Annotated in this window: 41 protein-coding genes; 5 read left to right on the top strand and 36 right to left on the bottom strand. The window is 48.8% G+C overall.

Going from position 1 to position 56,252, the window contains the following annotated elements; translation table 11 throughout:
- The 22 genes from ACFPPD_RS26260 to ACFPPD_RS26155 form a co-directional block, all read right to left on the bottom strand.
- The coding region (locus ACFPPD_RS26260; protein ID WP_378083931.1) for a CBM35 domain-containing protein at positions 1–2,702 on the bottom strand (2,702 nt) is incomplete at its 3' end.
- 210 nt (positions 2,703–2,912) lie between these two features.
- Complete coding sequence (locus ACFPPD_RS26255) at positions 2,913–5,576, bottom strand: pectate lyase family protein (RefSeq protein ID WP_209749078.1); 2,664 nt, start codon at positions 5,574–5,576, stop codon at positions 2,913–2,915.
- Positions 5,577–5,832: 256 nt separating this feature from the next.
- Positions 5,833–8,016 carry a right-handed parallel beta-helix repeat-containing protein gene (locus ACFPPD_RS26250; protein ID WP_209749077.1) on the bottom strand — a complete coding sequence of 728 codons (2,184 nt, stop codon included), beginning with the start codon at positions 8,014–8,016 and terminating at the stop codon, positions 5,833–5,835.
- Positions 8,017–8,059: 43 nt separating this feature from the next.
- On the bottom strand, positions 8,060–9,382 hold the full coding sequence (locus tag ACFPPD_RS26245; RefSeq protein ID WP_209749076.1) for a UDP-glucose dehydrogenase family protein: 1,323 nt from the start codon (positions 9,380–9,382) through the stop codon (positions 8,060–8,062).
- A gap of 30 nt (positions 9,383–9,412) precedes the next feature.
- On the bottom strand, positions 9,413–10,438 hold the full coding sequence (locus ACFPPD_RS26240) for an NAD-dependent epimerase/dehydratase family protein (RefSeq protein WP_209749075.1): 1,026 nt from the start codon (positions 10,436–10,438) through the stop codon (positions 9,413–9,415).
- 16 nt (positions 10,439–10,454) lie between these two features.
- Positions 10,455–11,702 carry an L-2-hydroxyglutarate oxidase gene (lhgO, locus tag ACFPPD_RS26235; protein WP_209749074.1) on the bottom strand — a complete coding sequence of 416 codons (1,248 nt, stop codon included), beginning with the start codon at positions 11,700–11,702 and terminating at the stop codon, positions 10,455–10,457.
- Entirely contained in the window at positions 11,702–12,715 is a 1,014-nt protein-coding gene (locus ACFPPD_RS26230; protein WP_209749073.1) for an NAD-dependent epimerase, read from the bottom strand. The genes lhgO and ACFPPD_RS26230 overlap by 1 nt, the downstream gene beginning before the upstream one ends.
- Positions 12,716–12,727: 12 nt before the next feature.
- Positions 12,728–13,618 carry a glucose-1-phosphate thymidylyltransferase RfbA gene (gene rfbA, locus ACFPPD_RS26225; protein WP_209749072.1) on the bottom strand — a complete coding sequence of 297 codons (891 nt, stop codon included), beginning with the start codon at positions 13,616–13,618 and terminating at the stop codon, positions 12,728–12,730.
- The gene (gene rffA, locus ACFPPD_RS26220) at positions 13,615–14,784 is read right to left on the bottom strand and encodes a dTDP-4-amino-4,6-dideoxygalactose transaminase (protein ID WP_209749071.1); all 1,170 of its coding nucleotides are present in this window, start codon (positions 14,782–14,784) and stop codon (positions 13,615–13,617) included. The genes rfbA and rffA overlap by 4 nt, the downstream gene beginning before the upstream one ends.
- Positions 14,785–14,948: 164 nt before the next feature.
- Positions 14,949–15,875, bottom strand: a complete 927-nt coding sequence (locus ACFPPD_RS26215) for a glycosyltransferase family 8 protein (RefSeq protein ID WP_209749070.1) — start codon at positions 15,873–15,875, stop codon at positions 14,949–14,951.
- Positions 15,876–15,892: 17 nt separating this feature from the next.
- Positions 15,893–16,873 (bottom strand): NAD-dependent epimerase/dehydratase family protein, encoded by a 981-nt coding sequence (locus ACFPPD_RS26210; protein WP_209749069.1) that lies wholly within the window; start codon positions 16,871–16,873, stop codon positions 15,893–15,895.
- Between the two features lie 42 nt (positions 16,874–16,915).
- Positions 16,916–17,818, bottom strand: coding sequence for a glycosyltransferase family 8 protein (locus tag ACFPPD_RS26205; RefSeq protein WP_209749068.1), 903 nt, complete (start codon positions 17,816–17,818; stop codon positions 16,916–16,918).
- A gap of 22 nt (positions 17,819–17,840) precedes the next feature.
- Entirely contained in the window at positions 17,841–18,746 is a 906-nt protein-coding gene (locus ACFPPD_RS26200; protein ID WP_209749067.1) for a glycosyltransferase family 8 protein, read from the bottom strand.
- Between the two features lie 17 nt (positions 18,747–18,763).
- A complete protein-coding gene (locus ACFPPD_RS26195) occupies positions 18,764–20,179 on the bottom strand; it encodes an oligosaccharide flippase family protein (RefSeq protein ID WP_209749066.1) in 1,416 nt (471 codons plus the stop codon).
- A 1-nt stretch (position 20,180) separates the two neighbouring features.
- The gene (locus ACFPPD_RS26190; RefSeq protein ID WP_209749065.1) at positions 20,181–21,404 is read right to left on the bottom strand and encodes an O-antigen ligase family protein; all 1,224 of its coding nucleotides are present in this window, start codon (positions 21,402–21,404) and stop codon (positions 20,181–20,183) included.
- Position 21,405: 1 nt separating this feature from the next.
- Positions 21,406–22,761, bottom strand: coding sequence for a sugar phosphate nucleotidyltransferase (locus tag ACFPPD_RS26185; RefSeq protein WP_209749064.1), 1,356 nt, complete (start codon positions 22,759–22,761; stop codon positions 21,406–21,408).
- A 19-nt stretch (positions 22,762–22,780) separates the two neighbouring features.
- Entirely contained in the window at positions 22,781–24,757 is a 1,977-nt protein-coding gene (locus ACFPPD_RS26180) for a WecB/TagA/CpsF family glycosyltransferase (RefSeq protein ID WP_378083921.1), read from the bottom strand.
- 12 nt (positions 24,758–24,769) lie between these two features.
- Entirely contained in the window at positions 24,770–25,894 is a 1,125-nt protein-coding gene (locus tag ACFPPD_RS26175) for a glycosyltransferase family 4 protein (protein WP_209749063.1), read from the bottom strand.
- A 16-nt stretch (positions 25,895–25,910) separates the two neighbouring features.
- Positions 25,911–26,597 (bottom strand): sugar transferase, encoded by a 687-nt coding sequence (locus ACFPPD_RS26170; protein ID WP_209749062.1) that lies wholly within the window; start codon positions 26,595–26,597, stop codon positions 25,911–25,913.
- An 11-nt stretch (positions 26,598–26,608) separates the two neighbouring features.
- Complete coding sequence (galU, locus tag ACFPPD_RS26165; RefSeq protein WP_209749061.1) at positions 26,609–27,496, bottom strand: UTP--glucose-1-phosphate uridylyltransferase GalU; 888 nt, start codon at positions 27,494–27,496, stop codon at positions 26,609–26,611.
- Between the two features lie 231 nt (positions 27,497–27,727).
- Positions 27,728–28,408 (bottom strand): CpsD/CapB family tyrosine-protein kinase, encoded by a 681-nt coding sequence (locus tag ACFPPD_RS26160; RefSeq protein ID WP_209749060.1) that lies wholly within the window; start codon positions 28,406–28,408, stop codon positions 27,728–27,730.
- Positions 28,389–29,144, bottom strand: coding sequence for a YveK family protein (locus tag ACFPPD_RS26155; protein WP_209749059.1), 756 nt, complete (start codon positions 29,142–29,144; stop codon positions 28,389–28,391). The genes ACFPPD_RS26160 and ACFPPD_RS26155 overlap by 20 nt, the downstream gene beginning before the upstream one ends.
- 347 nt (positions 29,145–29,491) lie before the next feature.
- Between ACFPPD_RS26155 and ACFPPD_RS26150 the strand changes: the two genes are divergently transcribed.
- Positions 29,492–29,695 carry a hypothetical protein gene (locus tag ACFPPD_RS26150; protein WP_209749058.1) on the top strand — a complete coding sequence of 68 codons (204 nt, stop codon included), beginning with the start codon at positions 29,492–29,494 and terminating at the stop codon, positions 29,693–29,695.
- Between the two features lie 72 nt (positions 29,696–29,767).
- Positions 29,768–30,043, top strand: a complete 276-nt coding sequence (locus ACFPPD_RS26145; RefSeq protein WP_378083918.1) for an ATP-binding protein — start codon at positions 29,768–29,770, stop codon at positions 30,041–30,043.
- A 402-nt stretch (positions 30,044–30,445) separates the two neighbouring features.
- Here the strand turns inward: ACFPPD_RS26145 and ACFPPD_RS26140 are convergent, their stop codons facing one another.
- From ACFPPD_RS26140 to ACFPPD_RS26110, 7 genes are all read right to left on the bottom strand, one after another.
- Positions 30,446–34,828, bottom strand: a complete 4,383-nt coding sequence (locus tag ACFPPD_RS26140) for a cadherin-like beta sandwich domain-containing protein (protein WP_209749057.1) — start codon at positions 34,826–34,828, stop codon at positions 30,446–30,448.
- 589 nt (positions 34,829–35,417) lie between these two features.
- Entirely contained in the window at positions 35,418–36,194 is a 777-nt protein-coding gene (locus ACFPPD_RS26135) for a tyrosine-protein phosphatase (protein WP_209749056.1), read from the bottom strand.
- Between the two features lie 148 nt (positions 36,195–36,342).
- Positions 36,343–37,122 carry an ABC transporter permease gene (locus tag ACFPPD_RS26130; RefSeq protein WP_209749055.1) on the bottom strand — a complete coding sequence of 260 codons (780 nt, stop codon included), beginning with the start codon at positions 37,120–37,122 and terminating at the stop codon, positions 36,343–36,345.
- Positions 37,115–38,035 carry an ABC transporter ATP-binding protein gene (locus ACFPPD_RS26125; RefSeq protein WP_209749054.1) on the bottom strand — a complete coding sequence of 307 codons (921 nt, stop codon included), beginning with the start codon at positions 38,033–38,035 and terminating at the stop codon, positions 37,115–37,117. The genes ACFPPD_RS26130 and ACFPPD_RS26125 overlap by 8 nt, the downstream gene beginning before the upstream one ends.
- A 79-nt stretch (positions 38,036–38,114) precedes the next feature.
- Entirely contained in the window at positions 38,115–38,258 is a 144-nt protein-coding gene (locus tag ACFPPD_RS26120) for a hypothetical protein (protein WP_209749053.1), read from the bottom strand.
- A gap of 128 nt (positions 38,259–38,386) precedes the next feature.
- Entirely contained in the window at positions 38,387–39,487 is a 1,101-nt protein-coding gene (locus tag ACFPPD_RS26115) for an LCP family glycopolymer transferase (RefSeq protein ID WP_209749052.1), read from the bottom strand.
- 18 nt (positions 39,488–39,505) lie between these two features.
- A complete protein-coding gene (locus ACFPPD_RS26110) occupies positions 39,506–39,970 on the bottom strand; it encodes a PilZ domain-containing protein (protein ID WP_209749051.1) in 465 nt (154 codons plus the stop codon).
- Between the two features lie 238 nt (positions 39,971–40,208).
- Here ACFPPD_RS26110 and ACFPPD_RS26105 point away from each other — a divergent pair, with 238 nt between their 5' ends.
- Positions 40,209–40,580, top strand: a complete 372-nt coding sequence (locus tag ACFPPD_RS26105; protein ID WP_209749050.1) for a helix-turn-helix domain-containing protein — start codon at positions 40,209–40,211, stop codon at positions 40,578–40,580.
- Between the two features lie 112 nt (positions 40,581–40,692).
- On the opposite strand, the gene ACFPPD_RS26100 is transcribed toward ACFPPD_RS26105, so the two are convergent.
- Together ACFPPD_RS26100 and gltB are read right to left on the bottom strand one after the other, a co-directional pair.
- On the bottom strand, positions 40,693–40,824 hold the full coding sequence (locus ACFPPD_RS26100; protein ID WP_378083913.1) for a hypothetical protein: 132 nt from the start codon (positions 40,822–40,824) through the stop codon (positions 40,693–40,695).
- A gap of 218 nt (positions 40,825–41,042) precedes the next feature.
- Positions 41,043–45,647, bottom strand: coding sequence for a glutamate synthase large subunit (gltB, locus tag ACFPPD_RS26095; RefSeq protein WP_209749049.1), 4,605 nt, complete (start codon positions 45,645–45,647; stop codon positions 41,043–41,045).
- A 273-nt stretch (positions 45,648–45,920) separates the two neighbouring features.
- Here gltB and ACFPPD_RS26090 point away from each other — a divergent pair, with 273 nt between their 5' ends.
- Complete coding sequence (locus ACFPPD_RS26090) at positions 45,921–47,195, top strand: stalk domain-containing protein (RefSeq protein ID WP_209749048.1); 1,275 nt, start codon at positions 45,921–45,923, stop codon at positions 47,193–47,195.
- Positions 47,196–47,876: 681 nt separating this feature from the next.
- On the opposite strand, the gene ACFPPD_RS26085 is transcribed toward ACFPPD_RS26090, so the two are convergent.
- A complete protein-coding gene (locus ACFPPD_RS26085) occupies positions 47,877–50,165 on the bottom strand; it encodes an Ig-like domain-containing protein (protein WP_209749047.1) in 2,289 nt (762 codons plus the stop codon).
- Between the two features lie 134 nt (positions 50,166–50,299).
- Positions 50,300–50,680 carry a sporulation phosphorelay system protein KapB gene (gene kapB / locus ACFPPD_RS26080; protein WP_209749046.1) on the bottom strand — a complete coding sequence of 127 codons (381 nt, stop codon included), beginning with the start codon at positions 50,678–50,680 and terminating at the stop codon, positions 50,300–50,302.
- A 103-nt stretch (positions 50,681–50,783) separates the two neighbouring features.
- On the opposite strand from kapB, the gene ACFPPD_RS26075 reads away from it, so the two are divergent.
- The gene (locus ACFPPD_RS26075; protein ID WP_209749045.1) at positions 50,784–51,899 is read left to right on the top strand and encodes an MGDG synthase family glycosyltransferase; all 1,116 of its coding nucleotides are present in this window, start codon (positions 50,784–50,786) and stop codon (positions 51,897–51,899) included.
- 97 nt (positions 51,900–51,996) lie between these two features.
- Here the strand turns inward: ACFPPD_RS26075 and ACFPPD_RS26070 are convergent, their stop codons facing one another.
- The 3 genes from ACFPPD_RS26070 to ACFPPD_RS26060 all read right to left on the bottom strand — a co-directional run.
- The gene (locus ACFPPD_RS26070; RefSeq protein ID WP_209749044.1) at positions 51,997–52,725 is read right to left on the bottom strand and encodes a helix-turn-helix domain-containing protein; all 729 of its coding nucleotides are present in this window, start codon (positions 52,723–52,725) and stop codon (positions 51,997–51,999) included.
- 240 nt (positions 52,726–52,965) lie between these two features.
- Positions 52,966–55,614, bottom strand: coding sequence for a glycoside hydrolase family 6 protein (locus ACFPPD_RS26065; protein ID WP_378083965.1), 2,649 nt, complete (start codon positions 55,612–55,614; stop codon positions 52,966–52,968).
- Positions 55,615–55,689: 75 nt separating this feature from the next.
- Positions 55,690–56,252 (bottom strand): cellulose binding domain-containing protein (locus ACFPPD_RS26060; RefSeq protein ID WP_378083907.1); only part of this gene is annotated, 563 nt, incomplete at its 5' end.

Genomic DNA, 56,252 nt, shown 5'->3' with positions numbered 1-56,252 from the left:
TTGATTTTCGTCCCGTTCACGTAGAGGCTTACCGTCATGGCGCTGCCCATTCCGTTGCCGTACCTGAGCGTCACGTCCGCGGCCCCGGCGCTGGCCATGTTGACCGTAAACGTCGTCGTCGCCCCGACGTTGCCGGTGTTGTAATTGTCGACGAAGCCCGTGCCCGAATAACCCGCGTGGTCCCAATTGACTTTGGCGATCGTCAGCGTCGCGTTTTCCGCTTCCGCTTTCGTCGTCGACGTCGGCGGCGTCACCACTGTCCCTCCTGCATACGAAAGGTAATCCAAATTGACGTTGCCCGTGTCTCCCGAGTCGTACCGGTACGCGATCGTATTGGTCCCGGCAACGAGGTTCAACGTTTCCGTCTTATCGCCCCACGTATCCCAATTCGCGGTCGGAGGCAACGACGTCTGTTTGATTTTCGTCCCGTTCACGTAGAGGCTTACCGTCATGGCGCTGCCCATTCCGTTGCCGTACCTGAGCGTCACGTCCGCGGCCCCGGCGCTGGCGCTGGCCATGTTAACCGTAAACGTCGTCGTCGCCCCGACGTTGCCGGTGTTGTAATTGTCGACGAAGCCCGTGCCCGAATAACCCGTATGGTCCCAATTGACTTTGGCGATCGTCAGCGTCGCGTCTTCCGCTTCCGCTTTCGTCGTCGACGTCGGCGGCGTCACCACTGTCCCTCCCGCAATCGAAAGGTAATCCAAATTGACGTTGCCCGTGTCTCCCGAGTCGTACCGGTACGCGATCGTATTGGTCCCGGCAACGAGGTTCAGCGTTTCCGTCTTATCGCCCCACGTATCCCAATTCGCGGTCGGCGGAAGCGTCGTCTGCTTGATTTTCGTCCCGTTCACGTAGAGGCTTACCGTCATGGCGCTGCCCATCCCGTTGCCGTACCTGAGCGTCACGTCCGCGGCCCCGGCGCTGGCCATGTCGACCGTAAACGTCGTCGTCGCCCCGACGTTGCCGGTGTTGTAATTATCGACGAAGCCCGTGCCCGAATAACCCGCGTGGTCCCAATTGACTTTGGCGATCGTCAGCGTCGCGTTTTCCGCTTCCGCTTTCGTCGTCGACGTCGTTCCTCCCGTCAACCCGTAAACGTCGATCCGGTTCGAAAAAGTCGCCATGTACACTTTCCCATTCGCAATGGTAGGCGGGGCGAATTTCGCGAAATTGTATATATCGCTCGCTCTTCCGCTTTGCTTGCTGTTCCATAATTCGCGGGACAAATCGCTCGCGTCGAAAGCCCTTAACACCCCTTCGACGGTCGCATGATTCGCGTCTTCGCTAACCGGCGAACTCGCCCACACGATTCCCGTGCCCGCCTTATTGCCGTCCGCGGACACGGACAAAAATCCGCCGGGCATCGTATGGTCGGGCAATTTCACGACGCTTTGCGACGCGGGTGCCGGTTGGAGCCGCGTACCATCGAACTTGAACGCCTTTAACGTATCTTCCTCCGCCCACACGTAGATTTGCTTGCCGGCCGGTCCCTCCCAATATACCGGCGCGCCGTGAATATTCCCGGTGGAAATAAAAAAGCTTTGCACGATTTGAGAGTCGCTTCCCGCTTGGAATTTACCAAGGTTGTTCGAATCCAGTAAATACAGTTTTCCTCCCTTGCTGCCGCAGATGAGAAGTCCGGTGCCTGGAATGAGCATTACCCCGCTCGAACCAAGATCAAGATCAACTAAGTCCAACTCTTCGTAATTGAAGGGAATAAACCAATCCAGCAGTTGCGCCGGCGAGCCATTGCTAAGTTTAATGACTGCGTTTCCTTTATTCGCGTCGTCTTCGAGCACGTCGATGGACAGATTGCCGGACAGGAAATAGAGATTGCCAGCCGGATCGACCGTCAGACCTTGGCCCGACATCCATACCCCGCCCCATTCCCCATTTGGCGACGTCGTGTACGCGACTTCTTGGACGAATGTGTTGGCGTTGTAACCGAGCACCCATCCATGGTAATTCCCGTTGTCTCCGATGCTGCCGAAGCCCATTTGCACTCTTCCGTTCGCCAGCGTCAAAGCCGTGCGCTGCAATTGAAACATGCTGTTCAATCGAACGGTTGTGCCTCCGTCCGCGGTGCCTGCCACCGTCGCGGAGATGTCTACGGGACCTTGGCGAATGCTCCCGTTCTTCAAATCGAGAGCGTACAGTCGATGCTTATATTGCGTTTTGGCCGAGTTGACCGTCATCAGCGTCAAATAGATGACGCCGCGATCTCTGGAAATGACGGGCGTGGACAATATGCCGATTTCATTTTTGATATCGGCGTACCCTGCCGGTCCGATGTTGGCGTCGGGCAATTTGACGGACGGGTCGAGCGATTTCGTCCATAAAGGGCCGAGCGATCCGTCGTCCGCGTCGAAGCAATAAAGCGTATTATGCATCGTGGCGACATAGACGACATTGCGCGTTTTGCCGCCGATATCCATCTGGGACAAATACAACGGCTGCGCGTAGATTTGTCCGTCGACTTGCTGGGAGAACAACCTCCCGAAGCTGCTTGCGTTCACGTTGGCAGTCGTCAGAGTCGTTTCATTCAGATTGGCACCCGTCCGTCGGTTGTCGTTATGCTGCGTTGTCACGTCCACGACCGCGGCGAGCGCGTGCGCCTCTCGCGTCGGCGCAATTGGATCGGCGAAGAATGCAAGAGACAAACAAAAGACCGTTGCGACGCGTAAAATTTTTTTGATCATCGGGAACTCTCCTATCAGCAGAGTATCGCGTTCCGTTGTTCAATGAGAATTCGGAAGCAATACATGCTTATGCGGATAGGACACGTTTATGTCGGATGGAATCGGCCGCGTAAGCAATTAGGAGGAGGCGGAAAGTCCTAAGTGGCGGGGATAGCAAAAAGAAGCAGGCGGGGTAAGCTTCGCCTGCTTCCTGTATTTCCGTAAGAAACCTTAAATTACAGACTCTACAACCAAATTGTTCCAACGCGCCGCAACTGATGGAGAGCCGGTTTTTGAAAGTCTCATTCCCACTTGTCCTGCGTTTCCGTATTTCAACTGTTCAGCCTGCGTGAGTACATGAGAGGCTACCCAAACCCCGTTGACCGATAGTTTCACGATGTCGTCTTTACAAATTACTTTGAAATTATACCAAGTGTTATCAACGGTACGGTGCGGGTACGATGCTAAATCGGAAGTTGTTCCTCCATCAGATTTGCCGATGAAAACACGTCCTTCTTCCAAATACGCAAGCATAAAGTTATTTGAATCGACGTACCGGAACACGAGGGCGGGTCTGCGTCTATTTGCGCTACTGTCTATATCGCCTTTCATAGCGCAAGTAACGATATAATTACCAGTTCCGACAGTTGGCAAAACTGCGATATTATTTGTCGCGTCAGATACGGAATAAGCCTCATTACTGCTGATGCCCCAAGTTCCGTTTGCGGCTGTCCACGCCCCCCCTACAACAGCACTGCCTAAAGTGGAGGAACTATCCGCGCGGTTAAAGAGGTCATATGCGAGTCCCGCGAAAGCGTAGGAACTAGCTCCCGCTTCGGTTACGGTTTGGCGCATAGGAACACCATTAGCGGTGTACGAAATCTGTGCAGGTTGCTCAGCCGTGTTGTCCTTAGAACCCGTTGCCGTGTTATCCAGACACAAATTGTTATCATATTGGTATTCGTAAATAACATGCCCGTTGATTACGGTATTGTCTTGGAATTTGTTTCCTACGGCCAATGTAGTAATCGGAGTGCTGCCCCAGTAGTTAATATCAGCGGCAATCTCGCAATTCCAAACAACATTCCCCTGCACCAAACTGTTGTGAACGATATCCAGATCGCCGCCCGATGTGCCATACAAGGAGCGTATAAGGATTCCCATTTCTCCAAAGCAATCTTCGACGTGATTACCCTCAATTATCGTTCCGACTCCACATCCATAAGCGGTTATCCCGGTCTGTGCTACTTTTACAATGTTGTTTGAAATGATGTTACCTACACATCCGATAACCACGGTAATCTTATCGCCAACAGAGATGAAATTCTTATCGGCTGTCGGTATTTCCAAGTAACTCGTTCCACCCGCGCCCATTGTTGTTATACGGTGAGACTGTCCACGGGATTTACCCGTATGGAATGTGACATAGAACTCCGTATATACATTTGCCGTACTCATTGAGAAGCTAGGAATAATTCTTGCAGTTGTTGAAGAATCGAGACTAGCAACCGTACCTGTTACACGGCTTGCGTTTTCGCCTGCTGTATCCGCATTGCCATCCAAGGAAATGGCTTCTTCGGAAACATTGAATACGTGATTGCAGTGTATGATGTTGCGATTAACAGGTTTTCTTTGGTTGAGTGTACAGTCAATGAGGAAGATAATGCCCGTTACTCCACCGTAAATCCGGTTGTCGTAAATTAAGTTATCTGAACCTGCATTGAGTTCGATATTTCGACTTGCTGTATTTTTAAATAGGTTGTGCGCAAAGTAACTGCTAGAAGCGGCACCGTAAATCCCATAGCTGTGACCGTCAAATACGCAATTGGTTACTTGAACGTTCTCCGGCATCGCCCCTTGGAAACCTGTTCCAGTCCAACTTACCTCCATACGGACACCGTAAAACGCCTTAAAGGTACAACGATCAATGAGAAACTTTCCGGGGTTCGTGTGATTCCATCTAAGATAAAGATAGACATTTTCAAAAGTGATTCCCGAAATTCCTGTGCCTGCCGTTATATTTATAGTTCGTAGTGACGTACTTTTGAACTTTGCATTAACCCCTTCAAGAATACTCGTAATGACATTCATACTGAGGTCGGCTGTGATCAGATATACACCGGGCGGTACAATAATCTTCGCTCCGCTGTTCAAAGCCGCTTGAATCTTGGATGTGTCATCGGCAACACCGTTACCAACTGCGCCAAAATTTGCCTTTAAGTCCAAAGCGCCAGCAGTGCCGCCGCCGCTGCCACCGCTTCCAGTCGTAACGATTGTTATGTTAGCCGAGCCGTCAAAGGAAGCCGTACCCGAAACGCTTCCGGTCAGTGCAATTGTCCGTGCTGTTTGCAACTTAGCAGCTTGATCTACAACACCGTTGTTATTGGTATCGTAGACGGATTTGAGCATGTCGCCTGATCCGCCGCTGCCTCCACCGGAGTTAATTGCATCAATAACAGCAGCATCGAGTTTAGCCATCGTCACTGCGCCGTCGGCAAGTTGTGCCGTTTGTACCGAACCCCCAACAATTTGCGTAGAACCTGTTACTGAATTATTAGCGAGTTTAGCACCTGTTACCGCACCATTTGCTAGCTTTGCTGTTGTAACCGAACCATCGGGAATTGTCGTTGATCCGCCGGTTCCTGTTACGTTAATCTGTATGTTTTGCGAACCATCGAACGAGGCAGAACCCGAAGCATCCCCGGCGATCGTAATGGTTCTGGCTGTTTGCAGTTTTACTGCTTGTTCAGCTAAATCTACGGAACCGGAATTGTTCGTATCGTACGTAGATTTGAGCATGACTTTAGATGAAAGGTCGGTCAGTTTTGAGTCTGTATCATTGTGTGCCACACGGATAATTTCAAAATTATCGGGCAGCGGACCGATTTGAGACATGATTTCCCCTCCTATGATGTAGAATAGTCTTTGTACTACTCACCAAAGACTTACTTGTCCTAAATGTTTCATAATAACTTATGATAGAAGATGATTTATTGTGCAGATTGTCGACGAAATCAGGCCATGGCCTGAAAAACAAAGCAGCTCAATTTTATGTGATCGCTGCTCCTCAAAATAAATACAACCGCCTCTCCGAGTCAATGACTCGGAGAGGCGGTTGTATTCGATAATCTGCAACTGAATGATTGTCCCCTTAACTCAGAGGCTCTACAATCAAATTGTTCCAACGTGCCGCAACTGATGGAGAGCCGGATTTTGAAAGTCTCATCCCCACTTGCCCTGCACTGCCGTATTTCTTGTATTCTGCGGGTTCCAGAATATGCGAAGCCACCCAAACTCCGTTCACCGAAAGTTTAACGATATCGTCTTTGCAAATCACCTTGAAACTATACCAAGTGTTATCGACGGTCAGGTGGGGGTATGAAGCTAAAACGGACGTTTTTCCTCCATCAGATTTTCCGATGACAACACGTCCTTCTTCCAAATACGCAAGCATAAAGTTACTTGAATCGACGTAACGGAACAGGAGGGCGGGTCTCCGTCTGTTAGCACTACTGTCTATATCGCCTTTCATTACGCAAGAAACGATATAGTTTCCAGTTCCGACAGCTGGCAAAACTGCGATATTACCTGGTACATCGGATACGGAATAAGCCTCATTACTACTAATGCCCCAAGTTCCATCTACCGCTTTCCATGAACCGCCTGCATCGGCGGCACCTAATTTGGTTGCACTATTTGCACCTGTAAACAAGTCATAGGCAAGCGTTGCGTGTGCCCATGTCGGCTTTCCTCCTGTGACCGCTTTCGTTCGTCGGAAAGGGACGCCGCTAGAAAAATAAAAAACATCAGCAGGCGTAGTCGGTGTGTTCTCGTTAGAACCTGTTGCTGTATTGCCTATTAACAAATGATCATCATATTGGTACTCATAAATAATGTGACCATTGATTACATTGTTGTCTTGGAATTTGTTGCCCACCGAGAGTACATCGATCGGTGAACTTCCGAACGAAATAATATCGGCAGCAAGTTCGCAATTCACAACGACATTACCTTGCACAAGGGAGTTAGAAACGATGCCGTACCCTCCCGCTTGAACATTGTACAAAGAGCGAATCAAAATCCCCGTTCCAGTGCAATCCTCTACATGGTTGCCCTCAATAATGGTTTCGGTTCCTGTTCCATAAGCGGTTATCCCGGTCTGCGCTTTTTTCACTATGTTGTTCGCAATGACGTTGCCCACGCATCCGATATGCACCGTGAACTTGTCTGATACCCCGATTAAATTTTTATCCGCGGTTGGTATTTCCAAGTAACGTGTTCCACCCGCGCCCATACCTGTAATCAAATGTGTTTGTCCACGTGCCCTGCCAGTAAGGAACTGAACATAATAATGGGTATAAGCATTTGCGGCAAGCGTAAAACTAGGTACAATTCGGGCTGATCTTGATGCGTCAATACTGCTGACTGTTCCAGTAATCCGACTTCCACTGTCAGCGGCAGTGTCTCCGTGTATATCTAGCGATATGGCTTCTTCAGAAATATTGGACACTCTGTTGTTGGTAATAATGTTGCGGTTTATCGGTTTGCGTTGGGTGTACGAGTTGCTCATCATCAAGCAAATTCCAGTTACGCCGCTGTCAATCCAGTTGTGTGAAATGAGATTGTCAGAACCCGCATTAAGTTCGATATTTCGATTCGGTGAATTTGTCATCTTGTTTTTAGAAAATACGCTATCAGAAAATGCGCCGCTAATCCCATAACTGCAATTATCGAATACGCAATTCGTTACTTGAACATTGTGCGGCATTTCCCCTTCAATACCAACCCCCGCCCTACCGACTTGCCCGCGAATGGCGTAATCTCCATTGAGGAATGAACAGCGATCAACGATAAATTTTCCGGGGTTTTGGTGGTTCTGCCTAAAATAAAGATATACTTTTTCAAACTTGATGCCCGTAATTGATGTTCCTGCGAATACGTTAATAACGCGTGTTGCCGTGCTCTTGAATGTTGCATTAACGCCTTCAAAAATAGTCGTAATAACATTCATTTTGAGGGCGCCGGAAATTAGATATACGCCAGGCGGCACAATAATCTTCGCGCCACTGTCCATAGCCGCTTGAATCTCGTCCGTATCATCAGCAACACCGTCGCCAACTGCGCCGAAATTTGCCTTTAAGTCCAAAGAGTCAGCAGTACCATCGCCGCTACCACCGGAGTTAATTGCATTTATAACAGCAGCATCGAGTTTAACCATCGTCACTGTGCTGTCGGCGATACGTGCTTTATCAATTGCCCCAAATGCCTCCTTAGCGATAGTCTCGAATGATATCGAGGTGACGAGGAGCAGAGGCAGTATCGCTTCTTTTTTCATTATTGGTTCTCCCCGCAATAAGAAAAATCGTTCATTATTTCGATTAGTTCGCAACAGGTATGGGATATAAGGATGCCCGTCCGACGGAGTGGTATTCGAATCCTTTCTCTTTCATGAGCTCCAGAGAGAAAATATTCCTCCCGTCAAATATAATAGCCTCTTTCATCATAGTTCTAATGGCCGTCAAATCCATTTGTTTAAATTGAGACCACTCTGTCAGAATGAACATGCAGTCTGCATGAGTAACCGCGACTTCGATGGAAGCGGCAAAGACGACTTCAGGATTGAGGATCGATCTAGCCTTTTCTATGGCGATAGGGTCATATGCCTTGACAATTGCCCCGCTTCGAATGAGCTGGTCACAGATTACGATTGAAGCGGATTCTCTCATATCGTCCGTATTCGGTTTGAAAGCTAATCCAAGGATGGTAATTGTTTTTCCTTCGAGTGAACCGAATCGGTCTTTTGCCTTTTTGACTAAAAGTTTTTGCTGTTTATTATTAACGCGAACAACCGATTTTAAGAGATCAAACTCATGCTCGACATTTCCTGCGATCTGTATCAATGCCTTCGTATCTTTCGGGAAGCAGGAGCCCCCGTAACCGATTCCCGCTTGCAGAAATTGTCTTCCAATACGCTGATCCATTCCCATTCCATGAGAGACATCTTCCACATTCGCATCCAGCTTCTCGCAGAGATTGGAGATTTCATTAATAAAACTGATCTTGGTCGCCAAGAAAGCATTGGAAGCATATTTAATCATCTCGGCGCTTTGGATATCCGTACAAAATACAGCAATTCCAAAAGGTTTGTTGATCTCTTTCACAAATTCCGCTGCACTGTCGCTGTCGGCTCCGATAACAATGCGATCACCGTGAAAGGTATCATGGACAGCGGTGCCTTCCCTCAGAAACTCTGGGTTGGAAACCATGTTGAAGGGAACCTTTTCCACCATATTCTCCTCGATGATCTGCTTGATTCGATGATTGGTTCCAACGGGCACTGTACTCTTCGTTACCACGACAACATACTCGCGAATATGGTTTGCAATACTTCGCGCCACCGTTTCCACATGGTCCAAATTAGCGGATCCATCATCTCGTTGAGGAGTTCCAACTGCGATATAAATCGCTTGCGCGTATTGAAATCCTTGTTCGAAATCAGTCGTGAACGACAATCTGCCTTCCGCAATATTATCGTTTAACAGCTGTTCCAATCCAGGTTCGTAAATCGGGGAAAACCCATTATTCAACTTCTCGATTTTTGCTTCATCAATATCTATGCAAATGACTTCATGACCAATTTCCGATAAACAAACGCCAGTCACCAAGCCGACGTACCCCGTTCCTACAACAGCGATTCGCATCGCAATCCTCCCAATTCTACTTTCTTCTCATTAAAGATCGATAATAGCGCCGTACATCTCAATATTTTTAATGATCTTGTGCCACTTAACTAACTCTTTGTACCAGCCCAGTGTAATCGACTGCTCCATTTGCGTTATTTTACCGTTTTCTAAAGCTTTATATATTTCCTTTGCTCCGTCGGCAGCGGTCCATTTTGCTTCCCAATTCAACACGGTATTGATTTTATCGAAGCTGACCCGATAAGAACGATGATCCGGATCGCCGTACCAATCAATTTTTATATCTATAGGCAAAGCGGAGGAAATTTCCTCGGCAAGAGGTCCGAGTTGATAGTTGTTCCGATTCGAACCAACGTTAAATATTTGTTTATTTATTTTCCGCGCATCCGCTTCGAGAAGCAAACACATGACATCTGTCGTATCTTGTATATGTACCATTGGTCTCCATTGAGAACCATCTCTCATGAGCGGAATGACTCCTGTTTTGTAAGCTCCCAATGTCATTCCGTTTATCGCAAGATCGAATCTCATCCGGGGTGAATACCCATACACAGTCGCCTGCCTCATGATGACGACCGTGAAGTTCGAGTCCGCTAATGGCAATATACCTTGCTCCGCTTTTTCGTTTGCTTTTGCATAAGTCGTTAATGGATTGGTAACCGAATTCTCATGTACGATAATATCGTTATCAACAAATCCATAAATACTGCATGATGAGGGTAATATGTATCTTTCTACGCCTAATTTTTTGGCTATTGTCGCTGTGTTCACCCGTGAGATATGGTTAATTTGATAAGTTGCCTCGGAAAATAAATCTCCGCTTGGGTCATTGGAAATGGCCACCAAATCTATGACGGCGTCAACGCCTGCAAAGTATTCTTCTTTCATTCTGCGGGCATCTTCTTTGATAATCGTTAATTTCTCATGCCATTTCAGCTTATCTTCTCCGAAAAAATAACGATCAAGCGCTTTAACGTTGTATCCTCTGTCAAGCAATTTGGGTACCAACACGCTCCCGATATATCCGCCGGCACCCGTTACCAATACTGTCTTCATTTGTGAACTCTCCTTATTAATAGTCGATTTTTCGATATCTGACAGAATCGGACTGGATGAAGTTTTGCTTTTGATTTTTTATTATTTCATCAACCACATACTCCGCAAAGGGAATGGAGCATGTGAAAGCGGGAGAGACAGCATTCAGAACATGCATCGATTGATGGTCTCCTTCAAGAACGAAATCCTGCACCAGCTCTAGCGTCTCTTTATTCAGAAGCTGCGCTCGGATACCGGGCTTTAAGAAATCTCCAAAGCCTTCTATATCCAGATGGCGAATCATTTTCAAAGATAAATGAATGAAGTTCGTTTTTTTGTATTTCTTTACTTCTTCTAAGGCCAATCTTCTAAAGTTAAAGGAATTTTTCAAGAAAAGTTTTGCTTCATAATAGAGAATCTGAATAAACTCGCTCGATTTAAACCTATGCAAACCTGAATAATTTTCACGCCATAAAGCGGGGATAGCTGTCGGACCGATTTTGATGCTGTTATCCACCGTTTTTGTAAAATGAACGCCAAGAAACGGATTATTCAGATTGGGTACGGGGTAGATGTGGGTCATTACATCGGATTTGTTTTTGGTATACTTTAAGTAAATCCCTTTGAACGGAATGATCGTAAATTTTTTGCCGAAACCGTATTTATGGGCGATTTTATCCGCATAAAGTCCGGCGGTGTTGATGACGTAATCACATTCGATTATCCCGTGATTTGTAACCAATTGGTTGTTATTATGCCGCAAATATACCGTATTAAATCGAAACTCAACCCCGCTCCGACTACTTTCCCATTTCATTTGCTGGCACACTTCAACAGGATCTACAGATGATGTGTTGGGTGAATAGAGCGCTCTTTGGAATGTGAATACATTGGGATCGATTTTTCTCGCTTCTTCCAAATCAAGCCAAACGAGTTCAACGCCATTCCGGTCGCCTCTTCTTTTTAATTCCTCCAGTCCTGCCAGTTCTTCTTCGTTTACAGCGACAATCAGTTTCCCGCACTTATTAATTTTCAGTCTGTTTTCTTCGCAAAATCGGGTCATCGCTATATTGCCGTCACGAGTAAATCTCGCTTTCAAACTATCGGAGCTGTAATAAAACCCGGCGTGAAGCACTCCGCTGTTTCTACCGCTGGAGTGCATCGCAACTTGATCTTCTTTTTCAATAACGCAAATTCTCTTGCGAGGGTACCTTCGTATTAATTCCCTGGCTATAGTCAATCCTATAATTCCTGCACCAATGATAAGGTAGTCATACTTACCCATTAGATCAGCCCCGTATAATAGCTTCTAAACCAATTAACAAAATGACCAAGTCCTTCTTCAATCGAGGTTGATGGAGAAAATCCGACATCTCTAGTCAACTCTTCAATATCCGCGTAAGTGGTCAGCACATCCCCTGGCTGCATCGGCATGTATTCGATAACGGCTTGCTTCCCTATTAATTGCTCCAGTATGTGTATGAACTTCTTAAGTTCAACCGGTTCATTATTGCCAATGTTGTAAATCTTATAGGGCGCGTAGCTCGAAGAGGGGTCGGAATGGGTACGGTTCCATGCCTCATTCGCCTTTGGAGGCAGGTTTATCAACCGTACGATACCTTCAACAATATCTTCTATATATGTAAAATCGCGCTTCATATCGCCGTAATTAAAAACTTGTATCGGCAAGCCCTCGATTATTTTTTTGGCAAACGAATAATAGGCCATATCCGGTCTTCCCCATGGACCGTAAACGGTAAAGAAGCGGAGACCTGTCGTAGGAAGCCCATATAGATGACTGTAAGTGTGGGCCATCAGTTCATTGGACTTCTTCGTTGCGGCATATAAACTTACCGGATGATCGACAGGATCATGAACGCTAAAGGGGGTTCTAGTATTTGCTCCATATACGGAACTGGAAGATGCGTAGATCAGATGATCGATATGATGAAGTCTGCAAGCCTCTAAAATATTTAGAAACCCGGTGATGTTTGACTCAATATAAGCGTGCGGATTCTCAAGGCTGTATCTGACGCCCGCTTGAGCTGCCAAATGAATGACGGCTTGTACATGATTGTTGGCGAAGATTTCGTTTAGCTGCCCCTGATTGGCTATATCAACAGGTATAAATCGAAAACTCGGTTGACTGTTAAGAAGCTCAAGTCTATCCTTCTTCAGATTGACATCGTAATAGTCATTCATATTATCCAACCCAATGACATCCAACCCTTCGCGCAGCAAGCGTCGGGAGGTGTGGAAGCCAATAAATCCCGCCGCCCCTGTAACAAGAATGGTCATCGTAATCTCTCCTTACGCATTAACCGTCTTCTTGGAACGATGGTTAGCAACTCTAAGCAAGTATTTTCCATAGTCATTTTTCATCATCGCCTCTGCAAGATTGATAAGCTGTTCGCGTGAAATGTAGCCTTTATCATAAGCAATTTCTTCTAAGCAGGCGATTTTTAAGCTTTGCCGCTTCTCTATCGTTTCAATAAATTGCGAGGCTTCCAGCAGAGACCCGTGCGTTCCGGAGTCCAACCAAGTAAACCCCCGGTATAGTATTTCCACATTTAGATCGCCACGTGACAAATACACTTTGTTTAAGTCGGTGATTTCGAGCTCCCCTCGGATGGATGGACGAATGGATTTAGCGAATTCAACGGCTCGATTGTCATAGAAATAGAGGCCGGTAACCGCATAATGGGACTGCGGGTTCGTCGGCTTCTCCTCTAGGCTGACCGCTTTGCCAGCATCGTCAAAGTCCACGACGCCAAACCGCTCCGGATCGTTCACGTAGTATCCGAATACGGTCGCCCCATGGGCTTGATTCGCCGCTTTATTCAACATCTGAGTAAGACCGTGCCCGAAAAATAAATTGTCTCCCAGGATGAGCGCCACGCTATCTTTTCCGATGAAGGGTTCAGCAATCAGGAGCGCCTGCGCGACGCCGTCCGGCGAGATTTGCACCGCATAGGTCAGCGATAAACCGATGTCCGTGCCGTCGCCTAACAGCTTCTTAAATCGGGGACTGTCTTCAGGTGTCGATATGATCATAATTTCCCGTATTCCTGCCAGCATTAACACGGATAGCGGATAATAGATCATAGGTTTGTCATAGATTGGCAGTAAATGCTTGGATACGACTCTCGTGAGCGGAAACAATCGTGTTCCGCTTCCCCCAGCTAGTACGATTCCCTTCATCCTAGACCCACTCCTGTACGAAATTGATTTGCGGTCGATACCGCGTAGAAAGAGTAGATCATGTCGATAACTCTTCCGATCTGGTCCTTCGTTAGCCTGTAATACATCGGCAGTCTGATTAACCTGTCGCTCTCCTGCGTCGTGTAACGATCCTCCCGATGGAACAAACCGTGCTTTAAGCCGACAGACGTGCTATGAAGAGGAACGTAATGAAACGCGGCGCCTACACCGTTTTCATTCAGATACCGAAGCAGCCTGGTTCTCTCGCTCAGATCCTTCGTCTTAATATAGAAAATATGCGCATTGTGCTTACAATGGACCGGTACCGTAGGCAAATCGATCCTTTCTTGCTGCTCTAGCTCCTTCAGGCCTGCGTAGTAGTCGTTCCAGCTAGCTATCCGATCGTCGTTAATAGTTTGCGCTTGATCGAATTGCGCATAGAGGTAGGCGGCATTAAGTTCGCTTGGCAAGTAGGATGAGCCGATATCAACCCACGAGTATTTGTCCACCTGCCCTCTGAAGAATCGAGATCTGTTCGTCCCCTTCTCCCGGATGATCTCGGCGCGAGACACGAAGCTCTCCTCGTTCAGAAGAAGGGCGCCGCCTTCGCCGCAGGTGAAGTTTTTCGTTTCATGGAAGCTATAGCAGCCCATATGGCCGATCGAACCTAGCGCTCTTCCCTTATAGGTGCTCATTACCCCTTGAGCCGCATCCTCTATGACCAGCAAACCATTCTTTTTTGCAAGATCCATAATCGAGTCCATCTCGCAGGAAACACCTGCGTAATGGACGGGCACAATCGCTTTGGTTTTTGAAGTTATCGCTGATTCGATAAGGCTTTCGTCAAGATTAAGCGTATCCGGGCGAATGTCGACGAAAACGATTTTCGCTCCGCGAAGAACAAATGCATTTGCCGTCGAGATGAAAGTAAACGACGGCATTATTACTTCATCTCCCGGATGAATATCCGCCAACATCGCCGTCATTTCGAGGGCATGCGTACATGATGTAGTTAAGAGAGCTCTTTTGGTTGGGATATAGTCTTCAATCCACTCTGCTACTTTCTTGGTGAATGGTCCGTCTCCGCATATTTTTTTATTGGAAATGGCCTCTTGGATATAGGACAATTCTTTACCTGTAACCGCAGGTATATTGAATGGAATCATCTAATTCCCCCTTTATAAATGTTACATTATGTATCAGTAGATTAAGAATATGATACATTAAGTACCGTGTCAATCATTTCTTTCCTATGCAACAGACCAAACCCTTCGAAAAAGCCGCTTTCCATAAGTATTCATGGAAAAGCGGCTTTTCGAAGGGTTATACTTTAGGCGAGTCTTTTTGATATTAATAATGATTTTCTTGCTTTTTTAAGAATCGAGACAGCTGAGTACGGTAAGAGCTGTTTCGCCACTCGCTTTATGAATCGATTCAAAGTTAATTCCGGCTTATAAGACTTCCATTCGGTCATTTTCAAATATTTGTAATATTCCTTTTTATACGGGTGAGTATCTTCGAAGTGCCACGGTTTGCATGATCCCGTATAATGAATGATTGCAGGGGAGGGGACATTATCCCTTCCCTTTCTACCCTGAAGCATATGAGGTTGCACATTCCATTTTGCCGACAACTCTAACCAATCGTCATATAACACGGCATTCAAGGCATCCTGGTCGTGGAAAATCAATTCTTTCGTATTTCGGGCGAGGTAATCCATCACCTTACTTCTGATGGATTCCTTTCTCCATTTAAATAAATCCATGACATAGATACCGGCATTAAAATATACCCCTTCTGGTATCTTCAGATCTTTGCAACGAAATGCCCCTCCCCTATCAGATACCGCGCCAATCGCACGACCTCTTAAATCCATTTCCCACATTTCAGCGATATTCCCGGTAACAACGATATCGCTGTCCAGAAGAATTACCTTATCGATATAAGATGGAATAACGTCAGGGACTGCTAATCTTAGATAAGTTTCTCTATTAAGATGACCACTTGTACTAAATTCTGCATAAGGAGAACCGTCCATTTCAATAAATTCAATTCGGGCTCCAAAATGACTTGCGATTGTTTCTAGTTTTGATTTATTTTCTGTATTCAATCTGGTACTTAGAACATATAAATGAATTTTAGTACCTGGTGACAAGTTCATTAACAATGATGTGAATGTTACTCCAAGATGCTGCGCGTAGTTGTTATCCCCAACGGAAGCAACATGAATTTCTTTCACGTTCGACTTATCTTCCATTGCTCTTTTTCATCCCTTCATGATAATACGCCTGCATATTTTTTCCGCACTTCCTGCTCAATCCAAAAATAAGTTCGTCTTAGTCCTTCTTCAAGCGAAATTTGAGGCTGCCACTTTAAGATTTCATACAGTCTTGTATTATCGGAATTGCGCCCTCTTACTCCCTGCGGTCCTTCAATATGATGGGTTATGACCTCATAATTCGCTATTTCGGAAACCATATTTACTAATTGATTAATGGAAATGAGACGATCTTGTCCGATGTTTAATGGATGAGGATAATCCGATTGCATTAATTCATATATGGCCGTTACGCAATCATCAACATAACAGAACGATCTTGTCTGCTCTCCATCCCCCCAAACAGGGATCGATGATTCTTGATTCAGTTTTGCCAAAGAAATTTTACGGCAAATAGCCGCAGGAGCCTTCTCTCTTCCCTCATCCCAAGTTCCGAGCGGACCGAATATATTATGGAATCTGGCGATCCGCGTCTCTATTCCATAATCTTCTCTATAGTGCTCGCATAATCTTTCCGAGATCAATTTCTCCCATCCATATGCGTCCTGCGGAGCAGCCGGATAAGCATCCTCTTCCTTCAACGGTGTTACGTTAGCGTCCGTTTGAAGATATTCCGGATAAATACAGGCAGATGAGGTATAAAGATATCTTTTCACGCCATTTATTCTTGCCGCTTCCAGCGTATGAAAATTAATTAATGCATTATTATATAAGATCTCGGCATGATGCGTCGTAATATACCCCATACCTCCCATATCTGCCGCAAGCGCGTATACTTGATCGACTCCATCGGTTGCTTTCAGGCAATTTTCCCAGATTCTTAAATCAAGGATTAGAAATTCGTCAGCCTTTGAATCGGAATACTCAGGGAATTTAATATCTACTCCTCGTACTTGATATCCTTTCTCCTTCAGCAAAGTTACCAGATGATTCCCGATAAATCCCCCTGCACCCGTGACCACAACAAATGGTTTCATATAAACAGCCTCCAATGATATTAGTTTTATTATTTTTTTGAATTAGCGTAATGACATTACTTTTTTAACTGCTTTTTTTACAGGTCTCGGCAGAACTTTTTTCATTAACCTGGTCATCATACGGTTTAGATTAATTTCAGGTTTGGACGACCTCCATTCGGTCAATCGTTTATATTTGTAATATTCGTTCTTATAGGGATGAAAATTATCCAAATGCCATGGCTTGCTAACATCCGTATAATGAATGACTGCCGGAGGATTTGAATCTTTCCACTCCTTCATGATGGAAGTATGTCCGTTCCAAGTTGGGGGCAGTTCCAACCAATCGTTATATAGCACGGCATTCATTGGATCCTGACTTGGAAATACCATTGATTTCGTATTCCGAATGGTGTAATCCGTTATCTTACGACTTATGGACTCCTCTCTCCATTTCGTCAAGTTCATGACCATAATGCCGTTGTTAAAATATACTTTCTCCGGAATCTGAAGAGCCTTGCATCGAAGATAAGCGCAATGCGGATCGATTACTGCAGCGATAGCATGCCCTCTTAAATCCGTGTCCCATAATTCAACGATATTTCCGGTAACTACGACATCGCTGTCCATATAGATAACCTTCTGGATGGTAGTAGGAAGGGCATCAGGTATGGCCAGCCTTAAATAAGTTGCTCTAGTAATTTGGCCACTGACAATGAATTGTTCATAGATAGAGCCATCTACATGAATGAATTGAATGCAAGCCCCCGCAAACCGGCTGACTGTCTTTTTAAGCTTAGCTTTATTCTCTTCGGTTAACCCTGCACTCAATACGTATAAATAAGCCATTGTTCCAGGGGACATGTTTATAAGCATTGATGCAAAAGCAACACCCAGGTGCTGCGAGTAGATATTATCGATAGCCCCGACGATATGAATTTCCTTTCGGTCTAATGGATGATCCATTTTCCGTTCAAGCCTCCCTTCATTAGTTTGACATGACTTTAGTTGCTGCTTTTTTTACTGCTTTTTTTATAGATTTTGGCAACACTTTTTTGGCCATCCGGATCATGATACGGTTCAGATTAACTTCAGGCATGCTCGATTTCCATTCGGTCATTCGTTTATATTTGTAATATTCCTTCTTGAAGGGATGAAAGTTATCTAAATGCCATGGCTTGCTTACATCCGTATAATGAATGATTGCCGGAGGATTTGATACCTTCCACTCCTTCACAATGAACGTATTCACATTCCAAGTTAGGGGCAGCTCCAACCAATCATCAAATAACAGGGCATTCAGTACATCTTGATCGTGACAAGCCAATGTAATCGTACTCCGAGCGATGTAATCCATTGCCTTTCTCGTGAGGGACTCTTTCCTCCATTTCGACAAGTTCATGATCATGATTCCCGAATTAAAATAAGCTCCTTCCGGAATTTGCAAATCCTTGCAACGAGAATACATTAAGAAATCGGGTACTGCAGCGATTGCATGCCCTTTTAAATCCGTTTCCCACAATTCAACGATATTACCGGTAACCACGACATCGCTATCCAAATAGATTACTTTCTGGACGGATAAAGGAAGAATATCCGGGATTGCCAACCTTAAATAGGCAGCTTTTGTAATGTGGCCACTTGTATGGAATACTTCATAGGGAGCGCTGTCCACCCTAATGAACTGAATACGTGCATTAAAACGGCTGACGGTCTTTTCGAGTTTATTTTGATTTTCTTCGGTTATTCCCGTGCTTATAACGTAAAGATGAGCGAAGGTCCCTGTGGGGATGTTCATGAGCGTAGATGTAAAAGTAACGCCAAGATGCTGCGCGTAATTGTTATCGACAGCACCAACGATATGAATTTCCTCATTGCGTAACTGTTCATTCATTGCTATTGCTCCCCTACTCATTGGTTATCGCCTGCTAATTTCATCTTGCGAAATTGCTGAACATAGGTAAAAATGCCAACTTTATAATAGGCAAATATCATAATGGCAAGCGCCGGAACTAGAAGCAACAGTGCCCATGGGAAAGCCAACGTGGGAAGAAAGACTATTGGGATACACGTTGACAAGCATATTAAAGGCAACCTATAGTGAAGCTGATAATTTTTGCGTATAGATAAATGGATAACAAAATAGGAAGCAAGGGCCGTCATCTCCGCAAATGCATATCCATAGATCCCGATCCACGGCAGGGTCAAATAGGCTGAGGTTATGAAGATCGCAACGTGAACAATGTTGAATTTAAATACCTCCCACATGGAGGCGTGAATATACAGTAAATTCACATGTAAATTAAACATTGCAAACACGATGTACCCTATTGCGATAAAAGGGTATATTTGAGATGCAGTTGACCAGCCTTCACCGAAGAAATAGGGGATAATCCAATGCGCAACGGTACCAAAGCCGATGAGAAACGGGGCAAGCGATAATATTTGCAGAATCATAGCTTCATTAATTGCATTTTCTACTCGTCGCTTATCGCTTTGGATTTTGGATAGTAATGAGAACGAAATGCGCTGGAATACCTTGTTTACGAAGCAAAGCGCTTCAACTACCCGGATCGCAAGCGAGATGCAGGCCACGCCATCCAGCCCGACGAACTTGGCTACTAGTAACGGGTTAACCAAATTCCGAAGTGCCCAAATGCGTTTTGAAGCCGTATTGCCGAACACGTATTTCAACATGGATTTGAGCATATCCCAATTCCAATAGAAAGCCGGTCGATATTTCGTAATAAAATAACAGATTGCAACCGTCGAAATTCCTTGCAACAGATTTCCGATGATGGGCGCCCAAATTCCGAATTGAAGATACGCTAGCAACAAAGATGTACCGTAGTAAATGATTTGCGTATAAAACTCTAAAAAAGCAATTTTTCGGTAGTCCAACCCTCTCTCCAGCATAGCCATGGCAGGCATAATGTACGCGCCATTAAAAAGGCTGAAAAGCATGATTATGAACGGTAATTGAATCTCTTCGTTATGCAGCCAATCACCCAGTAAAAAGGACATTCCGAACCCGATCAGAAAGGCAGCGATTGAGATGACCAGAATAAACGTAAAAGCTAAATGATATTGATTTTGTTCCGTTTCCTTCTCGCTTCGAATCAAGTAGTAAATGATTCCCAGAGTACATAATTCATAGATGTATGAATTAATTCCAGTAACCGTTGCATACATACCGTAGTTCTGAACGCCAATCAACCGCATGAGGAAAAGCATACCGAAAAAGCTTATTACAAACCCGAGACCGATTCTAACCATCAGAAAGCTGCCTTCATGGATGATCTTATGGCGCAAGCCTTGTTCTGACACTCTATCCCACCGCACTTCCCCTGCCGTTTTGTTCAACCTTCTGTTTGTTGCCAATTGACAATCCAATTAGAATAGCCGCTGGCGCCATGACAAAAATATAAACGACGACATTATCGGTCATAGAAGCAAAAGCAATGGATACGATTGCCAGAAACGCAGCCATGTGATTTCTAGCACTGGAATGGTTCAAATAATCCGCTGTTCTCCAAGATCTCCAAGTGGCCAGAAGCAATCCGACAAAGGCTATTACCCAAAAAGAAAACCCCACTATCCCATAATCGTGAAGAATGCGCAAATAATCATTATGCGGTTGTGTTTCCGTAATTAATTTCTGTTTTAGAACCTCTTCAGCTGCCCCTGCTCCATTACCGACAATAGGAGATAACCAGAACGATTGGAGGACAGTTTCCCATATTTGCGTCCTCCCCATTGCATTGATTGGAATTGCCCCAATGCTCATCGAGGTATCCCCTTCAAAGAATCTTGATTTGACAGGTTCAAAGTAAAAGATAGTACTTAACAATAGAACGATAGAGATGAACACGACCATAAAAAACTTCATCTTATTCCTCAATCCAAAAAATCTGTACCTGGACAGAATCATCATTACAACCCCAGTGACCATTGCGGTTCGCGATAGGCTTAAAGTAATGATGATCATCATTCCAATAGAAGCAAAAAACCAAAATTTCTGTTTGCTATATCTCCACTCCACTAACAGATAGGCTAAACAGATGAGGCCAAATAAAGCAAATGAACGCGAACTGATCAATATTCCATTTCCCAAACCTGTAAGAAATAAGGTTGGTAAATAAAGAAGAATAGAGAGTGCTGAAGAAATTTTGAAAACCTTTTGAATTCGAGATTGTAATCCAGGGTTTATAGCGTATTCTCTTGAAACAACTAGAATGATTCCAAAAAAAGACATGAAAACGAAAATGTTTTGGATGCCCTGCTTGGTGATATCATGCCAAATAAAACTGGCTAAACACCAAATGAGAAAATAAGCAAACGAAAGAGTATGTACTAAACTTATTGAGCTGATCGGACGATTGAGCCACATATACCCCATTAAAAGGGTATAGAGAATAGTTAGTGCAGCTTGGCCGGAAAAAGGCCCCAGTTCAAGTCGATTGGGAATATCAACTAAACTGCAGCATAATAGGACAACCGCTAAAAAACCGCCCACGACTGTAGGGCGGTAAGGATTTTGGTACTCTAACATTTCATACCACCGCACTTTCCCACGAAAAAGAAAAATTCACAATGTCATCGGAGCTTAAAGGGCTGCCCTCTTGTATTTCAATAAGCTCCAATTCCGAGATCGCTTTTATTCCATGCTGCATCCTGGGAGGTATTAGGCAAGTAAAACCCTTTTGGACTGAAATTATTTTTCCGTCCAAATAGATTTCGCCTGTTCCGCTTATGACATTCCATATTTCCATGCGCTTAAAATGAACTTCTATTCCGGTCTGCTTCCCCGCTTCGATCCTAATCCGCTTGGTCAACACTTCGCTCTCCATTCCATGTTCAGAAAAATCCAGAACCTTACTCGTTCCCCACTGATGTTCTTCGAACATAGGCCGCTGCTCGAAGGTGATAACCTCTTTCAGACGTGGACTTGCCTGTTTATCCGAAACTAGCACGCCATCCGGACTAACTACGACCACTATATTAGACAAGCCAAGAACAGATACAGGTATATGCAATTCATTGATTATATGAGTATTGTGGGAATCGCTGCTGCTCATGCATATTCCGATTTGCGGAGCGGCCATCTCTTCCGTCAGAGTATTCCACGTTCCAAGATCCTTCCAATCCCCCTCATACGGAAGCATTGCAATATGGAGTTCCTTTTCTACAACTTCGTAGTCAAAGCTCGTTTTTTTCAACACATGATACTGTTTGACGAGCTGCTCATATTGAAGGGGAATGCCCTTGTCGTACAGCAGCGTAATCAAATAATCGAGTTTAAATGCGAACACGCCGCAATTCCAAAAAGCATTGTCCGTTTCGATTAATGACCTTGCTTTTTCTTCGGTCGGCTTCTCGTGAAAATGTTTGACTTTGAAGAAGGCTTCATCCGCTGGAGATAAATCCGGAACCATATAGCCGTACTTAGCCGAAGGATAGGTGGGCGACGCCCCCATTAAAACTAAGTTGGCCGAAGATTGGTTCAAAACACGATCCATTTCTTTGATTTTATTGAAGAACACATCATCAACATAGGAATCTACCGGCATAACGACGACCGTTTCATTTAAGCTTACTCCGAGGACCGAGTAGAGATACGCCGCTGAGAGCGCGACTGCAGCAAAGGTATCCCGACGCTCCGGTTCCACAATGATCGGGACTTGAGCACCGAGTTGATTCACGATCATATCCACTTGATTCGGGCCAGTAGCGATAATGCTATGTTCTGCAAGCCCCACATTATTCAGTTGACGCCATATGCGTTGTACCATCGACTCGAATTGATTGTCCGGACCTTGCAATATTTTCAAAAATTGTTTGGATCTCGCATCATTTGACAATGGCCATAATCTCTTACCCGATCCACCGGAAAGAAGAATTAACCTCATATGTTTCACCCATTTTCCACTAGGCGTTCAGTTTATTTGTGTTAACTTTATTCCGATGAAAAGACTTAATGTATTTATAAATAAATACGGAATTATTGTACAAATATCGTTTCCAAAGGCGTCTCGGTTCCATCATTAAACGAAACAACCACTCCAACCCTGATTTTTGGATGAATAACGGAGGACGGGTAATGTTGCCGGCCAAATAATCAAAAGCGGCTCCTACGCCGATCATGACCCCTTTGACGTCATACCGGTTTTTATTCATCCATATTTCCTGCTTCGGACAACCCAAGGCTACGAAAACTAGATCTGGATTAGCCTGATTAATATCGTTGATATACTTTCTTTCCTCTTCCTCATCCAACTTTCTGAATGGCGGCGAAGCCGTGCCCACGATTTGAATGCCTGGGTAATCGTGTTCAAGCTTTTGTTTCAATGTATCTAATGTGCTTGGAGTGCATCCGTAGAGATAGATTCTGTACAGGTTTTTACTTGATAACCTACACAATTCCTTCGTGAGAGTAGTACCGTCTACGCGTTCTTGTTGTTTATAGCCTAAGGCACGTAGAGCCCATACCAATGGCATTCCATCCGGAGTGCATATGCCGGCTTGATTCAACGCTTGCTTGAACTCGTTATGTTGGCTTGCCGTTACTAAGGAATGAGTCGTACAAACACAAACATATTTCGAAATGCCCTTCTCTATCCATTGACCGATTTGCTGTAAAGTTTCATTGAAACTTAGCGCGGTGATTTGGGAATCCAATATATAACCGCTTCTAAGCCGCTCCTGGTTCTGGGTGCTATCTGCAAGCTTGTTTGCAGGCTCTAAAACCTCATCATATACTTCCAATAGCCGAGCAATGTTCAATTCCTTGGTATATTGGCTGCGATAAATACGTTGTACATTCGCGCACATAACCTCATATGCGCCTTCTTCCGTTGCCCTTTGAATGGCTTGCGCGAGTTCACCCTTCTTGTGCGCGTCATAATGAAACCCTGTTACCGAATCAACGACGATTTCCTGAAGAGAACCTATTCGATTGCATATCACGGGCGTACCTACGGAATAAGCCTCAATAACAGCCATGGGGAAGCCTTCATACCAGATGGATGGAACTATCAGGAAACGGGCCTCTCTCATACGCTGCATGACGACGGAGGAGTCCTGCTTACCCAGAAATTGAATGTTAGGATGGTTTTTGGCCGTCTCCCTTAATTGCGGATACTCAGGTCCATCTCCAATAATGACAAGTTGCAAGGAAGGGTCCATCGATTTCCAGGCATCGACGAGAAGATCCACCCCCTTCTCGGTAGATAGCCTTCCCACAAATAAGAAAAACTCTTTCCTGGGAGTCGGCTCGATGTTATCTTTGGTAAAATTTGATTTAACGGTGATTTTCTTTTCCGGAAGACCTTTTTCCACGAATTTTTGTTTGGCGAATTCGGTTAGCACAATATATCGATCAACCTTTCTGTTCCATGTACCCAGCAATCGGTTAACCCAGAGCATGGTGGCGACGACTGCGCTCTGAAGCCGGGAATTTCGATAACAACCCAATAGGATTGAATTCATCAAGGTTCCTTGTGAACATTTTTCACAAACTTCTCCATGATGATAGAACACTCCCGCCGGACAAAGCAGTCGATAGTTATGTAAGGTTTGCACGACCGGGATGCCCATTTTTTGGGCCGCAAAATAGGCCGACGGAGATATTAATGGAAAGGTATTATGGAAATGGACAAGATCAGGTTTGTTCTGAAGCAGAAACCTTTTAAAATCCATATAGACTTGAATGGACCAGACGGTTTGAATCATCGCAGCAAGCTTTTTCCATTGAGACATGTTTTTAAGTTCATCATTGTGTTTGTCATATACAATGACCTCGTGCCCTACCTCGCGCAACATCTCGATTTCTTGTCTAACAACCTTGTCTTCTCCGCCTTCTTGCTGATAATAGTTATGGACATGTGCAATTTTAATCGGTTGCATGGTTATCCATCCTTATCTAACTGCTGATAAATAGGTTGCCACTTCTTCATCGATGGTGATCTGATTCGCGATTTGGATACTCTTTTGTTGTATCTCTTTCAGTTTTTGTGGGTTATTCATCAAATCTTCTAGAGAATTTGCAAGATCCAGAATGAGAGATTGCTCGTCGACTTGGTCATCGATGACAATGCCCCCTGCGTGATTGACGAGTTCGGATGCTCCGACCGCTTTCGTTACAATGGGGGCCAACCCCTTCAGCATCGCTTCGTGAACAACGACTCCCCAAGGTTCTTTATAGCTCGTCAACATAAAGATATTGGATTGAGCATAGACGTTCTGTACTTCCTTGCCTATTAATCTTCCCAAGAAGAACACTCGTTCGTCTAATCCCAATGAGCTTACCAGCTGCTTCAGGTTTTCTTCTTCCGGGCCATCTCCAACAATCGTTACTTTCCAATTTTTCTTATCGTTTCTTTCGTGCAATATTTTTACGGCTTTAATGACTCGGTCCACTTTCTTCAAATCAACAAGCCGGCAAACCGTGAGGATATCGATGCGTTCTTGTCCCGTTCCCGAGAGCGTCGACTTTTCATAATAACTGGCTTCGGGTGTCAAATAAGAAACGATCGTCTTTCCCTTCATTTTTTTGGAGATGCTCTCGATGTGCTTTCTTGAATTTTCACTGCAGCAAATGCACGCCGCAGAGTAACGAAGGATGATCTTTCGAAACCATAATCGAATCCATTGAAATGACAACTTTTGAAAAAAGTCTCTATTCTCATCCGTCATGGAGATGAGTTTGACTTGCTTTCTGGCGAATAAAAGATACAGCAACGTCTGAACAATCAATAACGGTGAGAAATCGGTTAATACGACGATATCCGGGGACTTGCTCCATAACTGCCGAATCAATTTGAAATTTATCGGAGTTTTGCCAGTTTCGGAGCGAATGGATTTGCCGCCCAGCACTTCATATTTGACTCCGTGATCCATTTGGGAAGCCCAAGTTTCCCCGTAGGATAAGGAATCGAAAAAAATCCAGCCTTCAAACTCTGGAGTATTGCAGAAAGATTGATATAATCGGTATCGATAAGGAACGGGTATATTGGTAATGTATACGGCTACCGGTTTTTTCATAGGTTCACCCTTTGTACTAAAATGCATGTTTAGATCCGAAAAAGACGCGTACCGTCTTCAAAATAATGAATAGATCAATCATGAAATTCCTTTCGGAAATATACTTCAAATCGATTTCGACCATATCCTGGAAGCTTGTACTATTCCGGCCGGTCACTTGCCATAATCCGGTACAGCCAGGAATGACAAGCAAACGCTGCATATCATAGGCGGTATACATTTTCACTTCCCTTGGCAAAGGCGGTCTCGGTCCGACCAGGCTCATGTCACCCATCAGCACGTTCCAAAGCTGCGGAAGCTCGTCGATGCTTGATTTGCGAAGCAGCCTTCCGATTCTTGAAACGCGGGGATCATTCTTCATCTTGAACATAGCCCCGCTGACTTCATTCTTATCAAGCAAGGTATGCAGCATATCCTCTGCGCTTGTCATCATCGATCGGAATTTAAAGATTTTGAACGGCTTGCCGTTTTTCCCGATGCGAGTCTGCACAAAAAAAACAGACCCCTTCGGGTCTTCCAATTTAATAAGGATGCCTATGATTAGAAAGATGGGTAACAAAATGATGAGGCCAAATAAAGAGCAAATCACATCCAACCCTCTTTTGCTGAACAAATAGGAGGGTCGCTCACGGTGTCGTTGAATCTTTTGTAACCCTATGTACTGTTGTGTTTCTAATGTTGCTTTAAGCTCCTGCATGCTCATCTCTCTAACTCCTATCTTGTCAATGTGCTATTCCGTCGAATAATCTCTTCCAAAGCTTTCATTAGAGGCAACTGAAGTTCCTTATTCATCAAAGCAAAGTCAATCGTGGTTAAGATAAATCCAAGCTTTTCGCCGACATCATAGCGAGTGCCTTCGAATTGGTAGGCATACACCCTTTCGAGTTCTGCCAGCTTCTGGATCGCGTCCGTTAATTGAATTTCTCCCCCCGTTCCTCTTTCTGCATTTTCCAAAAAGCCGAAAATCTCCGGAGTCAATATATATCGACCCATAATGGCCAAATTTGACGGTGCCATATCCCGTTCGGGTTTCTCGACGAAGCCATTCGTTTCATAAAGGTTGCCGTATCTTTCTCCAGGTACGATAATCCCGTATCTGCTGACATCGTCATTCGACACAGGCTGTACCCCGATAACTGAGCTTTGCATAACATTGAATTGCTGGATTAATTGCAACAAACATGGAGTTTCGGCCCTGACAATGTCATCGCCCAGCAGCACGGCAAACGGTTCGTCGCCGATGAACTTGCGCGCGCACCAAACCGCATGTCCCAATCCCTTTGGTTCCTTCTGGCGAATATAGTGGATATCGACAATGTTGCTTGACCTTTGAACTTCCTCTAGCAATTTCAGTTTTTGTTTTTCCAATAGAGCCTTCTCCAACTCGAAGGCATTGTCGAAATGATCTTCAATCGACCGTTTGTTTTTGCCGGTGACGATGATAATATCTTCAATGCCCGATTCGACGGCCTCCTCGACAATGTATTGGATGGTGGGCTTATCGACGATCGGCAGCATTTCCTTTGGCATTGCCTTTGTAGCAGGCAGGAATCGAGTGCCCAAACCGGCAGCAGGGATAATGGCTTTTCTAACTTTCAACATATGTGTGCTCTCCTTTAAAAACCGTATTTAATGAAAATAAAAAAACGAGGTATGTCATCTTAAATTGTAAAAAGACATACCTCGATTTTTTATATAATAAAGCGGGGCATTTAACCCCCCCTCACATCAAACCCATGACGATATACGTCTAAGGTGGCTTCCCACCCACGGCATGATCGAGTGCCTACTTTGATAAAGGTAGAGTAGACATTACCTTAGAGCTTATAGAGTTCAATAATAGGCAGCTTCGTGATCTATTCTTTTTTTATTATTAATGACAACGCCCAACACATTCGCTTCCGCATGACTCAGAGAAGTTATTGCTTTTTGAGCAGCTGCCCGTTTAACCTTGCCATAATTGATCACATAGAGAACGCCGTCACACTTGACCGATAAGAGCTGGGAATCCGATACGGCTAGAACGGGAGACGAATCAATGAGGATCATGTCGTAGAGAGGTTTCAATTGATTCAACAGCTCTTCTACTCGGTTTGAACCCAGCAGTTCGTATGGGTTGGATATTAATGGCCCTGAAGTGATGAGCGATAAGTTAGGAACGAATGTTTCAGTGATCGCATCCTCGAGCTTGCATTGGTTTGTTAGTAAATTCGACAATCCGAATCTTGTAGAAGAGGAGAAGATGCGGTGTAATGTCGGCCTTCTCAAATCTGCGTCAATAAGCAATACTTTTTTGTTCATTTCGGCATAAGTCATTGCCAGATTGCTTATCGTGGTAGATTTCCCTTCATTAGGAATAGTCGATGTGACAAGTAGCGTCTTGATTTCATGATTGCCGGAGGCAAACTGAATGTTGGTTCGCAAAGTCCGATAGGCTTCCGTAATGATAGGATTCGAATTGTAATGAGAGACTAACCTGTACTTGTACTTGTTCTTACCGGTTGAGACTGACATGTATATTCTCGCTCCCTATTTTCTTAGTTACGGGATCCGCATTTTTTTTGATCGCCGTCGTCTTTATCTTGGAAATGGCAGCTAGCGTCGGCAAGCGCAAGTATGCTTCCACATCCTTTTCAGTCTTTAAAGTGTCGTCAAGGTGATCCAATAAAAATACAATTCCGATAGATACAAAAAGCGATAGAATAAGAGCAATTAACGTTTTGAACCAAATTCCATATGAGACCGGGGATTGGTGATCACTCGTTTTGGCGCGGCTTAGAATGGTTATATTATCAACATTCATAATTTTTGGAATCTCTTGCTTAAACACTTCCGCAATTGCATTTACAGTTTGCACGGCTTGCTGAACCGTAGAATCCCGAATGGAAATACTCATAACTTGCGACCCCGTGGAGGAGCTTACTTTCACGTTCGAGATCAATTGACTGATATCCCTATTGATTTCAGGATGATTAGCTACCACTTTTTCCATAATGGCTGGCGTAGCAATAATCTCCTTGTAGGTTTCGATCAACATGATGTTGGAACTGATTTCGTTTGAATCTGCTCTATCCTTAACTTGACCCTGATTCGAATTATTCACGATCAATTTCGTGCTTGCTTCATATACAGGCTTAGGAAAGAAATAATCGTATCCGGCGGTCAACCCGCATGCTAGTACGACAAACGTGCAAATGATCCACCACCTTCTGTACAAAACTTTGAAATAATCTCTTATAGTGAGTTCCATTTCGTAGCCTCCAACAATCATTTTTATGCGCATTCAATAGTTACACTATGTATCCTTTCACATTCAATTTATGATACAATTAGTATCATGTCAAGCATATTTTTTCACGTCGCAAAAAACTTCATGGGAAGGATCCTGACGCATCCCTTTTCCTGCGAGGTTTTTTCGATGATTATTTTAGAAATACGAACTAGATTTTTGTCGGAAGTCTTGTTACTATTCGTATCATAAAAATAGATGCAATTTGTAACACGAAGGAAGAGGCAGCGGACCATTTCGCCGTGGGTGCAGCCATCGCTACTTGAATGCGCCGTTTGCCTCCTGCCGCTAAACACGCGTGAAAACCGATGGCTACGGCAAGTTTCTCGTGGATGGCTTTGCGCGAAGAGATGGACGGACTCGATCGAGCGGGGCTCAAGGAGACGCTGCAAACGATGCATGATCTGTCCGGACGTTATGACTTTGACACCGCTCTGCAGGCGATGGAGCAAGCGGCAGAGCTTGGACGACTGACGAGTGCGAACAGCGTCGTGCTGGCTGGCCACATTTGAGCCCGAAGAAAGAAACGGCGTTGATCTTGGCGTCTACGACACTTTTTTTGAGCCGTTTGGAGGTGCAGTGCAATGAGTATAACGCGTGAACGAGAGTCGCTTCGCCGCGAACCTTTATACAAGCGAGGCGCAAGGCGCAATCTCGTGCTCGTGATGCGTTTAGCGGAAGCCAAGCGAGGTGGCACACTCGAGCGGCTCATGAGCGAGATCCGGCGGTGCCAACTCCTAATCCTGGACGAGTGGGGTTACATCCCCGTCGATAAGAAGGCTCACAGCTCTTATTCCGCGTTGCTGCAGAACCCTTGTGCTTGGCGAAACAGCCAATTGCGCAACTCGATGCCTGAGTAGCTGCGCGAGGAACTGGATGGTTTGGAGCATGCGGAGCTGAAGGAGACGTTAGCGACAATGGAACAGCTACCGGATGCTACGGCTTTGAAACGGCGCTGCAAGCGATTGAAGAAGCGACACGGCTGGGGCGACTAACTTAGCCGCGCCGGGTTCCCGGTATACAAGACGCTGGAGGGCTTTGAGCGGCACGGTGTCAAGCTACCGAGCTCGCTACAATGGAGCGATTTGACGGAGGGTACATTTATAGAAGCTAATCTGAATCTGGTACTCTATTTCAGCATTAAAAAAATGCAGTCGTCCTTCGTTAGAAGGCGACTGCATTTTTATTTATTGGTCTTACCAGCGGCGGTAATCGCTAGGCTTCGCATGTAATGGAGCATTAATCGCTTCTGAAAGTTACTGTTACTCAAACAAGCTTAATAATCGGAAAATAACGACGGCCGATTGTGCCCTACTTGCTGGATCATCGGGATTAAACACCCCATTTACCCCTTCCATTAATCCGAGATCAGAACTTATTCTTACATTTTCCTTTGCCCAGCCGCTTATGTCCGCAGCGTCCGAGAAAGGGATGCCGTCGTTCCCTGCCGGCATCGGCAATTGTTTTCCGCTTGCGTACTGATAAGCTTTGACTAGCAAGCTTGCCATTTGTTCCCTTGTAATCAGATCATTAGGCCCAAACTTTTCGTCGTCTACGCCGTTGACGATTTTGGCCTCATAAGCTGCATTGACGGAGTCCGCGTACCAGGCATTTAACGGAATATCCGTAAATTGATTTCCACCCTTATGATGAAGATTTAGGGCTCTTGCCAAGAGAGTCACGAATTGCGCCCGCGTTACTTTGGCATCCGGCTTGAAGGTTGTATCCGTAACGCCCTCTACGATTTGCCTTACAGCCATATTTTCAATTTCCTTCTGTGCCCAGTGTCCTTGAATATCTGCAAATGTTCTGTGCGTCTCAAACACGGCATATTGGGCGAATTGGGTAACTGAGGCTGTCATTAAGCCATTTTGCAGAGATCCGGTAACATGCTCCCATTTTTGGGTTTTCTCATTGAACAGGTACAGCTGAGCATAACTCGGATTTTTGATCTTTGATGCATCGACGTCGAATGAAATGACCATGCTTTTGCTGAGCGAAGAAACTTTCACACCATCTTCACCTGTTAACGTAAACTCATAACTAGGAGATATGAATTGGCCCAAAGGCATTTCTTCTTCATGCTTGGATTGAAGGATATCAAACTTGAGGGTGGCCCTCTCTACATTCACACTGAATAGATCGGATGGCAGCGTTAGCTGAACCCCATTGCCTTTGATAACGATCGCTTTATTTGCCTTTTTGGCCTTCTCAATCACCGCTCCCGCCAGTTCAACTGTGAGCTGATCCACAGATTCACTGGTTGTCCCGTCAATGACGACTTCTGAAGCAGCTTGATCCAACTGTGAAATCAATTTGTCCTTATTCGGTTTTACAAGCCAGATCTTCTTGCCTGAAGCATCCGTAGTGAGTGTCGGTGGTGTATCCTGTGGTATGGCTAAACCGCCACCGCCACCACCGCCACCGCCACCACCTCCACCACCTCCACCACCACTACCGCCGTCACCGCCGCCGTCGCTGATGTTTTTCCGCGTTACTTTCAGCGTATAGGTGAGCTTCGTTGCTCCATCCTGGGCAGTAACATCTATGGTTATGCTGTTGACACCCAATTGCAAAGAAATTGGATTGGCCGCTACTTGCCCGTTGAGTTTGATAACTTTCGCTGCATTTGAGTCTTGTGTCATTGCTGTTACATTGACAGTGTTACTAGTAACCGTAGCCGTATAGTTCTTTTCCGCACTTGTAAACGCCGGAGTTAGACTGGTCCCCTCGATAGCCAGACTTGATAGTAATGCATTGCTGGATGCCAGTTCTCTAGTGACTTCAATGGTATAGAGTTGTTTGGTTAATCCGTCTCCCGCCGTAACTTCCACGGTTATTACATTCCTACCAGGTTGCAACTCAACCGTACCGTTTGTCGTTTCATCGCCCAGCTTGATCACCGCTGTCGCATGTCCCTCTTCAAATTGAGGTATTACATTAGTTGCGAGTGTCGCGTATGGAGTTGTTGCCGTATATTTGTAGACCGCACCCGACACCGATTCGTTCAACGTGATACCTTCCAAGGTTAGTCCTTTTAACATGGCGTTGTTGTACTGCGGCGCAGCCTCCCGTGTCACAACGACTTTGTATTCTTTGCGCGTGCCATCCTCTGCGGTAATGATGACTGTAATCGTAGTATCTCCAACCTCTAGATGAACCGGCCCCTCAATCGGAACGCCGTTAACCTCAGCGGCCCACGTGGCATGCCCTGTATTCTCTACCTCGGCTACGACGATTGTTGCACTAATGTCATTGGAAACCGAGGCTGTATATTGGTAGACCGTGCTCTCCACTGTTTCCTTTAATTGGATATCCGTCAGGGTCAAACCTTTAATATTCGCATTGCCTTGTAAAGACGTTGTTCCAGGTATCGAGATGTAATCTAGATTTACGTTCGCCGTATCTCCTGCGTCATATTGCAAAGCGATTGTGTTGCTTCCTTCATTTAACGTAAGCAATTCGAACTTGTCTTGCCACGTATCCCAATCGTTAATCCCTGCAGATAGAAATTGTGTTTGTTTAATTTTGTTGCCATTGACATAGATGGTTAAAGTTTTATTGCTGCCGGTTCCATTGCCATACCTTATGGCTACATTATAAGAACCTGCATCTTCAGCATTTACGTTAAAAGTGGTAGCTGCTCCTTCGTTGATAGTAAAATAGCCATCAACAAAACCATCGCCGGAATAATTGGTATGATCGTTGTTTTTCTTAGTGCCCTTGGATAGTTGCGCGTACTCTGCTTCATATATTGTGGAATCCGAACGCGTTACGGAAACGGTGTATTGTTTCGTTGCATCCCCCGCAGTGACTGTAATCGGAATGGGAGGATTCGTTCCTACTATTAAAGGAATTGGATCACTAGCTTGTCCGCTTTGTACTTGCTTGCCGTCTACAGATATCACTGAGCCGACAGCAGCTGCAGGATGGACCGTCACGGTATCTACTTCATAAGGGACCACGGCAGAATAAGTATCATTCGTTTTGTTAAAAACTGGTTTAATGATGCCATCGTTCAGCGTTAAGCTTGTGAGGCTAGTTGGATCAGGAGGTGACAGCAATCCGTATACGTTTAACGTTTCAGAAAATGTTGCCATATACAATTTGCCATTAGCTACGGTTGGAGGAACAAACTTTGCAAAATTGCCTAGATGATCGCGGTCATCGTTCATTTTTGAGTTCCAGAGCTCACGGGTCAAATCATTTGCATCATAAGCACGAACGATTCCCTCAACTGTCGCTTGGTTTGCATCATCCTTGTAAGGCATACTAGCCCACACAATTCCTGTTCCCTCCTGATCTTCGTGGGCGGAAATAGATAAAAATCCTCCCGGCATACCATAAGGTGTTCCCTCCAAACTCCGTGAAACAGGTACATTCGAAAGCCGATTGCCGTCAAACTGATAAGCTTTTAGCGTGGTCTCTTCACCCCATACATATACCCATTGCCCGGCAGGTCCGTTCCAGTAAACAGGTGATCCATGAATATTTTTTACTGAATCTTGTATGACCTGAACTTGGGCATCTTGATCACTCAATTTCCCTAAATGATCTGTGTTTAATACATAGAGCTTGCCTTCCTTGCTTCCGGCAACCAACGTTTTACTTCCAGGTATCAACATGCTGCCTGAGGAACTTAAATCCAAATTCCAATAATGTAAGTCTTCATGATTATAAGGGGTAAACCAGTCTAAGATTGTAGCTGGAGAGTCTCCACTCATCTTAATAACAGTATCGCCATAGTCTACTCCGTCGTTCATCCAAGTTGCAGCACCAGCGCCGGTTTGGAAATATAGATTACCTTCCGGGTCTACCACCAGACCTTGGCCCGACTGCCATACTCCACCCATTCCTGCATCTGGTGCGGTGTTGAAAACAACCTCCTGTTCCAACGTTTTAGCATTATAGCCCAATATCCAGCCATAATAAGGGATCTGGGCACCAAAGCTAGCTGATCCAATGTAAATCTTACCGTTAGTATAGGTCAATGCAGGACGTGTACCTTGCCTATTATTGACAAAGTTAACTTGCTCACCTTCAGAATTCTTAACAGAAGCTGTAATCGTCTTCGGACCGCCTAGTTTCTCAGATCCATCGATTAAATCGAGAGCATGAAGTCTATAAATATATTTACCGTCTTCCTTGGTCATCGCAACAACGTAAATAGCTCTCTCGTCCTTAACTATGACTGGAGTCGATAAAATGCCTATCTCAACCTTAATGTCACGGTACCCTTCAGGCTTACCGATGTTGGGATCTGGAAGAGGCACCGAAGGGCCCAAATTCTTAGACCATAATACTTTTCCGCTAGGATCATCCGCATCTATGCAGTAAACGGTATTATGCATAGTAGCGACAAAAACAACATTACGATCTATTCCATCCATGTTCACTTCCGATAAATACAGCGGTTGTGCATATATATGACCGTCCACCGGTATATCATAGAGTTTGCCAAACTTTTCAGGGTTAACATTAGAAGTGTTCAGGACGGTTTCTTGTAGATTGGCGCCAGTTCTCTGGTTATCGTTGTGCTGTGTCATAATATTCACAGCTAGATGTGCAGATGCTGGATTCAGGTTTAAGCTAGAAATAAATAGAAATGCGATAAGACATAGAATAAATCGACGAGATTTGAACAAATTTGACGCCTCCTAGTTTATGCATAATACAAAACGTATAATTCTGTTACAGATCGTATCATATTGTGGAATATAATTCAATCCATCATATAGATGTTATTCACTTCATACGGATTTACGGTGGATTAGGACAACGGAACTTATACCGAGGAGCAATCTTTAGGCCAAAAGTCGGGACAACCCTTTGTTCCGAATGAAATTACGACAAAACAGATTCATGTCGTTACTGATGAAAGTGAAGCAACTTTCGAGGTTTTCCTCAATGCTGTCGCCGCAATTAAAGATTTAACAAAAGATAGTTTGATAACCAATACATTAACCAACTTAAAGGGTTTGACCTTCGAGAAAATAAAAAATGCAGCACAAAAAGAAGGCGCCCTTCTCGTAATGGACCCTATCTCCGTTCGCGTTTACGTGGAAAGAAATAACTGACTTCAAGTGGGGCACCGGAATAAGGAGGATGTGGAGTTGCTTGCGAACAAATGGATTGTTAGTGGAATAAGCGAGGCAGAATTCATGCCGGACAGGACCCTATCACGCGCTGAGTAATATTCCGAATTCTAGATTCCATGACGTACGAGCCCCATTTTCACCGCCAAATCGAAATCAATCTCTTCCGCTTTAATTTCAGGGGAACAATCGGCGCTCCTTGCTCGATTGTTCCCCCTTGCACGAGCAGCTCCGCATTAGACTTCAAGAAGCTCGCTGCTTCCTTCCCTAAACCCGCCTCCATTAGCCAGTAGGCCTCGCGAAGCCTAAACCCTCTCTTGTTAATGTCATGCGCATCAGAAGCAAGCAGATGAACCCAGTGATTTCGCGCCATCGTCCAAGCCGCTTGTTGTACCTCTATTCCATAATGGCCAACTAGTGAAGGTGCGGTAAGTTGAAATCGAACGCCTGACTCGATGAGATCGTACATACGATTGGGTTCCCGAATAAACGGAAGATGCCTTTCAGGATGAGCGATGATAGGTACGATATCGTTTTCTTTAAGATATTGAATAAAAGCGAGCAGGAATTTCGGCGTATCACGGGATGGAAGCTCTACCAGAACATATTTGCTATTACCTAGAACCAATGGAAATTCCTTAACCCATCCCTTACTATAAACTGCGTTCAGATGATATTCTTGCCCCGTCCATACCTTAAGGGGAATATCCTCCGAAGCCAGTATCGCATTCATTTGTTCGACCATCTTCTTAATCTTGTCCGAACCATTGAAATAAAGATGTTTCTTATGATGGGGTGTTGCTACAACCGTTGTAATGCCCTGCCTAACTGCATCCCTAGCCATTTCCAACGATTGCATCCAATGGTCCGGCCCGTCGTCGCACATCGGCAGAATATGACAATGTGTATCAATCACGGTAGTCCCTCATTTTTTTAATACATTACGTATCAATAATAACATTAATTTAGATGCTTTTTCTGTGGAAGTCAAGTAAAAAACCCCGAATCAAAAGATTCGGAGTCTTGTCCAAATACCGCAAGGTTCATCATATTTCAATACTTTTCTATGCCGCCACGTCCCGCTTACGGAAGACCGTCCACGACACCAAGTTAAACAAAACAAAATATCCGGCCAGCACGGCCAGCGAGAACCCGAGAGACATCGGGTGATTCTCGAATGGGCCGTTCGAATCCGAGATGTACGACAGGAGGCCGACAATATGCATGAATGGTAAATACTCGACCCACGCCTTATTCGAGATCGATAACGGTCCTGTAATGATCGTACCTGCGAAAAGCAACGAGATCGATAAGCCGATCGCGAGTCCTCCACTGCGGAATGCCGAAGACATCATGAAACCGAAAGACACTATAAACATCAATACAATGAATTGGAACAAGTAGTACTTCAAAATATAATCCCAATTAGCTGTTTCAGAAGCATCGGGGCCGTTAAAAAGGATCACGTTGATGATAAACGTCACGACGAACGCGATCGCCGTAAGCGCTAAGGCGAACATATGCATGGAGACATACTTGGATAGCAATATAGCGGAACGGCTCCATGGTCGGATGAGCAACAGCTTGATCGTCCCCCATGTGAATTCTCCAGCCACCGATTCAGCCGCCACGACTACCGTGAATATGATGATGAAAATATAAAGAATAGCCGAATCCGTCTGCATCATCGACCAGTAGGAATTCGATTTAGCCCCGTTGGACAAATATACGCCAAGGGAGATCAGAATAGGCAAAACGATAATGATGCCGATCATGATCCAAGTCCGAACACGCTGAAACACCTTCATGTTCTCGTTCTGAACGAGCTTCAAAAAGTTAGCCAATCGTCTCACTCCCCGTCATCTCGAGGAATTGATCTTCGAGCGATTTGGTTTTGGCGCGGATGCCGTACACGTTAATGCCGGCTTCGACGAGCTTACGGTTAATCGCGGCGATTCCGGCGCGATCGGACGCCAGCGTCAGCAGGCCGTCTTCGACGCGCCCCTTGCCTTGGCCTTCCAGGATTCCGAGCGCGGCGTCCGGATGGTCGACCTCGAACTGCACTTCGTCAGCGACGGCGGACATGGCGCTCTCTCCGCGGATCGAGCGGACGTCGATGATCTTGCCCTTCTGAAGAATGGCGACCCTGTCGCACATGAGCTCCATCTCGGACAGAAGGTGAGAGGATACGAGAACCGCCGTCCCCTCGTCCTGAGCCAACCGACGCAAATAGTCCCTAAGCTCGCGAATGCCCGCCGGATCCAAGCCGTTCGTCGGCTCGTCCAGCACGAGGAGCTTAGGGCGGTGCATGATCGCCTGCGCGACGCCGAGCCGTTGCCGCATGCCCAGCGAGTACTTCTTCACCTTGTCGTGAATGCGCCCCTGAAGCCCGACGAGCTCGACCACTTCCCGAATCCGTTCCTTCGTAATGGAAGGATTCATGCGGGCATAATGCAGCAGGTTATCGTAACCCGTTAGGAACTTGTACATCTCCGGATTTTCCACGATCGCTCCGACGTGAACGATCGCTTTCGCGAACTCCGTGCGTACGCTGTATTCTCCGATTCGAATATCTCCCGACGTCACTCCCATCAATCCGACGATCATCCGGATCGTCGTCGTCTTGCCCGACCCGTTCGGGCCAAGAAACCCGAACACTTCGCCCGGGCGAACCTCGAAGGAAACGCGGTCGATAATCGTGCGCCCGCCGATGACTTTCGTCACGTCCTGCAGGCGTACGACATTTGACTCTGCCATGAGCTAACCTCCGCCAATAGAATAAGATCAATACGATTATACCAATTCTTTTCCATGGCGCCTTGAATTTATGCAAACTTTATCTGGTAGCGTTGCCGCAGTTGACGCAACAGCCAAGCGGATACAACACGCGGAAATACCCGGTCCGGAACACGACCCCCGCTTGCTCCAACGTTTTCAACTGTTCGCATTTCACGCAGTAAAACAATACGTTTCTTTCCATATCGCGCCCCCTATATATACAATACGTCTCTAAATTATACATTTCGTATCTATTTACAAAATAGGACAAACTCCCGCGCCTGTCAACAACAATATTGTCAATCGGTGTTGCTTCGCCTCGGAGCCTCTTCAATAACCGAGATGCTCCAGCATCTCCTTCTGAATCGACCGCCTAGCCTCCGGCGTAACCGAGTAGTAGTAGATGCCCCCGATCATCTTGCCTTGCCCTTGCAAGATCAACGTCTTCACGTTCTTGATCGCGGGACGGTAGTTCATCGCGAGATCGATCATGTCGCCCGACGTCAAGCTGGTACGGACGTACTGCGAGAGCTGGGACAGCAGCTTCGGCAGCTTCGTGATCGAATTCACTCTGACGACTTTGTCGATCGCGTCGGACAGCACCTGGCGTTGGCGCGACGTCCTGCCGAAGTCGCCATGGGGATCTTCTTTGCGCATGCGGCTATAAAGAAGCGCGTGTTCACCGTCTAAATGCTGCATCCCAACGGGAAAAGTCGCCCCTTCGTAGTCGAAAGACCTCTCGTTATTCACGTCCACCCCACCGACGATATCGACGATATTCACGAAGCCCTCCATATTCGTCTTCATATAATAGGAGATCGGCACGCCGAATAACTGTTCGACTGCTTGAACGGACAAGGACGTGCCTCCGAAGGCGTAAGCGTGATTGATCTTGTCGTATTTGCCGGAGTTCGGCATGAACGCCCTCGTGTCTCGCGGAATGGACAAGGCCAGGGCGGACCCCGTCTTCGGTTGAACGGTCAGCAAAATCATCGTGTCGCTGCGCCCGCGATCCCCGGCCCGTTCATCTACGCCTAGCAACAGAATCGTAAAAGGCTCCTCGTTACCGAGGTTCGGGTTCCGAATGCGCTGCGCTTCCCGTTCGCTCAGCAACGTCTTTGGCGACTCGTCCGGCGTCGATGCGGACACGGGAACCGCCGCGACGGTTCCCGGAGCCTGCGGCGATTCCCCTTCTCCTGCGCCTTCCCCGCTCGCTTCCTTCGTCGCGCCTCCCCTACCATTCCCCGAAGGCTCCGACTCCGGCTCCGGCTCGAACGCCGGCTCTACCCACTTCGACGAAGGCAGCGGCTCGTACATTGCCTTCATCGTCTTATCCATCGAATACCAGACGTAGCCGCCGGCTAGTAATCCGATCGCGACAAGCGACAACGCCGAATACACCGCCAGTTTGATCGCGAGTTTTTTGGTCATTGGATATCCTCTCTCCGTCTACGAAGTCACGTCGAATCTTTTGAATTGGCCGCCCTCGTATCTGAGGGTCAATTGCTTGTAGATCGTATGGATGTGCGGACTGCCGACAAGCACGTTCCGAACGTATTCGTTCAGCCGGTAATGCAACGTCTGCCGTTCGAGTCCCGTCAACGCCCATCGAACCCCGTAGTTAAACAGGCCCTCCGCTTCTCCCGCATGGACGATGACGCCCCTTAACGTCGCGGGATAATTCCCGAGAAGCAGCTTTAACGTCCATTCGACGTCATCTCTTACCGGCATTCGCAAAAACGTCGAGAAACAGCAGCCGCCGAAGCTGACGTTATGGATGATGACCCGTTGCTTCCGGCTATTCATTTCGCGACCCCCGACGCTTCTTAACGACAATTCGGCGAATAAGGGAACGTTCGTCTCGAATCGAACGTATTCTCTCCTATTCGTCTCGTTCTCCGATTCCGGTTCCATTTCATCACCGCATCCATATTGGTTACATAATGTATCGTAATTTCACAGGTTTACTTTACGATACATTTTGTAACAAGTCAAGATGTATGATTATACCCCATAAACCCTCGTGATTATTAGATTCCTATTTTGGATATGCTGATAATGCTACATTTTAGTGCGACATTTTGTCGCAATTAATGCATTTGTTCTGTATCCATATTATGATGGGAACAAAGAACATCCTTGGAGGGATATGATGAACATCGGCAGTCGTCTCGCTTTCCTAAGAGACCAACGCGGTTTGACTCAGGAAGAACTGGCCTCATCCCTCGGCATCTCTCGTGCCGCATTATCGCATTACGAGAAAAACCGCAGGGAGCCGGATACGGAAACTCTCGGGAAAATAGCCGACTTATTCCAAGTTTCCATCGATTATCTCGTAGGACGCACGCCCCATTCCAACGTCACCTTGGATGCCGAAGTTCGACAATTTACCGACGAGCTTGAATTGTCGGACGAGCAGCTGCTTCAGCATTTCGCCCTGACGGTCGACGGCCGCAAGCTGTCGCCGGAGGAAGCGCGTAGATTCATCGCTTTCGTGCGGGCCGAACGGAACATGAACGGTTAACGGTCGTCGTAACGCAGAACATAAATAAAACCTCGAGCGGAGGATGCCATATGCATCCGTTCCGCCGAGGTTTTTTTCATGTATTCCGCGTATTGTAGCTCTCTTTGTTTTCTTAAGTTGATCCGTGATTCGTGAATTCCTTCCACTTGTCTTCCCTGATGCCCAATTGTTCCAGAATCTTGCGGATGTCCACTTCCAACGGCTGCTTCATGACTTCCGTGCCCATCGGTGCTTCCTTTTCCATCTCCGCTCCCCAAACCCTCTCTACAATTCTGGATAATTTCGTTAAAATTAGTATAAAAGATAGGACTTGCGGAAGGTGTCGAGAGATGCTGTCATGTCAGCTTTATTTTATCGGAAGTTTTGTCGAATCAGGCTCGTATTAACGCGGACTAAAGTAAAAAACCGGAGAATCGCACGTTCATGCGCCTCTCCGGTTCTTCTATCGTAATCGTTATTCGATTAGTTGCCGCCCGCTCGGGAAAGCTCCTTCATGTTCGCTTCGAACGCGGCAAGAAGCGCTTTTTCTCCGCTTAACCCTTGCGCTTCGACTTTCGCGATCTGCTCGAGCATCCGCTTGTAGTCTTTCGGAATGATCTTCACGAATTTGCCGAGCACGTTCGGCCAGTCTGCGAGCACCCGTCGTCCGAGATCGCTTCCCGTGTAGGAAACGTGATTCTCGATCATCGTCCGTACTTCGGCGACTTCCTTCTCGTCCTCGAGCGCTTCGAGAGTGACCATCTCGAAGTTGCAACGGTCGACGAACCGGCCGTCCCAATCGATAACGTACGAGATGCCGCCCGACATGCCGGCCGCGAAGTTGCGGCCCGTCTTGCCGAGGATGACGACGCGTCCGCCCGTCATGTACTCGCAGCCGTGGTCGCCCACGCCTTCGACGACGACGTTCACGCCGCTATTCCGCACCGCGAACCGTTCGCCTGCCGTGCCGCGGATATAAGCTTCGCCGCTCGTCGCGCCGTAGAACGCCGTGTTTCCGATAATGACGTTATCTTCGGCCACGAACGACGCTTTGCCGGATGGATACACGACGATTTTGCCGCCGGACAATCCTTTGCCGACATAGTCGTTCGAGTCGCCTTCGAGCGTGAGCGTCATGCCCTTCGGCATGAACGCTCCGAAGCTTTGACCGGCCGTTCCGACGAAGTGGAACTTGATCGTATCCGCCGGCAGACCGTCTTTGCCGTAACGTTTCGTCACTTCCGAGCCGAGAATCGTGCCGACGACGCGGTTCGTGTTCTTGACCGGGAACGTGCCTTCCACGCGAGCTCCGTCGTTCAGAGCCGGAGCCGCCGCGTCGAGCAACGAAATCATGTCGATCGATTCCTCGAGCAAGTGGTGTTGGCCTTTGACGTTGTAGCGGAACGAACCTTCCGGCAATTCCGGCATATGCAAGAGCGGCGTCAGATCGATGCCTTGCGTCTTGTAATGGCCGATCGCTTGCTTCGCGTCGAGGCGGTCTACCCGTCCGACCATCTCTTCGACGGTGCGGAAGCCGAGCTGCGCCATGATCTCGCGGAATTCTTCTCCGACGAATCGCATGAAGTTCACGACTTGATCCGGATCGCCCATGAACTTCTTGCGAAGCTCCGGGTTCTGAGTCGCGACGCCGACCGGACAAGTGTCGAGCTGGCATACTCTCATCATGATGCAACCGACGACGACGAGAGGGGCCGTGGAGAAGCCGTATTCTTCCGCTCCGAGCAACGCCGCGATGGCGATATCCCGTCCCGTCATCATTTTCCCGTCCGTCTCGACGACGACGCGGTCGCGTAGGTTATTCAGGATGAGCGTCTGGTGCGTCTCGGCGAGGCCGAGCTCCCACGGCAAGCCCGCATGGCGGATCGAGCCGATCGGAGAAGCCCCCGTACCGCCGTCGTATCCGCTGACGAGGATAACGTCCGCGCGGGCTTTCGCCACGCCGGCCGCGATCGTGCCGACGCCGACTTCGGATACGAGCTTTACGTTGATGCGAGCCCGAGGGTTCGCGTTCTTGAGGTCGTGGATCAGTTCCGCAAGATCCTCGATCGAGTAGATGTCATGGTGCGGCGGAGGCGAGATCAGGCCTACGCCCGGCGTCGTGCCGCGTACTTCGGCGACCCAAGGATACACTTTGCGGCCCATGAGTTGTCCGCCTTCGCCCGGCTTCGCGCCTTGCGCCATCTTGATCTGGATCTCGTCCGCGCTGGACAAGTAGTAGCTCGTGACGCCGAAGCGGCCGGATGCCACCTGCTTGATCGCGCTGCGGCGGGAGTCGCCGTTCGCGTCCGGAATATAGCGGTTCGGATCTTCGCCGCCTTCGCCGGAGTTCGACTTGCCGCCGATGCGGTTCATCGCGATCGCGAGCGCTTCGTGCGCTTCCTTGCTGATCGAACCGAACGACATGGCCCCCGTCTTGAACCGCTTGAAGATCGACTCGAGCGGCTCGACTTCTTCGATCGGAACCGGAGGCTGGTCGAATTTGAACTGCAGCAGCGAACGGAGCGTCCGCGTCTCGTCGTATTCGCCTTGCACGAGAGCCGAATATTTTTTGTACGTGTCGTAATTGCCCGTGCGGGTCGCCATCTGCAGCGTGTGGATCGTCTGCGGGTTGAAGAGATGCTCTTCTCCGCCTTTGCGCCACTGGTAGTCGCCGCCGGAATCAAGCTCGCGTTCCCCTCCGGGCTGCTTGGAATAAGCGCGCTCGTGAGCGACGAGCGTATCCCGCGCGATCACGTCGAAGCCGATGCCTTGAATGCGGGAAGCCGTGCCCGTGAAGTACTGGCCGATCACTTCCGAGTTCAGTCCGACCGCTTCGAAGATTTGCGCGCCGCGGTAAGACTGGATCGTCGAGATGCCCATCTTGGACAACACTTTGACGACGCCCTTGGTCGCGCCCTTGATGAAGTTCTTGACCGCTTTATCGTGCGAGATGTTACGCAGCATGCCTTGGCGGATCAAGTCGTCGAGCGTCTCGAACGCGAGGTAAGGATTGACCGCGCTCACGCCGTAGCCGAGCAGCAGGGCGAAGTGGTGCACTTCGCGCGGCTCGCCGGATTCGAGCAGGATGCTGACCTTCGTCCGCGTGCCTTGGCGGATCAAGTGGTGATGCAAGGAAGAGACCGCGAGCAGCGACGGGATCGCCGCGTTGTCCGCGTCGATGCCCCTATCGGACAAGATCAGAATGTTATGCCCTTTGGCGATGACGCGATCGGCCGCTTCGCACAGAACCTTGATCGCGGCGCGCAGGCCGTCTTCCCCGTCCTTCGCCGGGAAGAAGATCGGCAGCGTGATCGACTTGAAGCCTGGACGGTGCACGTGGCGCAGCTTCGCGAACTCCTCGTTCGATAAAATCGGCGTGTACAAGCGGATCTGGCGCGCGCTTTCCGGTTCCGGATTGAGCAAGTTGCGCTCCGGTCCGACCGTCGTGTACGTCGAAGTGACGATTTCCTCGCGGATCGCGTCGATCGGCGGGTTCGTGACTTGAGCGAACAATTGCTTAAAGTAGTTGAACAACCGTTGCGGCTTGTCGGACAAGACGGCCAGCGGCGCGTCGTAGCCCATCGAAGCGAGCGGCTCGGCGCCGGATAGCGCCATCGGCTCGATCACCTTGCGAATGTCCTCGAACGTATAGCCGAACGCCTGTTGGCGCAGTTGAACGGTATCGTGGTTCGGCTCCGGCAGCTCGGCCGCTTCCGGAAGGTCTTCCAGATCGACGAGATGATCGTTCAGCCATTCGCGGTAAGGGTGCTCCGTGACGATCGAACGCTTCACTTCTTCGTCGGAGATGATGCGGCCTTCCTTCGTGTCCACGAGAAGGATGCGGCCCGGACGGAGACGGTCCTTCAGAACGATATCTTCCGGCGGAAGATCGATGACGCCCGCTTCGGAAGCGAGAACCATCAAGTCGTCCTTCGTGACGTAATAACGGGCCGGACGCAAACCGTTGCGGTCGAGGATGGCGCCGATTTGCACGCCGTCGGTGAAGCCGACCGCCGCGGGACCGTCCCAAGGCTCCATCAAGCACGCGTGGTACTCGTAGAACGCCTTTTTCTCCTCGTCCATCAGCTCGTTGTTCTGCCACGGTTCCGGTACCATCATCATCGCCGCGTGAGCCATCGAACGTCCGGACAAATACATGAATTCGAACGTGTTATCGAACATCGCCGTATCGGAACCGTCCGGAGCGATGACCGGTTTGACCTTCTCCAGGTCGCCCTCGAACAGCTCGGATTGGAACAGCGTCTGGCGGGCGCGCATCCAGTTGACGTTGCCTTGGAGCGTGTTGATCTCGCCGTTGTGGATCAAATAGTTAAACGGATGCGCGCGCTCCCAGCTCGGGAACGTGTTCGTGCTGAACCGCGAGTGGACGAGCGCCAGCGCCGTTTCCAGCGTCGGTTCGCGCAGCTCCGGATAAAACCGGCCGACCTGCTCGGTCGTCAGCATCCCTTTGTAGACGATCTTCTTGCTCGAGAAGCTCGGGAAATAGAACATGTCCGCGCCCTCGATGCCGCCGAAGCGAATCGCTTGCTCCGCCTGCTTGCGGATGACGTACAGCTTGCGCTCGAACGCCATGTCGCTTGCCAACGCGTCCGAGCGTGCGATGAACGCTTGGCGGACGAAAGGCTTTACCTTCTTCGAGGATTGACCCAGCATCGAGTCGTTCGTCGGAACGGTACGCCAGCCCAGCAGCGTCTGTCCTTCCTTGGCGACGATCGCTTCGAAGATGCTTTCGTGGTTGCGGCGAACGGACTCTTCCGTCGGCAGGAACACCATCGCGACCGCGTAGTCGCCCGGTTCCGGCAGCTTAAAGCCGAGTTTCTCCGTCTCCGACTGGAAGAAGCGGTGCGGTATTTGCATGAGAATGCCCGCGCCGTCGCCGGTGCTCGGTTCGCTGCCTTGGCCGCCGCGATGCTCCATGTTGAACAGAAGCGTCAGCGCCTGCTCGACGATCTCATGGGATTTCTTTCCTTTAATATGCGCGACGAATCCCATGCCGCATGCGTCTTTCTCGAACTGCGGATCGTACATCCCTTGTTTGACCGGTAGACCTTTATGCATTTCTATCATGCTATATCAACCTTTCTTACGCAGTTTAGGAAAATTGGCGATGCGGCTTCTCATCCCTGCCCATTTGGCCTAAAATGGAACTATCGGAGGGAAAAGTTATGATCGAACGACGAAAACAGAGGAAAAACTGAACGTTTCCGAGGACAATCGCGGCAATAGTTCATAAAAATTCGCTTAATTTATTCAATCATTTTACCACCGTAGCCAGAAGGATGGCAATTTAATCTTTTTTATAATGTCGATAACGAACGTTTAAGGAGAGGAATCATTCCGATGAGAAAAAGCTATCGCAAGTCCCTTGTCCCCCTTTTCGCCGTCACGTTGGTATTCAGCTCGACTTCCGCTGCTTACGCTGCTGGCGAAGGGACCCCGACGAACGACGGATACAACATCGTCGCGCTCGGCGATTCGATCGGCACCGGTTACGAGCCCGGCATGAATTTGCAATCCGTGCCTTACGGCTACGTCGAACGCGTCTACGAGCAAGCGCTGTTCCACGGCCGTTCGGAGCTGGATAATTACGCGATTCTCGGCTTGACGACGCCCGGCCTCGCGAATTTCCTGCAAGCCGCTTCCGAAAACCGAGCGACGACCGCTTCCGAATTGCAGGACTTTCCTCCGACCTTCGCGGTCGACGCCCTGAAGCAGGCGAACGACACGGCCGAGAAAGCGCCGGAGCTCGGCAAGGATTTGGCCAAAGCCGATCTCGTCGTCCTGACGATCGGCGCGAACGATTTCGGCGAAATCGTCAAAGCCGCCACGGGCAAAGATTCGACCGCCGCACGACAAATTATACAAGATAAGACCGTCGAAACAATGAATAAGTATACAGAAGATTTGGATAAAACGATGATTTTGTTGCATAAGCTCGCGCCGGACGCCCAGATCGTGCTCGCTGATCAATATCTGCCGCTGATGCCGTCCCATGAACTATACGCGGACTTGGATAAAGTCGGAAAGACGTTATCCGAGACAGTGGATGCGAAAGCCGCCGAGCTGACCGCCGCCGGCGTGCCGGTGAAGGTTGCGCATGTGTTCGATCCTTTCCAGGAAAAGTCGAGCTCCCTAACGCATTTCAATGCCTTCGACGGCTTCGATATCCACCCCTCCCAGGCCGGCTACGAGACGATCGCCAAGGCGTTCTCCGACGTCGTCTGGTACGAATACAGAACGCCGGCTCCGCGTCCCGCCGACGTCGTCAACACGATCGTCATCAACGGCAAGGAAACGCAGAACAAGCCCGTCTTCAAGAACGGCACGAACTTCCTGGCCATTACCGACTTGGCCGACGCGATCGGCGCCAATTGGAATTGGGATCAGAAGACGAAATCGGTCACCTTCTCGAAAAACGGCAAAACGGTCGTCATCACCATCGGCGCGAAAACGATCGTCGTCGATGGATCGGCCAAGCCGCTTGCGACGCCGGCTTACTTCCAGCAGATAGGCAAATTCACGAAAACGTATGTACCGCTCGCTGTCGTCAGCGACTCGCTCGATTACCAAGTCGTCTTCCGCAACAAACTCAAAACCGCTTTTATTAATCTCTGATCGCTTACTGACGACTGCCTTACCGATTATAGCTAGCATGCCCAAAAAGAAAGCTCCCCCGATTGATTTCTAACGGGTTCCGTTTTCGGGTGCAAAGCATCGAATTGACAAGAAAAATGACGCTCAAACTGACAACATCAGTGATCGTCATTTTTCTTATCTTTTTTCTGCGCAATTGTTGTTTAAGATTGCTTTCTCATGCGATGTCGAGGTTTGGGGTCATGTTTTGTACGTTTTTTCGTACAATGCCCCTGACTCAATACGACTTCCTGCCCATTTAGTGTGGTTTTTCGTACAAAACCTCCGTTTAAAGATAACTGCCAGCTTGTATTGTACGATTTTTCACACAAATCACCTGCCTGAAGACTATTGCCTGCCTGCTTTGTACGATTTTTCGAACAATCTCCTGTCTCAAGAGCTTTGTAAGTCATTCTTTATGACATGGAAAATGGCGTGATAAATTTTGATGCAATAATTTTATTGCAACGAAATAATGCATGTCGTTTCAGGTGTCAATTTTGAAATAATAAGCCGAAAATCCTTATGAATAAAGGATTTTCGGCTTTCAAAATGTGCGTCAATTTCATTGTCATTTGAGGTGTCAATTGCCCCTTTTGCACCTCAAAACGGAACCCGTTATATTGATTTCGGAGGGAGCTTTCTTGCGCTCTTCGTTAGCCTTTACTTGACCGTGACTCTGATCGTGACCGTCTTCCCGCCGAAGGCGGCTTTGATCGTTGCCGTGCCTTTGCCCTTAGCGGTAATCTTGCCGTCCTCGACCGTCGCCACGGAAGCTTTGGACGTCGTCCAAGCCGCCAGCGTCGTCGGAGCCGACGTCTTGCCGTTCTCGAACGCCGCCGTCAGGCTTACGGATTGTTCTCCGCCGGTCGCGAGCTTAACGGAAGTAAGGGAAGCCGTCAGCTTCGTGAGCTTCGCCGTAACGACGTACGGCACTTCCAACGTTTTCTCTTGTACTTTGGCCGTCAGCTTGCCGCTTCCTTCGGCCAATCCCTTCACGGACGAGCCGTTCACCGTTACGATGCCTTCCGAGGAAGGATTCCAGTCGATGCGGGAGCCGATCGATACTTTCTTGCCGCTCTTCGTCGTCGCCGTCACTTTAATCGTCTGCGAACGGTTCAGCGTCACGCTTACGCTTTTCGGCGAAATATCGAACGACACGAATTCTTCTTCGACCGTCACTTTTACTTTGACCGTCTTGCCGAGATACGTACCGGTTAACGTCGCCGTCGCCGGGAGAAGACCCTTCATCGTCTTCGTCTTCACGAGCAGGTTCGCCGTCGACGACTTCCAGACGATTTGGTCGGTGATGGTCGCTTCGTCTCCGTTCTCGTAGATAAGCTTCACCGTCGGAAGCGACACTTCCTTGCCGATGACGACGCTGACGTTATCGACGGAAGGAATGAGCGTCAGGATTTTGTTGTGCACGTTCACGACGAACGTGTCGGAGACGATATTGTTGGATCCGTTATCGACTGCGGTGCGAAGGGTAACCGTACCTTCCTTCAGCGCCTTCCACTTGCCGTCTTCGATGGACAGCACGGCGGAATCGTCGGCAGCTGCATCTGCGCTCGCCGCTTGGGGGACGACCGTCCACTGAACGAGCTTGCTGACGTCCTTCGTCTCGCCGGACAGCGTCGTGCCCGTTACGGTCGGAAGAGTCGCCGAGTCGCCGACGAAAGCGTCGAGCGAGTCTTTGCCGATCTCGAGCTTCTCGAGCGTCGGGAATACCGTCACGGAAAGCGAACGGAACAAGCCGTTATACGTAACCGTGACCGTCGCCGAACCGACTCCCTTCGGCGTCACGATAGCGGATTTGCCATCGCCGGATTTGGCGATCATAGCGACTGCTTGATCTGCGTCCGAAATTTTCCATTCCGCACTCGACGTCACGTCAGCGAACTTGCCATCCTTGGCCGCCGATGCCGTCAAAGAAACCGGAGCGCCGTTAAGCGCCACGTTAATCGCCTTATCCGGCGAAATCTTTAATGCCTCGTAGACATTCCTGACGATGACCGTAACGGCATCCGATACACCAAAACGCTTCGCGGTAATGATCGCAGTACCCGTGCCGACAGGCGTCACGTTGCCATTAGCGTCTACCTTGGCGATCGCCGCATTGCTGCTCGTCCAAGTCGCTAGGCTAGTAATGACGGGATCCTCTCCGCCGGACTTCAGTTCGGCTTTCGCGATCAGGCTTTTCGCGCCGTTACCGATATACATCTCCAGCGGACCGTCGACAACAGCGCTACCGTCGTACAAAGAAATCGATTCGTACGGATTGTTAACCGTCAGCTTCACGGTATCGGTACGACCCTTGTACTTGGCCGTAATCGTCGCCGTGCCTTCCGCGAGCAGCTTGACCGTGCCGTTCTCGACCGTCGCGACGGACGTAGCGGAGCTCGTCCACGTCGCCGACGAAGAGACGTCGCTTTCCGAACCGCCTGTCACGCCGAAGGCGGTCAGCACGACGTCCGGTCCAAGATCCGGCGTAAGCGAGTCCGGCGCATCCGCCGAACCTTGCTTCAACTTCAGGGAATCGTAAGCGTATTCCGAAGTCACGTAGAACGTGCTCGACACGGAATTGTATCTGGCCGTGATCGTCGCGGAATTAACCGCGCCGCTGGCGGTGACGACGCCTTTGACGACTTTGACCGACGTCGAGCTCGACGTCCAGGTCGCGTCGGCGGTCACGTCCCTGTCGGACGAGACGTTCGCGATGTCCGCGTAGGCGGTCAACGTCAACGAATTATCGTCGACATATAGCTTGGAAGTTTGCGTAGAGGGCGTAATATATACGCTGTTAACCGTCTCGTCGGCTGCCGAAGCGACGCCTCCAAGAACGCCGAAGAGCATCGCGAAGACGAGAACCGCCGCCGTGAAGCGGTTGCCTGCGGCACGGGAACGGGACGACGAGGAATGGGCTTTCGCTTGATTGTTCCAGGTTTTCATCGATCGGGAATCCTCCATAACACCGTTTTCAGACGGAATGTCTACCTTCTATAACGGCATTGGAAGATGATTCCTGAAGACGAAACGCGGAAAAGATCGTTTCCCGTCGCCAAAATGAGACTTATGCCTCACGTTCACATCCCGTAATCTTTACGCGCTTCGCCCAGCTTCTCCAAGCATTTCTCCGACCAGCGCCTCAGCCTGTCTATTCTGGCGACCTCCGCCTCGAGCGCCGCCTTCAGGCTTTCCCGATAGTCCGGGAGCGCGCCGCCGTAAGGCTTGACCGTCTGCGCGGGCACCCAGGCCTTCTCCGTGTAGGAAAGCGCCTTGCGTTCGTGGAAGATCGCCGCGTCCGGATCGAACTCGCTATGCAAGTCTCCTTGCGTCGGATGGCGAAGGACGGCTAGCACCTTCACGAGAATTCTCCGGTCGTCCCCGTCCACGGCTTCTCCGACATATTCCCCCGTTTTATAGCTGATTCTCACAAGTTGTGACGCCGATTCGATTGGCTTCATTAGATACTATTCCTCCTCCTGTTCGCTTCTTATCATTGTACCACTTGTTCCGGGCTTCTCTTCGGCGTAAAATGGAGTTAGGTAAAGTGGGGGATTATTTCTAATGCGCAAAAAAAGAGTTCTGCTGCTTTCCGAAGGTTTCGGAACCGGACATACGCAAGCCGCCTACGCGCTAGCGGTAGGGCTGCGACAGCTGTCGCCCCGCATACAGACGCGCGTTATCGAATTGGGAACTTTCCTGAATCCCGTCATCGGCCCGTTGATATTGTCCGCCTACCGCAAAACCGTAAGCAAACAGCCCAAGCTGGTCGGCAAAATGTACCGCAGCGGGTATCATAAATCGCTCAACCGGGTTACGCAATTCGCGCTGCACCGGTTATTTTACAATCAAGTTTCCGACGTCGTACGCCAATTGAAGCCGGATTCCATCGTATGCACGCACCCGATCCCCAACGCCGTCGTCAGCCGGTTGAAGAGATTGGGGCTGAACGTTCCTCTTTATACGCTCATTACCGATTACGACGCGCACGCGACGTGGACGAACCCGGAAGTGAATACTTACTTGGTCAGCACCGCCGCCGTGCGGAACAAGCTGATCGCCCGCGGCGTTCCGCCGACTTCGATCGAGGTGACGGGCATTCCGGTGCATCCGAACTTCTGGCACCCGCACGACCGGGCCGAGACGCTGGCGGAATTCAACCTGAAGGACATGCCTACCGTGCTCGTCATGGGCGGCGGCTGGGGCCTTCTGTACGGGGAAGAGCTCGTCGAGTACATGGCGGGATACGCCGAACGCGCCCAATTGATTCTGTGCATGGGCAACAACGACAAAGCAAGGGAGAAGCTGCTGGCGGACCCCCGCTTCCAGCATCCGAACATTCACGTCATCGGCTACACGAAGGAAATCAACAAGCTGATGGACGTGTCGGACTTGCTCGTGACGAAACCGGGCGGCATGACTTGCACGGAAGGCATGGCCAAAGGCATTCCGATGCTGTTCTACGAGCCGATTCCCGGCCAAGAAGAAGAGAACGCCGAATATTTCGTCACCCATGGCTTCGGCGAGCTCATGACGACGACCGAGACGATAGACCGCTGGTTCCGGCTCATCCAGGAGCCTTACGCGACCGATCAGCACCGGGACACTCTTCTCGCGCTTCGCAACGCCGAATACCATCCGGCCAAGTGCTCCGAGGCGGTTCTCGCTCTGATGGAGTAAAGAATCAGCCCTTGGCGAGTTTATCGCAAAGCTAAATAATGAAGCACCTTCTACCACAATTCGATGTGGAAGAGGTGCTTCTTTGCTTTGACTTCGTCTATTGTATTTTTTTGCGGTATTGCAGAGGAGTGTAGCCAGTGACTTTCTTGAAGGATCGGGTAAAATGGGATAGATTGTCGTACCCAAGCTGACTCATAATATGACTAATGCGAAGTTCCGATTGCTCTAACATCTCCTTCGCGTATTCTATCCGTTGCCGAACGATGTATTCGGATAGCGACCACCCTGTTTTCTTGCGGAAAAACCGCGAGAGATAGGAAGGGTGGAAGTGCACGTAATGCGCGATGTCTTCCCGGGTCAACTGATCTAACAAGTGCTCCTCGATATAGGTTAAAATACGCCTCAGCGACGTATCGTCGGAATAACAGACCTGCTTCATGCTCAGTACCGGATCGTGCCGTTGTTCCGCGAACGAACCGTCCATCTTCTCTTGCGGAAGCTCGCGCATCGACATCGATTGCCCAATCTCAATCTCTACGTCCGCGTACAGTGAAGTGTGGGCGACTTTCCGCAGTTGCCTGCAGCGATGCTCCAATCCGGGTATCATCGGGTTTGGCTCGGACAACCCGAACAGGAATACCGCCGTACCGTGCCGCACGCGTACGGTCGCGCCGGAAAGCGAATGCCTGATCAATTCGTCGGACACATTGCATAGAGCATATTCCAATAGATTGCGATCGCGATCGGGTAAGGGAATATGCCATCTTCTCACCGAAATACGAATGGGCAATATCCAACTGCTATCCACCGATCTTCCGTTGTCCATCAGTTCCCTCCTTTTTCTCGTCCGACCCGATCAAGAACTAGAGCAGTCGACTCTAGACAGACCTTAGAACAATTGTACAAGAAAAGGAATCGGTTGATCTAGCTCCTAGGATGACCGACTTATCACTTTGGTGACTTCTTGCTGAATGGAAAATCTCAACTCCGCTTTACGGCGGAGTTGAGACCTTTTTCGATGAGGCTAAGACAGTCGAACTTGCCTTCCTTGCTTATGCTGTTTCGGTCAGGGTTCTGTTCCCCAAACCAATGTTCCGCTTTGATACAACGTCACTTTGTTCCAGTCGGCGAAGGACGTCTTCGTTCCGTCGAACGAGTAATCGTCCGCCTCGTTGAAGTTCGTCCAGTCGGACTTGGCGATTCGGATCATAATGTCTCCCGTCTGTCCGCCCGCCGCGATCGAGCCGGCCGCCGAACCGAACGAGATTTCCAGATACGTGTCCGCCCCGGTTGCCGCCGGGCTGACCGTCGCGAACGAGCCGCTGACGGCGCTCGTTCCGACTTGGGCGTAGTCGCACCAGAAGTTCTGGCCGGCGCTCGAATCTTTGGTGAAATAGTAGCGCAGCTTCACGTTGCTTAGGCTGACGGCGGTCGTGCCGGTGTTCTTGATGTTGAAGTTAGCGTAAATCTGGTTGTCGGTCGCGTTACTATTGTTCAGCTTGTATTGCGCGACGAGGGTACTCGTACCGCCTCCGCCGCTCGGCGTCGCGCTGGCTTGCGAAGAGTTCGCGCTCTCGCCCGCAGAATTCGAAGCGCTAACCACGTAATAATAGGCCGTTCCGTTCGTTAGTCCCGTGTTCGTATAGCTCGTCGCCGTCACCCCGGTCGCCACGTTCGTATACGGTCCGCCGCTCGTTGTCGCGCGCTTCACTGAATAGCTAGTCGCGCCGCTCGATGCCGTCCAGCTCAGCGCGACTTGCGCGTTGCCCGCCGTTGCGGTCAAGCCTGTCGGCGCGGCGGGAATCTGGGTGCCCGCGCTCGGCGTCGCGCTCGCCTGCGCGGAGTTCGCGCTCTCGCCCGTAGAATTCGAAGCGCTAACCACGTAATAATAGGCCGTTCCGTTCGTTAGTCCCGTGTTCGTATAGCTCGTCGCCGTCACCCCGGCCGCCACGTTCGTATACGGTCCGCCGCTCGTCGTCGCGCGCTTCACCGTATAGCTAGTCGCGCCGCTCGATGCCGTCCAGCTCAGCGCGACCTGCGCGTTGCCCGCCGTCGCGGTCAGTCCCGTCGGCGCGGCGGGAATCTGCGTGCCCGCGCTCGGCGTCGCGCTCGCCTGCGCGGAGTTCGTGCTCTCGCCCGCCGAATTCGAAGCGCTGACGACGTAGTAATACGTCGTGCCGTTCGTCAGACCCGTGTTCGCGTAGCTCGTCGCCGTCACGCCGGTCGCCACGTTCGCGTACGGACCGCCGCTCGTTGTCGCGCGCTTGACCGTGTAGCTCGTCGCGCCGCTCGATGCCGTCCAGTTCAACGCGACCTGCGCGTTGCCCGCCGTCGCGGTCAGTCCGCTCGGCGCCGCCGGTACAGTCACCGTGCCGCCGGGGATAACCGGGTAGGCGTTCTGTACGAGCTGCACGAACTGATTGTGGAACCAGTGACCCGATAGCGGCGCTCCCGGCAATGCGCCCGTCAGCGTGCCGTTTGCGTTCGTGTAGGTCGGGTCGCACATTCTATCAAAGCCCTTGCCCTCGTCGTTCGCGATCTCCGAGCTCGCGCCATCCGACTCGCCCGGCGGTTTCACCCACACGAACGCATCCAGATGCGATGCCGCGTAGCCGGGTGGCGATGACTGAGGCGGTTGGCCGATTCCCGCGCCGCTCGGGTTACACCAATTCCCGCGGTGGAGACGTTTATCGATCCGGCCGGAGTCGGCGTAAGCGTTGACCGTTGTGCCGCTAGCTCCCGTCGGCCGGTTCGCTCCGCCCCATCCGTTGCGGGAGGTGTCGACCAGGAAGCCGATGTTGGGAGACCAGCCCTTCGCCACGAAGCCGGTATACAACGCAGCCGTGAAATCCACCTCGTCGAAGTACGGATTATATTCGTAGTAACTCGCCGACTTCAACTGCTGCCCGTTGATCGTCATATCCGGATTCGTTAAATAAGGTTCCTCCAGCGGCGTCGTGTTCGCCGTGTCGCTGATGAAGCCGTCGACGCTCGCAAGTCCGGCCGCGGTTCCGGCCACCACCGAAGTAAAGAGGTCTATGGCAGGTTGGCGGTTGCTGTCCCAGCCCAACCATCCGGAGTGCCCGATGTCCATGTAGGTATACACGTTCGGGATCGCGTGCAATGTATCCAGCGCGTATCGGGTCGCATCCCGATAGATGTTAGTGGAGTTCGCCTGCGCGCACTCCGGATCGTTCAGGTTCGTCACAAGATTAGGCAGGGAGTCCGGTTCGATAACCGTTACGATCCGAATGTCCTGGTACTTCGTATCGGCGAACACGCTGGCGATCGCGTCGATGTACTGCGTCTTGTACGTTTGCAGCCCCGCCGCGGTCAGCGGCAGTTCGCCGTTCGACGCCAAAGCGTGGCAATCGCGTCCCGGCAAGTCGTAAATAACGAACGTTACCGTGATCGGCGTGCTTCCCTGCTTCTGGGCGAGCACGGCGTCCAGCGTTTGCGCCAGGCTTTTGCGGCCTCCGTTCGCGGCGCCGCCGGCGATCGCTACGATCCGGTCGAGCCAGACGGCGGTCGGATACGATTTGACCGTCTGCATTTTCGCGATCAGGCTGCTGTCGCTTACCTGCGCGATCGACGTATCGATCAAAGCGGCATAGTCGGGGTTTACGTAAGCCGTCGCGCCCGCGAACGGATTATCGACATGGGCTTCGGCCGAAACGCTTCTAACCCCTAACGAGAAGAAGCTGCTTACGACCATTACGCAGACGATCAATGCCGTTAAAGCTCGTTTGGACAAAGAAATTGACATCTTTCTCAGCTCCTTGAATGATTTTTAAGGCTCGATACCCCATGCCAACGTGCCGCTTGCGAACAGCGTCACTTTATTCCAGTCCGCAAAAGCCGTCATTGTCCCGTCGAACGAATAGTCGTTCGCTTCGTTGAAATTGGACCAATCGGACTTGGCGATACGGATCATGATGTCTCCCGTTTGGCCGCCCGCCGCGATCGAGCCGGCGCCCGCGCCGAACGTGAGCTCCAAATACGTGTCCGCATTGGTGCCCGACGCGCTTGCGAAAGCTCCGCCGACGTTGCCCGATCCGACTTGGGCATAGTCCAAGTAGTAATTCAATCCCGAAGCGCCGTCTTTCGTAAAATAATAGCGAAGTTTCACGTTGCTCAAGCTGACGGCGGTCGTGCCGGTGTTCTTGACGTTGAAGGACGCGTAAATCTGGTTGTCGGTCGCATTGGCATTGCTCAGCTTGTATTGCGCGACGAGAGTGCTCGCTACGTTTTGCGGCGTCGCGCTAACTTGCGACGAATTCGCGCTCTCGCCCGCGGCGTTGGACGCGCTGACGACATAGTAGTAAGTCGTGCCGTTCGTCAGTCCCGTATTCG

It is taken from the genome of Cohnella suwonensis (assembly GCF_042655365.1).
GTDB classification, from domain to species: Bacteria; Bacillota; Bacilli; order Paenibacillales; family Paenibacillaceae; genus Cohnella; species Cohnella suwonensis.
Note: the sequence above shows the minus strand (reverse complement) of the source record. Positions and strands in the feature narration are given on the sequence as shown.

Coding starts and splice junctions, on each gene's coding strand:
- ACFPPD_RS26150 (WP_209749058.1), top strand. CDS start 29,492: ATGGCTACGGCAAGTTTCTCGTGGATGGCTTTGCGCGAAGAGATGGAC.
- ACFPPD_RS26090 (WP_209749048.1), top strand. CDS start 45,921: ATGAGAAAAAGCTATCGCAAGTCCCTTGTCCCCCTTTTCGCCGTCACG.
- ACFPPD_RS26170 (WP_209749062.1), bottom strand. CDS start 26,597: ATGAGCATGCAGGAGCTTAAAGCAACATTAGAAACACAACAGTACATA.
- ACFPPD_RS26100 (WP_378083913.1), bottom strand. CDS start 40,824: ATGGAAAAGGAAGCACCGATGGGCACGGAAGTCATGAAGCAGCCGTTG.
- ACFPPD_RS26125 (WP_209749054.1), bottom strand. CDS start 38,035: ATGGCAGAGTCAAATGTCGTACGCCTGCAGGACGTGACGAAAGTCATC.
- lhgO (WP_209749074.1), bottom strand. CDS start 11,702: ATGGGTAAGTATGACTACCTTATCATTGGTGCAGGAATTATAGGATTG.
- ACFPPD_RS26175 (WP_209749063.1), bottom strand. CDS start 25,894: ATGAAAAAACCGGTAGCCGTATACATTACCAATATACCCGTTCCTTAT.
- ACFPPD_RS26190 (WP_209749065.1), bottom strand. CDS start 21,404: ATGTTAGAGTACCAAAATCCTTACCGCCCTACAGTCGTGGGCGGTTTT.
- gltB (WP_209749049.1), bottom strand. CDS start 45,647: ATGATAGAAATGCATAAAGGTCTACCGGTCAAACAAGGGATGTACGAT.
- rfbA (WP_209749072.1), bottom strand. CDS start 13,618: ATGAAGGGAATCGTACTAGCTGGGGGAAGCGGAACACGATTGTTTCCG.
- ACFPPD_RS26155 (WP_209749059.1), bottom strand. CDS start 29,144: ATGGAACTCACTATAAGAGATTATTTCAAAGTTTTGTACAGAAGGTGG.
- ACFPPD_RS26205 (WP_209749068.1), bottom strand. CDS start 17,818: ATGGATCATCCATTAGACCGAAAGGAAATTCATATCGTCGGGGCTATC.
- ACFPPD_RS26105 (WP_209749050.1), top strand. CDS start 40,209: ATGAACATCGGCAGTCGTCTCGCTTTCCTAAGAGACCAACGCGGTTTG.
- ACFPPD_RS26065 (WP_378083965.1), bottom strand. CDS start 55,614: ATGGTCGTAAGCAGCTTCTTCTCGTTAGGGGTTAGAAGCGTTTCGGCC.
- ACFPPD_RS26070 (WP_209749044.1), bottom strand. CDS start 52,725: ATGGACAACGGAAGATCGGTGGATAGCAGTTGGATATTGCCCATTCGT.
- ACFPPD_RS26240 (WP_209749075.1), bottom strand. CDS start 10,438: ATGAAGACAGTATTGGTAACGGGTGCCGGCGGATATATCGGGAGCGTG.
- ACFPPD_RS26230 (WP_209749073.1), bottom strand. CDS start 12,715: ATGACCATTCTTGTTACAGGGGCGGCGGGATTTATTGGCTTCCACACC.
- ACFPPD_RS26160 (WP_209749060.1), bottom strand. CDS start 28,408: ATGTCAGTCTCAACCGGTAAGAACAAGTACAAGTACAGGTTAGTCTCT.
- ACFPPD_RS26215 (WP_209749070.1), bottom strand. CDS start 15,875: ATGGAAGATAAGTCGAACGTGAAAGAAATTCATGTTGCTTCCGTTGGG.
- ACFPPD_RS26145 (WP_378083918.1), top strand. CDS start 29,768: ATGAGTATAACGCGTGAACGAGAGTCGCTTCGCCGCGAACCTTTATAC.
- ACFPPD_RS26200 (WP_209749067.1), bottom strand. CDS start 18,746: ATGAATGAACAGTTACGCAATGAGGAAATTCATATCGTTGGTGCTGTC.
- ACFPPD_RS26120 (WP_209749053.1), bottom strand. CDS start 38,258: ATGGAAAGAAACGTATTGTTTTACTGCGTGAAATGCGAACAGTTGAAA.
- kapB (WP_209749046.1), bottom strand. CDS start 50,680: ATGAAGCCAATCGAATCGGCGTCACAACTTGTGAGAATCAGCTATAAA.
- ACFPPD_RS26255 (WP_209749078.1), bottom strand. CDS start 5,576: ATGTCTCAAATCGGTCCGCTGCCCGATAATTTTGAAATTATCCGTGTG.
- ACFPPD_RS26110 (WP_209749051.1), bottom strand. CDS start 39,970: ATGGAACCGGAATCGGAGAACGAGACGAATAGGAGAGAATACGTTCGA.
- ACFPPD_RS26180 (WP_378083921.1), bottom strand. CDS start 24,757: ATGCAACCGATTAAAATTGCACATGTCCATAACTATTATCAGCAAGAA.
- ACFPPD_RS26210 (WP_209749069.1), bottom strand. CDS start 16,873: ATGAAACCATTTGTTGTGGTCACGGGTGCAGGGGGATTTATCGGGAAT.
- ACFPPD_RS26250 (WP_209749077.1), bottom strand. CDS start 8,016: ATGAAAAAAGAAGCGATACTGCCTCTGCTCCTCGTCACCTCGATATCA.
- ACFPPD_RS26185 (WP_209749064.1), bottom strand. CDS start 22,761: ATGAGGTTAATTCTTCTTTCCGGTGGATCGGGTAAGAGATTATGGCCA.
- ACFPPD_RS26075 (WP_209749045.1), top strand. CDS start 50,784: ATGCGCAAAAAAAGAGTTCTGCTGCTTTCCGAAGGTTTCGGAACCGGA.
- galU (WP_209749061.1), bottom strand. CDS start 27,496: ATGTTGAAAGTTAGAAAAGCCATTATCCCTGCTGCCGGTTTGGGCACT.
- rffA (WP_209749071.1), bottom strand. CDS start 14,784: ATGATTCCATTCAATATACCTGCGGTTACAGGTAAAGAATTGTCCTAT.
- ACFPPD_RS26245 (WP_209749076.1), bottom strand. CDS start 9,382: ATGCGAATCGCTGTTGTAGGAACGGGGTACGTCGGCTTGGTGACTGGC.
- ACFPPD_RS26115 (WP_209749052.1), bottom strand. CDS start 39,487: ATGACCAAAAAACTCGCGATCAAACTGGCGGTGTATTCGGCGTTGTCG.
- ACFPPD_RS26085 (WP_209749047.1), bottom strand. CDS start 50,165: ATGAAAACCTGGAACAATCAAGCGAAAGCCCATTCCTCGTCGTCCCGT.